47 protein-coding genes, 1 tRNA gene and 2 pseudogenes (1 of these 50 cut by a window edge) are annotated in these 56932 nt (G+C 71.0%); 31 read left to right on the top strand and 19 right to left on the bottom strand.

The genetic code is table 11. The annotated features are described in order from the left end of the window. Both ACIRVK_RS37890 and ACIRVK_RS37885 read left to right on the top strand, forming a co-directional pair. A protein-coding gene (locus ACIRVK_RS37890) for a DegT/DnrJ/EryC1/StrS family aminotransferase (RefSeq protein WP_404255394.1) crosses the window boundary here: on the top strand, window positions 1–536 show its 3' portion. 127 nt of this gene lie to the left of the window's left edge; the window shows 536 of its 663 coding nt (coding positions 128–663); its start codon lies beyond the left edge, outside the window; its stop codon occupies window positions 534–536. A 75-nt stretch (window positions 537–611) separates the two neighbouring features. Further along, a tRNA-Thr gene (locus ACIRVK_RS37885) sits at window positions 612–684 on the top strand. A 55-nt stretch (window positions 685–739) separates the two neighbouring features. Here ACIRVK_RS37885 and ACIRVK_RS37880 read toward each other — a convergent pair. Next, complete coding sequence (locus ACIRVK_RS37880; protein ID WP_404255390.1) at window positions 740–3490, bottom strand: SpoIIE family protein phosphatase; 2751 nt, start codon at window positions 3488–3490, stop codon at window positions 740–742. 380 nt (window positions 3491–3870) lie between these two features. On the opposite strand from ACIRVK_RS37880, the gene ACIRVK_RS37875 reads away from it, so the two are divergent. From ACIRVK_RS37875 to ACIRVK_RS37835, 9 genes are all read left to right on the top strand, one after another. Further along, on the top strand, window positions 3871–9339 hold the full coding sequence (locus ACIRVK_RS37875) for a HAMP domain-containing protein (protein ID WP_404255388.1): 5469 nt from the start codon (window positions 3871–3873) through the stop codon (window positions 9337–9339). Window positions 9340–9583: 244 nt separating this feature from the next. Then, complete coding sequence (locus ACIRVK_RS37870; protein ID WP_404255386.1) at window positions 9584–10267, top strand: two-component system response regulator; 684 nt, start codon at window positions 9584–9586, stop codon at window positions 10265–10267. 124 nt (window positions 10268–10391) lie between these two features. After that, on the top strand, window positions 10392–13100 hold the full coding sequence (locus ACIRVK_RS37865) for a DNA translocase FtsK (RefSeq protein ID WP_404255384.1): 2709 nt from the start codon (window positions 10392–10394) through the stop codon (window positions 13098–13100). A 243-nt stretch (window positions 13101–13343) separates the two neighbouring features. Further along, window positions 13344–14186 carry a helix-turn-helix domain-containing protein gene (locus ACIRVK_RS37860; protein ID WP_404255382.1) on the top strand — a complete coding sequence of 281 codons (843 nt, stop codon included), beginning with the start codon at window positions 13344–13346 and terminating at the stop codon, window positions 14184–14186. An 84-nt stretch (window positions 14187–14270) separates the two neighbouring features. Next, complete coding sequence (rimO, locus tag ACIRVK_RS37855; protein WP_404255380.1) at window positions 14271–15740, top strand: 30S ribosomal protein S12 methylthiotransferase RimO; 1470 nt, start codon at window positions 14271–14273, stop codon at window positions 15738–15740. Next, a complete protein-coding gene (gene pgsA / locus ACIRVK_RS37850) occupies window positions 15737–16453 on the top strand; it encodes a CDP-diacylglycerol--glycerol-3-phosphate 3-phosphatidyltransferase (protein ID WP_404255378.1) in 717 nt (238 codons plus the stop codon). The genes rimO and pgsA overlap by 4 nt, the downstream gene beginning before the upstream one ends. Continuing rightward, window positions 16450–16995, top strand: coding sequence for a CinA family protein (locus tag ACIRVK_RS37845; RefSeq protein WP_404255376.1), 546 nt, complete (start codon window positions 16450–16452; stop codon window positions 16993–16995). The genes pgsA and ACIRVK_RS37845 overlap by 4 nt, the downstream gene beginning before the upstream one ends. Window positions 16996–17104: 109 nt before the next feature. Beyond that, window positions 17105–17479, top strand: a complete 375-nt coding sequence (locus ACIRVK_RS37840; protein ID WP_127177649.1) for a helix-turn-helix domain-containing protein — start codon at window positions 17105–17107, stop codon at window positions 17477–17479. Window positions 17480–17777: 298 nt separating this feature from the next. Next, the gene (locus ACIRVK_RS37835) at window positions 17778–18056 is read left to right on the top strand and encodes a hypothetical protein (protein WP_404255374.1); all 279 of its coding nucleotides are present in this window, start codon (window positions 17778–17780) and stop codon (window positions 18054–18056) included. On the opposite strand, the gene ACIRVK_RS37830 is transcribed toward ACIRVK_RS37835, so the two are convergent. The 3 genes from ACIRVK_RS37830 to ACIRVK_RS37820 are packed head-to-tail and all read right to left on the bottom strand — an operon-like array spanning window position 18007 to window position 24685. After that, window positions 18007–18771, bottom strand: a complete 765-nt coding sequence (locus ACIRVK_RS37830; protein WP_404255372.1) for an SDR family NAD(P)-dependent oxidoreductase — start codon at window positions 18769–18771, stop codon at window positions 18007–18009. The two genes, ACIRVK_RS37835 and ACIRVK_RS37830, sit on opposite strands and share 50 nt — an antisense overlap. Window positions 18772–18803: 32 nt before the next feature. Further along, complete coding sequence (locus tag ACIRVK_RS37825; protein ID WP_404255370.1) at window positions 18804–19640, bottom strand: Fpg/Nei family DNA glycosylase; 837 nt, start codon at window positions 19638–19640, stop codon at window positions 18804–18806. Window positions 19641–19684: 44 nt separating this feature from the next. Next, on the bottom strand, window positions 19685–24685 hold the full coding sequence (locus ACIRVK_RS37820; protein ID WP_404255368.1) for an ATP-dependent helicase: 5001 nt from the start codon (window positions 24683–24685) through the stop codon (window positions 19685–19687). 177 nt (window positions 24686–24862) lie between these two features. Between ACIRVK_RS37820 and ACIRVK_RS37815 the strand changes: the two genes are divergently transcribed. The 3 genes from ACIRVK_RS37815 to ACIRVK_RS37805 are packed head-to-tail and all read left to right on the top strand — an operon-like array spanning window position 24863 to window position 26774. Next, window positions 24863–25822, top strand: coding sequence for an AraC family ligand binding domain-containing protein (locus tag ACIRVK_RS37815; protein WP_404255366.1), 960 nt, complete (start codon window positions 24863–24865; stop codon window positions 25820–25822). Continuing rightward, entirely contained in the window at window positions 25729–26469 is a 741-nt protein-coding gene (locus ACIRVK_RS37810; RefSeq protein ID WP_404255364.1) for an AzlC family ABC transporter permease, read from the top strand. The genes ACIRVK_RS37815 and ACIRVK_RS37810 overlap by 94 nt, the downstream gene beginning before the upstream one ends. Then, window positions 26466–26774 carry an AzlD domain-containing protein gene (locus ACIRVK_RS37805; RefSeq protein ID WP_404255362.1) on the top strand — a complete coding sequence of 103 codons (309 nt, stop codon included), beginning with the start codon at window positions 26466–26468 and terminating at the stop codon, window positions 26772–26774. Before ACIRVK_RS37810 ends, ACIRVK_RS37805 begins: the two co-directional genes overlap by 4 nt. A 9-nt stretch (window positions 26775–26783) precedes the next feature. Here the strand turns inward: ACIRVK_RS37805 and ACIRVK_RS37800 are convergent, their stop codons facing one another. Continuing rightward, entirely contained in the window at window positions 26784–27728 is a 945-nt protein-coding gene (locus ACIRVK_RS37800; protein ID WP_404255360.1) for a hypothetical protein, read from the bottom strand. A gap of 80 nt (window positions 27729–27808) precedes the next feature. Here ACIRVK_RS37800 and ACIRVK_RS37795 point away from each other — a divergent pair, with 80 nt between their 5' ends. Then, window positions 27809–28003, top strand: coding sequence for a DUF3046 domain-containing protein (locus tag ACIRVK_RS37795; RefSeq protein ID WP_404255358.1), 195 nt, complete (start codon window positions 27809–27811; stop codon window positions 28001–28003). 60 nt (window positions 28004–28063) lie between these two features. Further along, a complete protein-coding gene (locus tag ACIRVK_RS37790) occupies window positions 28064–29335 on the top strand; it encodes an AI-2E family transporter (RefSeq protein WP_404255356.1) in 1272 nt (423 codons plus the stop codon). 222 nt (window positions 29336–29557) lie between these two features. On the opposite strand, the gene ACIRVK_RS37785 is transcribed toward ACIRVK_RS37790, so the two are convergent. After that, complete coding sequence (locus tag ACIRVK_RS37785; RefSeq protein ID WP_404255354.1) at window positions 29558–30406, bottom strand: hypothetical protein; 849 nt, start codon at window positions 30404–30406, stop codon at window positions 29558–29560. Window positions 30407–30694: 288 nt separating this feature from the next. Between ACIRVK_RS37785 and recA the strand changes: the two genes are divergently transcribed. Next, on the top strand, window positions 30695–31822 hold the full coding sequence (gene recA / locus ACIRVK_RS37780) for a recombinase RecA (RefSeq protein WP_404255352.1): 1128 nt from the start codon (window positions 30695–30697) through the stop codon (window positions 31820–31822). 3 nt (window positions 31823–31825) lie between these two features. Next, window positions 31826–32710 carry a recombination regulator RecX gene (gene recX / locus ACIRVK_RS37775; RefSeq protein WP_404255350.1) on the top strand — a complete coding sequence of 295 codons (885 nt, stop codon included), beginning with the start codon at window positions 31826–31828 and terminating at the stop codon, window positions 32708–32710. Here recX and ACIRVK_RS37770 read toward each other — a convergent pair. The 8 genes and pseudogenes from ACIRVK_RS37770 to ACIRVK_RS37735 all read right to left on the bottom strand — a co-directional run. Beyond that, window positions 32691–32929, bottom strand: a pseudogene (locus ACIRVK_RS37770) (hypothetical protein); the annotation flags it as partial. The gene recX and the pseudogene ACIRVK_RS37770 sit on opposite strands and share 20 nt — an antisense overlap. Further along, complete coding sequence (locus ACIRVK_RS37765) at window positions 32878–33000, bottom strand: hypothetical protein (protein ID WP_404255348.1); 123 nt, start codon at window positions 32998–33000, stop codon at window positions 32878–32880. The gene ACIRVK_RS37765 and the pseudogene ACIRVK_RS37770, both read right to left, overlap by 52 nt. Continuing rightward, the gene (locus ACIRVK_RS37760; RefSeq protein ID WP_404255346.1) at window positions 32997–33542 is read right to left on the bottom strand and encodes a cysteine dioxygenase; all 546 of its coding nucleotides are present in this window, start codon (window positions 33540–33542) and stop codon (window positions 32997–32999) included. The genes ACIRVK_RS37765 and ACIRVK_RS37760 overlap by 4 nt, the downstream gene beginning before the upstream one ends. Before the next feature lie 283 nt (window positions 33543–33825). Beyond that, entirely contained in the window at window positions 33826–35436 is a 1611-nt protein-coding gene (locus ACIRVK_RS37755; protein WP_404255344.1) for an FAD-dependent monooxygenase, read from the bottom strand. Between the two features lie 175 nt (window positions 35437–35611). After that, window positions 35612–36520 (bottom strand): amino acid ABC transporter permease, encoded by a 909-nt coding sequence (locus ACIRVK_RS37750; protein WP_404255342.1) that lies wholly within the window; start codon window positions 36518–36520, stop codon window positions 35612–35614. Beyond that, window positions 36517–37182: an amino acid ABC transporter permease gene (locus ACIRVK_RS37745; RefSeq protein WP_404255340.1), complete on the bottom strand. Its 666-nt coding sequence runs from the start codon at window positions 37180–37182 to the stop codon at window positions 36517–36519. Before ACIRVK_RS37745 ends, ACIRVK_RS37750 begins: the two co-directional genes overlap by 4 nt. A gap of 57 nt (window positions 37183–37239) precedes the next feature. Beyond that, on the bottom strand, window positions 37240–38076 hold the full coding sequence (locus ACIRVK_RS37740; protein ID WP_404255338.1) for a glutamate ABC transporter substrate-binding protein: 837 nt from the start codon (window positions 38074–38076) through the stop codon (window positions 37240–37242). A gap of 57 nt (window positions 38077–38133) precedes the next feature. Then, on the bottom strand, window positions 38134–38910 hold the full coding sequence (locus ACIRVK_RS37735) for an amino acid ABC transporter ATP-binding protein (protein WP_404255336.1): 777 nt from the start codon (window positions 38908–38910) through the stop codon (window positions 38134–38136). A gap of 286 nt (window positions 38911–39196) precedes the next feature. On the opposite strand from ACIRVK_RS37735, the gene ACIRVK_RS37730 reads away from it, so the two are divergent. Next, complete coding sequence (locus ACIRVK_RS37730) at window positions 39197–39883, top strand: response regulator transcription factor (RefSeq protein ID WP_404255334.1); 687 nt, start codon at window positions 39197–39199, stop codon at window positions 39881–39883. Between the two features lie 9 nt (window positions 39884–39892). Beyond that, window positions 39893–41296 (top strand): ATP-binding protein, encoded by a 1404-nt coding sequence (locus ACIRVK_RS37725; protein WP_404255332.1) that lies wholly within the window; start codon window positions 39893–39895, stop codon window positions 41294–41296. Here the strand turns inward: ACIRVK_RS37725 and ACIRVK_RS37720 are convergent. Beyond that, complete coding sequence (locus ACIRVK_RS37720; RefSeq protein ID WP_404255330.1) at window positions 41286–42284, bottom strand: TAXI family TRAP transporter solute-binding subunit; 999 nt, start codon at window positions 42282–42284, stop codon at window positions 41286–41288. The genes ACIRVK_RS37725 and ACIRVK_RS37720 overlap by 11 nt on opposite strands. 85 nt (window positions 42285–42369) lie before the next feature. On the opposite strand from ACIRVK_RS37720, the gene ACIRVK_RS37715 reads away from it, so the two are divergent. From ACIRVK_RS37715 to ACIRVK_RS37700, 4 genes are read left to right on the top strand one after another with little or no spacing between them, the layout of a single operon-like run. Beyond that, a complete protein-coding gene (locus tag ACIRVK_RS37715; RefSeq protein ID WP_404255328.1) occupies window positions 42370–42825 on the top strand; it encodes a MazG nucleotide pyrophosphohydrolase domain-containing protein in 456 nt (151 codons plus the stop codon). Beyond that, window positions 42822–44348 (top strand): tRNA (N6-isopentenyl adenosine(37)-C2)-methylthiotransferase MiaB, encoded by a 1527-nt coding sequence (gene miaB / locus ACIRVK_RS37710; protein WP_404255326.1) that lies wholly within the window; start codon window positions 42822–42824, stop codon window positions 44346–44348. Before ACIRVK_RS37715 ends, miaB begins: the two co-directional genes overlap by 4 nt. 33 nt (window positions 44349–44381) lie before the next feature. After that, on the top strand, window positions 44382–44678 hold the full coding sequence (locus ACIRVK_RS37705) for a hypothetical protein (protein WP_404255324.1): 297 nt from the start codon (window positions 44382–44384) through the stop codon (window positions 44676–44678). A 10-nt stretch (window positions 44679–44688) separates the two neighbouring features. Beyond that, window positions 44689–45402 carry a class III extradiol dioxygenase subunit B-like domain-containing protein gene (locus ACIRVK_RS37700; protein WP_404255322.1) on the top strand — a complete coding sequence of 238 codons (714 nt, stop codon included), beginning with the start codon at window positions 44689–44691 and terminating at the stop codon, window positions 45400–45402. Between the two features lie 58 nt (window positions 45403–45460). On the opposite strand, the gene ACIRVK_RS37695 is transcribed toward ACIRVK_RS37700, so the two are convergent. Together ACIRVK_RS37695 and ACIRVK_RS37690 are read right to left on the bottom strand one after the other, a co-directional pair. After that, window positions 45461–45730, bottom strand: a complete 270-nt coding sequence (locus tag ACIRVK_RS37695) for an antitoxin (protein WP_404255320.1) — start codon at window positions 45728–45730, stop codon at window positions 45461–45463. A gap of 61 nt (window positions 45731–45791) precedes the next feature. After that, window positions 45792–46067 carry a hypothetical protein gene (locus tag ACIRVK_RS37690; RefSeq protein ID WP_404255318.1) on the bottom strand — a complete coding sequence of 92 codons (276 nt, stop codon included), beginning with the start codon at window positions 46065–46067 and terminating at the stop codon, window positions 45792–45794. A gap of 183 nt (window positions 46068–46250) precedes the next feature. On the opposite strand from ACIRVK_RS37690, the gene miaA reads away from it, so the two are divergent. The 6 genes from miaA (at window position 46251) to hflX (ending at window position 54422) form a co-directional block, all read left to right on the top strand. Then, window positions 46251–47189: a tRNA (adenosine(37)-N6)-dimethylallyltransferase MiaA gene (gene miaA / locus ACIRVK_RS37685; RefSeq protein WP_404255316.1), complete on the top strand. Its 939-nt coding sequence runs from the start codon at window positions 46251–46253 to the stop codon at window positions 47187–47189. Window positions 47190–47297: 108 nt separating this feature from the next. Next, a complete protein-coding gene (locus tag ACIRVK_RS37680; protein WP_404255392.1) occupies window positions 47298–47801 on the top strand; it encodes a hypothetical protein in 504 nt (167 codons plus the stop codon). Between the two features lie 45 nt (window positions 47802–47846). Continuing rightward, window positions 47847–48746, top strand: a complete 900-nt coding sequence (dapF, locus tag ACIRVK_RS37675) for a diaminopimelate epimerase (RefSeq protein ID WP_404255314.1) — start codon at window positions 47847–47849, stop codon at window positions 48744–48746. Window positions 48747–49044: 298 nt separating this feature from the next. Further along, complete coding sequence (locus ACIRVK_RS37670; RefSeq protein WP_404255312.1) at window positions 49045–51150, top strand: RelA/SpoT family protein; 2106 nt, start codon at window positions 49045–49047, stop codon at window positions 51148–51150. A gap of 107 nt (window positions 51151–51257) precedes the next feature. Continuing rightward, window positions 51258–52784, top strand: a complete 1527-nt coding sequence (locus ACIRVK_RS37665) for a M1 family metallopeptidase (RefSeq protein WP_404255310.1) — start codon at window positions 51258–51260, stop codon at window positions 52782–52784. Window positions 52785–52928: 144 nt separating this feature from the next. Then, on the top strand, window positions 52929–54422 hold the full coding sequence (gene hflX, locus ACIRVK_RS37660) for a GTPase HflX (protein WP_404255308.1): 1494 nt from the start codon (window positions 52929–52931) through the stop codon (window positions 54420–54422). Window positions 54423–54480: 58 nt separating this feature from the next. On the opposite strand, the gene ACIRVK_RS37655 is transcribed toward hflX, so the two are convergent. Together ACIRVK_RS37655 and ACIRVK_RS37650 are read right to left on the bottom strand one after the other, a co-directional pair. Continuing rightward, window positions 54481–54618, bottom strand: a complete 138-nt coding sequence (locus ACIRVK_RS37655) for a hypothetical protein (protein WP_404255306.1) — start codon at window positions 54616–54618, stop codon at window positions 54481–54483. A 443-nt stretch (window positions 54619–55061) separates the two neighbouring features. Further along, complete coding sequence (locus tag ACIRVK_RS37650) at window positions 55062–56294, bottom strand: trypsin-like serine peptidase (RefSeq protein ID WP_404255304.1); 1233 nt, start codon at window positions 56292–56294, stop codon at window positions 55062–55064. Between the two features lie 329 nt (window positions 56295–56623). Between ACIRVK_RS37650 and ACIRVK_RS37645 the strand changes: the two are divergent. Continuing rightward, window positions 56624–56851: pseudogene (locus tag ACIRVK_RS37645) on the top strand (hypothetical protein); the annotation flags it as partial. Between the last annotated feature and the right edge of the window lie 81 nt (window positions 56852–56932).

The raw sequence follows: 56932 nt of genomic DNA, 5'->3' as shown, positions 1-56932 counted from the left end.
CGTACTGCCTGGATGCCTCCGCGGTCGAGGCCGCCGTGACTCCCCGTACGTCGGCCGTCGTTGTCGTCCACCGTTTCGGGCGGCCGGCCGATCTCGCTCGGCTGCACGACATCGGGCAGCGGCACGGGCTGCTGGTGTTGGAGCGGGGGGAATCCGAGGCGCCGTACGACGAGATGGCGCAGCGTCGGGAGCGGGCGGCTTATCTGGACGCCAAGTTGAGGGGCGTGCGCACGCCGGACGGGGGCGACGGGCACACCTATCAGCAGTACGTCGTGCGGGTGCCCGGCAACGGGCGGCCCGACCGTGACGCGTTCGCCCGTGCCGTGCGGGCGAGGGGAGTCGAGTGCCGGGTACCGGTGAAGACTCCTGTGCACCGGCTGCCGGACTTTCGTCGGTGCGTGTCGCTGCCGGAGACCGAGCGGGCCGCTGACGAGACGCTGGCACTGCCGGTGGATCCCGCGTTGACGAAGCGGGACATGCAGCGGATCGTGGGCGCCTGCAATGCGCTGGGCGGACTGCTCCAGCCCGCTTTCTGAGCTTGGTTGGGAGCACGCGTCTGTTCGGGTATGATCTATTCCGTTGCCGCGGGGGAGACCTCGGAAAAGCAACAGGCCCCTATAGCTCAGTCGGCAGAGCGTCTCCATGGTAAGGAGAAGGTCAACGGTTCGATTCCGTTTGGGGGCTCCCACCGAAAGGCCCCGCCCCATAGGGCGGGGCCTTTCGCATGTCTTGTCCTCCATCAGTCCTTGTGGAGGCCGGGAACGCGCATCGCGAGGATGGCCATGTCGTCGGACGGGGCGTCCGAGGCGAAGCGTTCCACGGCGCGCATGATGCGGGCCGCGACCGCGCCCGCCGTCAGGCCGGTGCAGGTCGTGAGGACGTCGGTGAGGCCGTCGTCGCCCAGCATGCGGGTGCCCTCGCGGCGCTCTGTGACGCCGTCCGTGACGCACAGGAGGACGTCGCCGGGGTCGAGGGTGACCGTCTGCTCGTAGAGCTCCAGGTCGTCCAGGACGCCCAGGAGCGGCTGGGGCTCGGCGGCCGGTTCGACGGTGCCGTCCTGCCGCAGACGGAGCGGGAGGGGATGGCCGGCGCAGACCACCTTCAGTTCCGCGCTGCCGTCCTCCTGGGGCCGCAACTCGCCGTAGAGGAGGGTCAGGAAGCGGCTGCGGGCGCCCTCGTCGAGGATGGCCGAGTTCAGTCGCTCCAGGACCGCCGGGCCGGACAGTCCCTCGCGGGCCAGGAGGCGCAGCGCGTGCCGGGCCAGCCCCGTGACCGCGGCCGCGTTGGGGCCCGTACCGCAGACGTCGCCGATAGCGAAGCCGTAGGCGCCGTCGCTGATCGGGAAGAGGTCGTAGAAGTCGCCGCCGACCTCGTTGCCCTCCCCGGCCGCGCGGTAGATGACCTCGACCTCGACGCCGTCGATCTCCGGCAGCTCGGGCGGCAGGAGGCTGCGCTGCAGGGACTGGCTGATGGCCGTGCGCTCCGAGTACAGGCGGGCGTTGTCGAGCGCCAGGGCGGCCCTGCGGCTCAAGTCCTCGGCCAGTTCCAGGATTTCCTGGCGGAAGTGTTCGTCGGTGGGCTTGCCGAGGGTGAGCATGCCGATGACTCGGTTGCGGGCGACCAGGGGGAGCACGACGGTCTCGCCGCCCACCGCGGACGCCGTGGCGAGCGTGGGGCCGATGCCGGAGGCGATCTGGTGGGGCGGGCCGCCCGACAGGCCGAGGCTGCGCATGGAGCTGCGCAGGGCCGCCTGGTGGGCGACCTCGCCGGGGGCGGACCACACGCGGGCGCCGGGGGTGGGGACCGGGTCCGGCGGGGGCACCTTGGAGAGCAGCGACTTGATGCCGTCGATGAGTTCCTCGTCCTCGTGCAGGACGTACGACAGGTACGGCTCGGAGGCCTGGTCGGCGATCGTGTAGACGGCGCACCAGGTAGCGAGGGTGGGGACCGTCATCTGAGCCATCAGGGCCAGCGTCTGGTCGCGGTCCAGGGTGCCGGCGAGAAGGTCGGAGGCCTCGACCAGGAAGCTCAGGGAGCCGCGGCGCAGGCGTTCCAGTTCGCCGAGGCGGGCCGACTCGACGGCCAGCGCGATGCGGTCGGCGGCGAACTGGAGGCGCAGCGCCTCTTCGTTGGAGTATCTGCCGGGGCTCTCGGCCGCGACGCCCAGGGAGCCGGTGAGGCGTCCCTCGACCTTCAGGGGGACGGTGACCACCGAGCGCATGCCCGTGCCGCTCAGCAGGGGTACGGCACCGGGGACGGCCGCCAGGTCGTCATGGACGGCCGGCATGCGGGCCGAGCCGTAGCGGCCGGGGCCCGCCTCGACGGGCACGCGCGCGAAGCGCTGGCGGGCGGAGGGCAGGCCGGTGGAGGCGCGGACCTCCAGCTCCGTCTCGTCGTCGGTGGCGAGCAGCAGGAACGCGGAGTCGGCGTCGAGCATGTCGCGGGCGCGCTCCACGGTGCGCTGGAGGAGCCCGTCGAGGTCGTCCGGGGCCGGAGAGCCGATGAACACCTCGAAGGGATCGGTGCTCTGGCCGTCGGCGGAGGCGCTGTCCGAGGCCGGCATGCGCAACGGTGTCTGCAGGACGGCCCGCTCGTGGTCCCGGACCAGGAGACAGACGGTGGAGGGCTCGCCGCCCGTGTCGCGGACGCGCAGGTGGGAGGCGTACACGGGGGTGACGCGGCCGTTGGCGCCCCTTATGCCGTAGCTGCCTTCCCAGCGGGAGAGCTGGAGGGCCTCGGCGATGCCGGTGCTGGTGCCGGGTGTGTGCGGCCAGGCGGCGAGATCGGTAAGAGGCTTTCCGATCACCTGTTCGGCGGGGTAGCCGAAGAGTTCCTCCGCGTCCTCGTTCCACGACGTGATGGAACTGGTGCGGTCGATCTGGACGACCGCGACCCGGACCCTGCCGTCGGCCAAGGGCAGGAGGTCGGCGGGGAGCGAGGGGCCCGCCGTGCGTGTGCCCACCGAGCGTTCGGGGAAGTCGAGTTGGAACCAGACCTGCTTGTGGGTGGGCGTGTACTCGACGCCCCAGCGGCCCGCCAGCGCCGCGCACAGCTGGAGGCCGCGGCCGCCCTCGCGGTCGGGGCTGCCCATGGTGGCGGGATGGCCCTGCAGGGGGATCTCACGCTCCGGATAGCGGTCGGCGACCTCGATCCGTACGCCGTCGTCCGTGCGCAGGCACAGGACGTCGGCGGAGGTGCCCGCGTGGACCACGGCGTTGGTCACCAGCTCGCTGGTGAGCACCACGGCGTCGTCGACGATGTCGGCGAAGCCCCAGCCCTGGAGGGTGTCGCGGACGAAGGAGCGGGCGGTCGCTACCGATCGCCCGACGGGCTCGAAGCTGGCAGCCGCGCGCGCGGTGATCACAGAACTCCTCGGCCTGTTGTCGACGTGCAGGGCTCCGCGGCCGACCGGCTCGTGCCGCTGATGCGGCAGGCCGCCCGTCGGCCGGGGGTCCGGGGGCTGTCCCCCCGGGATCAGTCCGGTGGTCATGTGTGCGGCCGCCCCTCCGATGCCCGCTCGTTCTCGTGCCACCGCCCAGGCCGGACGGACCGGCGTGGCTGGACAGCCGCATGCAAGGTTACTTACCTTCGACGGCCGAGCGGATGCCGGTCTGCAGTGTTTCCGCCCAGAGGGTGTGCGGACGATGTGCGAAGCTGCCGAACTGTTATGGCCGGGTTCAGGCAGGGTGAAACACTGGGCAAGCTTCTTGTGAAGGTCCGGACAGGCTGAGTGACTTCCGCGCGCAGCGGGCAGCAGCCCGTGGTGCGACCTGGTATATCCGGCAGAAACGCGCAGCACCACCCTGGTACGTCGGGCAGCCGTACCGGAGTACAGCAGCAGTAACGGTCGACCCCTGCGGGAGGGACACAGTGGAGTCTGGCGCAGCGACGCGGGGCACTAAGACGCGCGCGAAAGGCGGACAGTCCCTGAACAACCAGGGCAAACCCCGAGGTGGGACCACCGCGGTGGACACGGTCGCCCTGAACCGGCTGCTGGCGGCCCTCGTGGCGATGCGCGACGGGAACTTCCGCAAGCGGCTCACGGTGTCCGGGGACGGCGTGATGTCGGAGATCTCCGCTGTTTTCAACGAGGTCGCCGACCGCAATCTGCACCTGGCGGGTGAGCTGTCGCGGGTGCGGCGCATGGTGGGCCGCGAGGGCAAGCTCACGGAGCGCCTGGAGTCGGGCGCCTACGAGGGTTCCTGGGCGGCCGCCGTCGAGGCGTCCAACGCGCTCGTGGACGACCTCGTGCGGCCCGTCTCCGAGGTCGGCAGGGTGTTGTCCGCGGTCGCGGAGGGTGACCTGTCGCCCCGCATGGAGTTGCGGACCCACGCTCCCGACGGGACCGCGCACCCGCTGCGAGGCGAGTTCCTCAAGGTCGGGCGGACGGTGAACAACCTTGTCGATCAGCTGTCGACGTTCACCGACGAGGTCACGCGGGTGGCCAGCGAGGTGGGCACCGAGGGCAAGCTGGGCGGTCAGGCACGCGTGCGTGGCATGTCGGGTTCGTGGAAGGACCTCACGGACTCGGTCAACACCATGGCGTACCGGCTGACCGCGCAGGTGCGTGACATCGCGCTGGTGACGACCGCGGTGGCCAAGGGTGATCTGTCCCGCAAGGTCACCGTTCACGTGGCCGGCGAGATGCTGGAGCTGAAGAACACCGTCAACACGATGGTGGATCAGCTGTCGTCCTTCTCCTCCGAGGTGACGCGGGTCGCGCGCGAGGTGGGCACGGAGGGCGAGCTCGGCGGTCAGGCGCAGGTCCCGGGTGTGGCCGGTGTGTGGAAGGACCTCACCGATTCGGTGAACCTCATGGCCGGCAACCTCACGGCCCAGGTGCGTGGGATCGCCCAGGTCACCACCGCGGTGGCCAACGGTGACCTGTCGCAGAAGGTCACCGTCTCCGCACGCGGCGAGGTCGCCCAGCTCGCGGACACGATCAACCAGATGACCGAGACGCTGCGGATCTTCGCGGACGAGGTCACGCGCGTGGCGAACGAGGTCGGTGCCGCCGGGCAGCTGGGCGGTCAGGCGAACGTGCCGGGCGCCGCGGGGACGTGGAAGGACCTGACGGACTCCGTCAACACGGTGTTCCGGAATCTCACCATTCAGGTGAGGGACATCGCCGCCGTCACCACGGCCGTGGCCAACGGTGACCTCTCGCAGAAGGTCACCGTGAACGTGGCCGGCGAGATGCTGGAGTTGAAGAACACCGTCAACGGGATGGTCGACCAGCTGTCGTCGTTCGGTTCCGAGGTCACCCGCGTGGCCCGTGAGGTCGGTGTCGAGGGAGAGCTGGGCGGTCAGGCGCAGGTCCCGGGGGCGGCCGGTACGTGGAAGGACCTGACGGACTCCGTCAACACGGCGTTCCGTAACCTCACCGGACAGGTGCGCAACATCGCCCAGGTGACGACCGCGGTGGCCAACGGCGATCTGTCGCAGAAGGTCACCGTGGACGTCTCCGGCGAGATGCTCCAGCTGAAGAACACCGTGAACACGATGGTGGACCAGCTGTCCTCCTTCGCCGACCAGGTGACCCGGATGGCCCGGGACGTGGGTACCGAGGGGCGGCTCGGCGGGCAGGCGGTCGTGCCGGGCGTGGCAGGCACGTGGAAGGAACTCACCGACTCCGTCAACGGAATGGCAGGAAACCTTACCGCCCAGGTGCGCAACATCGCGCAGGTCACCACGGCGGTGGCCCGCGGTGACCTGTCCCAGAAGATCGACGTCGACGCGCGCGGCGAGATCCTGGAGCTGAAGAACACCATCAACACGATGGTCGACCAGTTGTCCGGGTTCGCCGAGCAGGTGACCCGGGTGGCCCGCGAGGTGGGCACCGAGGGCCGGCTCGGCGGGCAGGCGCAGGTGCCCGGCGTGGCCGGTGTGTGGCGGGACCTGACCGACTCCGTGAACGGAATGGCAGGAAACCTTACCGCCCAGGTGCGCAACATCGCGCAGGTCGCCACGGCGGTGGCCCGCGGTGACCTGTCCCAGAAGATCACCGTTGACGCGCGCGGCGAGATCCTGGAGCTGAAGAACACGCTGAACACGATGGTGGACCAGCTGTCGTCGTTCGCGGAGGAGGTCACCAGGGTCGCCCGCGAGGTGGGTACGGAGGGCCAGCTCGGCGGTCAGGCCGAGGTGCAGGGTGTCTCCGGCACCTGGAAGGACCTCACCCAGTCCGTGAACTTCATGGCGAACAACCTGACCATCCAGGTGCGTCAGATCGCCGAGGTCACGACCGCGGTCGCCAAGGGTGACCTCTCCAAGAAGATCACCGTCGACGCGAAGGGCGAGATCCTCGAGCTCGTCACGACGGTCAACACGATGGTCGACCAGTTGTCCAGCTTCGCCGAGCAGGTGACCCGGGTGGCCCGCGAGGTGGGCACCGAGGGCATCCTGGGCGGCCAGGCGCACGTTCCGGGTGTCACGGGCATCTGGAAGGACCTCAGCGGCAACGTGAACCTGATGGCCAAGAACCTGACCATGCAGGTGCGCAACATCTCCCAGGTCGCGGCGGCCGTCGCCAACGGCGACCTGACGCGGACCGTGACGATCGAGGCGCGCGGCGAGGTCGCCCAGCTCGCCGACACCTTCAACACCATGGTGAAGACGCTGAGTTCGTTCGCCGACCAGGTCACCAAGGTGGCCCGCGAGGTGGGCACGGACGGCATCCTCGGCGGCCAGGCGCACGTACCCGGTGTGGCCGGTACGTGGAAGGACCTGACCGAGTCCGTGAACCAGATGGCGTCGAACCTGACCGGCCAGGTGCGCAACATCGCCATGGTCACCACGGCCATCGCCAAGGGCGACCTGACGAAGAAGATCGACATCGACGCTCGCGGTGAGATCCTCGAGCTCAAGACGACGATCAACACGATGGTCGACCAGCTGTCGTCCTTCGCCGAAGAGGTAACCCGAGTCGCCCGCGAGGTGGGCACGGAGGGTCAGCTGGGCGGTCAGGCACGCGTGCGTGACGTGGACGGCACGTGGCGGGACCTCACCGAGTCCGTGAACGAGATGGCAGGAAACCTCACCCGGCAGGTGCGCGCCATCGCGCGCGTGGCCACCGCGGTGACCCGTGGCGACCTGAACCTGAAGATCGACGTCGACGCGTCCGGCGAGATCCAGGAGCTGCAGGACTACATCAACAAGATGATCGCCAACCTGCGCGACACCACGATCGCCAACAAGGAGCAGGACTGGCTCAAGGGCAACCTGGCCCGTATCTCCGCGCTGATGCAGGGCCGCCGCGACCTGCAGGACGTGGCGTCGCTGATCATGAGCGAGCTGACGCCGGTGGTGTCCGCGCAGCACGGCGCGTTCTTCGTGGCGATGCCGCTCATGGACGGCAAGGACATCAGCGCCGAGAGCGAGGACGCGTACGAACTGCGCATGCTCGGGTCGTACGGCTACTCGATGGGCTCCATGCCGACCTCCTTCAGGCCCGGTGAGGCGCTGATCGGGACGGCTGCCGAGGAGAAGCGCACGATTCTGGTGGAGAACGCGCCCAGCGGCTATCTGAAGATCTCCTCGGGCCTCGGGGAGGCGCCGCCCGCTCAGGTGATCGTCCTGCCGGTGCTGTTCGAGGGCAAGGTGCTCGGCATCATCGAGCTGGCGTCCTTCACGCCCTTCACGCAGATCCAGAAGGACTTCCTCAACCAGATCGCCGAGATGATCGCGACCAGCGTCAACACCATCTCCGTCAACACCAAGACGGAGCAGCTGCTGAAGCAGTCGCAGGAGCTGACCGAGCAACTGCGCGAACGCTCGGCCGAGTTGGAGAACCGGCAGAAGGCCCTCCAGGCGTCCAACGCCGAGCTGGAGGAGAAGGCCGAGCTGCTGGCCCAGCAGAACCGCGACATCGAGGTCAAGAACACCGAGATCGAGGAGGCGCGGCAGGTCCTGGAGGAGCGGGCCGAGCAGCTCGCGGTGTCGATGCGCTACAAGAGCGAGTTCCTGGCCAACATGTCGCACGAGCTGCGTACGCCGCTCAACTCGCTGCTGATCCTGGCCAAGCTGCTCGCCGACAACGCGGACGCCAACCTCACCCCGAAGCAGGTCGAGTTCGCGGAGACCATCCACGGCGCCGGCTCCGACCTGCTCCAGCTGATCAACGACATCCTCGACCTGTCGAAGGTCGAGGCGGGCAAGATGGACGTCTCCCCGACCCGTATCGCACTCGTCCAGCTCGTCGACTACGTGGAGGCCACCTTCCGGCCGTTGACGGCGGAGAAGGGCCTGGACCTGTCGGTGCGGGTCTCCCCGGAGCTGCCCGCCACGCTGCACACCGACGAGCAGCGCCTCCTCCAGGTGCTGCGCAACCTGCTGTCCAACGCGGTGAAGTTCACCGACTCCGGCTCGGTCGAGCTGGTCATCCGGCCGGCCGGGGCAGACGTTCCGATGGCGATCCGGGAGCAGCTTCTGGAGGCCGGTTCGCTCACATCTCCGGACGCGGGTCTGATCGCGTTCTCGGTCACCGACACCGGCATCGGGATCGCCGCCAGCAAGATGCGGGTAATCTTCGAGGCGTTCAAGCAGGCCGACGGCACCACCAGCCGCAAGTACGGCGGTACGGGTCTCGGGCTGTCGATCTCGCGGGAGATCGCCCAGCTGCTCGGCGGGGAGATTTACGCGCAGAGCGAACCGGGACGCGGCTCCACGTTCACGCTGTATTTGCCGCTGTACCCGAGCGAACTCCCGCCGCAGGGCTACCAGCAGCCCGTGCCGGCCCTCGGGGCCGGTGACCTGTTGGCCGCGTCCGACCTGTCCCAGCTCTCGGAGGCGGAGATCGAGACGCCCGCCGAGGTGAGGTCGTACCAGCAGGCGCAGAACGGCGCCGCGGCGCTCTTCAGGCGCCGTCGCCGGGGCGGCTTGGACGGCGACCACCCCGGCGCCGGGCACGAGCAGTGGGCGGGCGCCGAGCAGAGCGCCCCCCAGCCGAACCGGGGCATCCGGTTCGGTGGCCAGAAAGTGCTCATCGTGGACGACGACATCCGTAACGTCTTCGCACTGACCAGCGTCCTGGAGCAGCACGGTCTGTCGGTGCTTTACGCGGAGAACGGCCGCGAGGGCATCGAGGTGCTGGAGCAGCACGACGACGTGGCGGTCGTCCTGATGGACATCATGATGCCCGAGATGGACGGCTACGCGACGACGACGGCGATCCGGCGGATGCCGCAGTTCGCGGGCCTGCCGATCATCGCGCTGACCGCGAAGGCGATGAAGGGCGACCGGGAGAAGGCGATCGAGTCGGGCGCCTCCGACTACGTCACCAAGCCGGTCGACCCCGACCACCTGCTGGCGGTGATGGAGCAGTGGATGCGTGGGGAGTGAGGACGACCATCGATGTTCACGCGGAGTTGCTGACTCAGTGTGGCCGCGGCCGTGTAGAAGTACGGGATACGGGGAACCTTCTGGTCTCCCGCTACGTTTCTGCTACGTGCACAGTGACATCACGGTGACAGGGTGTGGCGACAGGCGGGGTGCGGCTACGATGACCGGCACAAGGACGGGCGGCGAAAGGGAGTCGTCCCCAGGGGCGGCGCCCGGTGCACATCCGGGGCGAGGAGGGCGGGCCATGGTGCAGAAGGCCAAGATCCTCCTGGTCGATGACCGGCCGGAGAATCTGCTGGCGCTGGAGGCCATCCTCTCCGCGCTCGATCAGACGCTGGTACGGGCATCGTCCGGGGAGGAAGCGCTCAAAGCACTGCTCACGGACGACTTCGCGGTCATTCTGCTGGATGTCCAGATGCCGGGCATGGACGGTTTCGAGACCGCGGCGCACATCAAGCGGCGGGAGCGGACCCGGGACATCCCGATCATCTTCCTCACCGCGATCAACCACGGCCCGCACCACACCTTCCGGGGTTATGCGGCGGGCGCGGTCGACTACATCTCCAAGCCGTTCGACCCGTGGGTGCTGCGCGCGAAGGTCTCGGTGTTCGTCGAGCTGTACATGAAGAACTGCCAGCTGCGGGAGCAGGCGGCGCTGCTGCGGCTCCAGTTGGAGGGCGGCGGCGGCAAGGCCGCGGTCGGCGACAGCAAGGAGCCGGCCTCCCTGCTCGCGGAGCTGTCCGCGCGGCTGGCGGCGGTCGAGGAGCAGGCCGAGGCGCTGTCCAAGCAGCTCGACGACGAGTCGGCGGACGCGGCGGCGGTGGCCACGGCAGCCCATCTCGAACGCAAACTCACCGGGCTGCGGCGGGCGCTGGACGCCCTGGAACCGGGCGCCGGGAACACCTCGTCGGTCCCCTCGCAGAACTGACGCCCCCGCGCGGCCCACTTGCCCATGAGGACGCGTCAGTTCCGCTCTTCCCCAAGGGCGACACGAACGGGTGAAGCACTGGGCACACGTGTCCGTCGTCGCCTCCACCGGTAACCTCACACCTATGGCCTCACGTCCCTCCGCTGCCAAGAAGCAGCCCGCGAAGAAGGCGGCGGCTCCGGCGAAGAAGGCCGCTGCGAAGAAAGCCCCGGCGAAGAGGGCGCCCGCCAGGAAGACCGCGGCCAAGAAGGCGGCGCCGCCGCCGAAGCCCGCGCCGAATCCGACCGGGGGCGTCTACAGGCTCGTACGGGCCCTGTGGCTCGGTGTCGCGCACGCCGTGGGCGCCGTCTTCCGCGGCATAGGGAACGGTGCGAAGAACCTCGACCCGGCGCATCGCAAGGACGGTGTGGCGCTGCTCCTGCTGGGCATCGCGCTGATCGTCGCCGCGGGCACCTGGGCCGATCTGCGCGGCCCGGTCGGCGACCTGGTCGAGATCCTGGTGACCGGTGCCTTCGGCCGCCTCGACCTGCTGGTGCCGATACTGCTCGCGGGCATCGCCGTGCGGCTCATCCGGCACCCCGAGAAGCCCGAGGCCAACGGCCGCATCGTGATCGGTCTGTCCGCGCTCGTCATCGGAGTGCTCGGCCAGGTCCACATCGCCTGCGGCTCGCCCGCCCGCAGCGCCGGCATGCAGGCCATAAGGGACGCCGGCGGCCTCATCGGCTGGGGTGCGGCGACCCCGCTGACGTACGCCATGGGTGACGTACTGGCCGTGCCGCTGCTGGTGCTGCTGACGATCTTCGGCCTGCTGGTCGTGACGGCGACCCCGGTCAACACCATTCCGCAGCGGTTGCGGCTGCTCGGTGTGCGACTCGGCATCGTCGACCCGCGGGAGGAGGACGAGTACACCGAGGACGACCAGCGCTACGACGACCAGTGGCGCGAGTCGCTGCCCGCGCGCACGCGTGGACGCGGTTCCGTCCCGGAGGCGTACGACCCGGACAGCGCGGAGCAGGAGGCCCTCTCCAAGCGCCGCGGCCGCCCCAGGCGCTCCGCGGTGCCCCAGCCCGACATGGGGCGCCCCATGGACGCCGTGGACGTCGCGGCGGCCGCCGCGGCCGCGCTCGACGGTGCCGTGCTGCACGGGATGCCGCCCTCGCCGGTCGTCGCCGACCTCACCCAGGGCGTGCGGGTGGGCGACCGCGAGGAGACGACGCCCACACCGACGCCCGCGCCGTCACCGGTGCCGGCCGCGCGGCCCAAGCAGGAGAAGCTGAAGGTGGAGGTCGCCGACCTCACCAAGCCCGCGCCCGAGGCGCCCAGCGACCTGCCCGCGCGCGCGGAGCAGCTCCAGCTGGCCGGCGACATCACCTATGCGCTGCCCTCGCTCGACCTGCTCACGCGCGGGGGGCCCGGAAAGGCGCGCAGCGCCGCCAACGACGCCGTGGTCGCCTCGCTCACCAACGTCTTCACCGAGTTCAAGGTCGACGCCGCCGTCACCGGCTTCACCCGCGGGCCGACGGTCACCCGCTACGAGGTCGAACTCGGCCCCGCCGTGAAGGTCGAGCGCATCACCGCGCTGACCAAGAACATCGCGTACGCCGTCGCCAGCCCGGACGTGCGGATCATCTCGCCGATCCCCGGCAAGTCCGCGGTCGGCATCGAGATCCCGAACACGGACCGCGAGATGGTCAACCTCGGTGACGTCCTGCGCCTCGCGGCCGCCGCCGAGGACGACCACCCGATGCTGGTCGCACTCGGCAAGGACGTCGAGGGCGGCTACGTGATGGCCAACCTCGCGAAGATGCCGCACGTCCTCGTCGCCGGAGCCACCGGTTCCGGCAAGTCGTCCTGCATCAACTGCCTCATCACGTCGATCATGGTCCGGGCGACTCCCGAGGACGTCCGCATGGTCCTCGTCGACCCCAAGCGCGTCGAACTGACCGCCTACGAGGGCATCCCGCACCTGATCACGCCGATCATCACCAACCCGAAGCGGGCCGCCGAGGCGCTCCAGTGGGTCGTCCGCGAGATGGACCTGCGCTACGACGACCTCGCCGCCTTCGGGTTCCGGCACATCGACGACTTCAACGAGGCCATCAGGAACGGCAAGGTGAAGCTGCCCGAGGGCAGCGAACGCGAGCTGAGCCCGTACCCGTACCTGCTGGTGATCGTGGACGAGCTCGCCGACCTGATGATGGTCGCCCCCCGGGACGTCGAGGACGCGATCGTGCGCATCACGCAGCTCGCGCGCGCGGCCGGCATCCACCTGGTGCTCGCCACCCAGCGGCCCTCGGTCGACGTCGTGACCGGCCTGATCAAGGCGAACGTGCCCTCACGGCTCGCCTTCGCGACCTCCTCGCTCGCCGACTCGCGGGTCATCCTCGACCAGCCCGGAGCCGAGAAGCTGATCGGCAAGGGCGACGGACTCTTCCTGCCGATGGGGGCCAGCAAGCCGACCCGTATGCAGGGCGCGTTCGTCACCGAGGCGGAGGTTTCGGCGATCGTCCAGCACTGCAAGGACCAGATGGCGCCCGTCTTCCGGGACGACGTCACCGTGGGGACCAAGCAGAAGAAGGAGATCGACGAGGAGATCGGCGACGACCTCGACCTGCTGTGCCAGGCGGCCGAACTGGTGGTCTCCACGCAGTTCGGGTCGACGTCCATGCTCCAGCGCAAGCTGCGCGTCGGCTTCGCCAAGGCCGGCCGGCTGATGGACCTCATGGAGTCGCGCGGGATCGTCGGGCCCAGCGAGGGCTCCAAGGCCCGTGACGTTCTTGTGAAGGCCGACGAACTGGACGGCGTGCTCGCGGTGATCCGCGGGGAGGCTTGAGGGAAGCCCCGAACGGGTGGGCCGTCGGTGTCGGATCGTGACTCACCCGTAAGAGATCATTGAGCAACCGTTTCCCTTCGGTATACGTCAATTGAGAGAAACGACAAGCGCGTACCCCGCCATCGGCGTGTCCGGCCATACCGATGGGCTAACAAGCTCGACCGCCCGGTTGCCCCACCCTTTCGCACCCCCCATAGACTGAACCTCCAGCACAGGTGGCTTAAACGCTCGAAAGGCGCCCCCGTGTCCATCGGCAACTCCCCTGAAGACGAGCGTCCGTTCGAAGACGATCGCGAGCAAGCCCGCCTCTCCGTCGGTCGCGCCCTCAAACAGGCGCGGATCGATGCCGGGCTGACCGTCGACGACATCAGCAACGCCACCCGGGTCCGCATCGCCATCGTGCACGCCATCGAGGCGGACGACTTCGCCCCCTGCGGCGGTGACGTCTACGCGCGCGGGCACATCCGGACCCTGGCCAAGGCCGTCCACCTCGATCCGGCCCCGCTGCTGGCCCAGTACGACGCCGAGCACGGCGGCCGTCCCGCCCCGACCCCCGCGGCGCCGCTCTTCGAGGCGGAACGCATCCGCCCCGAGCGGCGCGGGCCCAACTGGACCGCGGCGATGGTCGCCGCGATCGTCGTCGTGGTCGGCTTCGTCGGGTTCACCGCCTTCAAGGGCGGTGACGGCGGCAGCGGCGCGAAGACCCAGGTCGCCGAAGGGTCCACGCCCACCGTCAGCAAGTCCGCTTCGCCCACACCCAAGAACAACAAGCCCGCCACCCCGAAGTCCGACCCCTCCGACAGCGCCATCGCGGCCGCGCCGCAGGACAAGGTCACCGTCCAGGTCTCCGCCGCCAACGGACGCAGCTGGATCTCGGCCAAGGACCACAACGGCCGGCTCCTGTTCGACGGCCTGCTCAAGCAGGGCGACTCCAAGACCTTCCAGGACAGCGACAAGATCAACCTCGTCCTCGGCGACGCCGGGGCCATCCAGCTCTATGTCAACGGCAAGAAGATCGACGGCCAGTTCCAGCCGGGGGCCGTGGAGCGCCTGACGTACACCAAGGGCGACCCGCAGGTCGGCTAGGACCTGGCGCGCTCTCACGGGGCTGGCGAAGATCGCCAGCCCCGTCGACGTGGGCTGTCAGTGGGACGAAGTAGTCTTGAGCGCATGCCTGAACGCCGTACCGTCGCACTCGTCACCCTTGGCTGCGCCCGTAACGAGGTGGACTCGGAGGAGCTCGCAGGCCGCTTGGAGGCGGACGGCTGGGACCTCGTGGAGGACGCCGCGGAAGCGGACGTCGCGGTCGTCAACACCTGTGGCTTCGTCGAGGCCGCCAAGAAGGACTCCGTCGACGCCCTCCTGGAGGCCAACGACCTCAAGGGCCACGGGAGAACCCAGGCCGTCGTGGCGGTGGGCTGCATGGCCGAGCGGTACGGCAAGGAACTGGCCGAGGCCCTTCCCGAGGCCGACGGCGTGCTCGGGTTCGACGACTACGCGAACATCTCCGACCGCCTCCAGACCATCCTGAACGGCGGCATCCACGCCTCCCACACCCCGCGCGACCGGCGCAAGCTGCTGCCGATCAGCCCCGCCGAGCGACAGGGGTCGGCCGCCGAGGTCGCCCTGCCCGGGCACGGCCCCGCGGACCTCCCGGAGGGCCTCGCCCCCGCCTCCGGCCCCCGTGCGCCCCTGCGCCGCCGCCTGGACGGCTCCCCGGTCGCCTCGGTGAAGCTCGCCTCGGGCTGCGACAGGCGCTGCACCTTCTGCGCCATCCCGTCCTTCCGCGGCTCCTTCATCTCCCGCCGCCCCAGCGACGTACTGAACGAGACGCGCTGGCTGGCCGAGCAGGGTGTCAAGGAGATCATGCTGGTCTCCGAGAACAACACCTCGTACGGCAAGGACCTGGGCGACATCCGCCTGCTGGAGTCGCTCCTGCCGGAGCTGGCGGAGGTGGACGGCATCGAGCGCGTGCGCGTCAGCTACCTCCAGCCGGCCGAGATGCGCCCGGGGCTGATCGACGTGCTCACCTCCACCCCGAAGGTCGCGCCGTACTTCGACCTGTCCTTCCAGCACTCCGCGCCCGACGTGCTGCGCTCGATGCGCCGCTTCGGCGACACCGACCGCTTCCTGGAACTGCTCGACACCATCCGCAGCAAGGCCCCCCAGGCGGGCGTGCGCTCCAACTTCATCGTCGGCTTCCCCGGCGAGAGCGCGTCCGACCTGGCGGAGCTGGAACGCTTCCTGAACGGCGCGCGCCTGGACGCCATCGGTGTCTTCGGCTACTCCGACGAGGAGGGCACGGAAGCGGCGACGTACGAGAACAAGCTGGGCGAGGACGTCGTCGCCGAGCGGCTGGCACGGGTCTCCCGACTGGCCGAGGAACTCGTCTCGCAGCGTGCAGAGGAGCGCCTCGGGGAGACCGTGCAGGTGCTCGTGGAGGCCGTGGACGAGGAGGGCGTGTACGGCCGCGGCGCGCACCAGGCGCCCGAGACCGACGGCCAGGTGCTGCTCACGAGCGGCGAAGGACTCGCCGTCGGCCGTATCGTCGAGGCCAAGGTGGTCGGTACGGAGGGTGTCGACCTGGTGGCCGAGCCCCTGCAGGGCTCGCTCGGGTGTAGTGAGGAGGAGGGCAGATGACCGGAGTGCCGGCATCGGCGGCGAACGGCTCCTCCAAGGCGGGCTCCCCGAAGACCGACCGCGCCGAGGCGGCGGACGGCACGAGGCCCGCGCGGGGCGGGAAGATCGCGGCCGCGGCCGTCGACCAGGCCAGTGTCTGGAACGTCGCCAACCTGCTGACCATGCTCCGGCTGCTCCTCGTCCCCGGCTTCGTCGCCCTGATGCTGGCCGACGGCGGATACGACCCGGCCTGGCGCTCCGTCGCCTGGGCCGCCTTCGCCGTCGCCATGATCACCGATCTGTTCGACGGCCATCTCGCCCGCACCTACAACCTCGTCACCGACTTCGGGAAGATCGCCGACCCGATCGCCGACAAGGCGATCATGGGGGCGGCGCTGATCTGCCTCTCCTCGCTGGGCGACCTGCCGTGGTGGGTGACGATCGTCATCCTCGGCCGGGAACTGGGGATCACGCTCCTGCGTTTTCTTGTCATCCGGTACGGCGTCATCCCGGCCAGCCGCGGCGGCAAGCTGAAGACGCTCACGCAGGGCGTGGCGGTCGGGATGTACGTCCTGGCACTGACGGGCTGGCTGGCCACCCTGAGGTTCTGGGTGATGGCTGCGGCCGTCGTGCTGACCGTGGTGACCGGGCTCGACTATGTGAGACAGGCCATTGTGCTGCGCAGGCGGGGAATCGCCGAGCGCCTGGCCGCGGCGGAGGAGGCGGAAGCGTGAGTTCCCCGGCCGCCGACGTGGTGCGACTACTGACAGTGAGGGGTGAGACCGTCGCTGTCGCCGAGTCCCTCACCGGTGGTCTCGTCGCGGCGGACCTCACGACCGTCCCCGGGGCGTCCAGGGCCTTCCGCGGTTCCGTCACCGCCTATGCCACCGAGCTCAAGCACGAGCTGCTGGGGGTGGACGCCACCCTGCTGGCCACGCGCGGAGCCGTGGACGCGCAGGTCGCGGCCCAGATGGCGGCCGGCGTGCGCAAGGCGCTCGGCGCCGACTGGGGCATCGCCACGACCGGCGTGGCGGGCCCCGAACCCCAGGACGGCCAGCCCGTCGGGACGGTCTTCGTGGCCGTGGACGGGTCGCGGCGAGCGGATTCCGGTTCCGCCGGTGGCGGAAAAGTAGAGGCCCTGCGGTTGAACGGCGACCGCGCGGAAATTCGTAGAGAGAGTGTACGGAGCGTACTCGCACTGCTCCTCAGGGAGCTTGCGGGCGAACACAGTGGGAATGAGCGGGCACAGGATACGGAACAGAACGGGGGGTTTTGATGTTTGCAGCCCTGAGTGAACACGACATCGCTCCCCGCACGGCCGCGGCGCAAGGCGGTACGGTGGGGCGTGAAGGATGCGGCTACGCGGTCCGAGGAGGGAGCCACCGATGATTCTGCTCCGTCGCCTGCTGGGTGACGTGCTGCGTCGGCAGCGCCAACGCCAGGGCCGTACTCTGCGCGAAGTCTCCTCGTCCGCCCGAGTCTCGCTCGGCTATCTCTCCGAGGTGGAGCGGGGGCAGAAGGAGGCTTCCTCCGAACTGCTCGCCGCCATCTGCGACGCGCTGGACGTACGGATGTCCGAGCTCATGCGGGAAGTGAGCGACGAGCTCGCCCTCGCCGAGCTGGCCCAGTCTGCTGCGGCCACCGAGCCCGTCCCGGCACCGGTCCGTCCGATGCTGGGCTCCGTGTCGGTGACCGGCGTGCCACCGGAACGGGTGACCATCAAGGCGCCCGCGGAGGCAGTGGACGTGGTTGCCGCGTGAGGTTCGCGCGCGTGTAGACCGACGAGGCGTTCACCGGCATCGAAAGAGTGTGCGGGGCCCCGGCCGGGGCTTCCCCAGGGAGATCTGGGGAGGTTCGGTCGGGGTCTTCGTGCTGTTCGGGGGTGGTGACGGCGGTGCCGGTCCGTTTGCCGGGGTGGCCCTGGGCGGCCAAGGTGGAGGCCTGCGGAGTGTTGTCGCACTCACGGCACGCTTCTGCCGGGCGGTGCGCCCCTGTGCCGTCGATGCGCCCTCCCCGCGCGTGACGGCGGCGGACTAGCTTCGGGGCTGGAGGTGGTCCATGGCACGGCCGGCGGCGCGCTGGGGGGCGCTTCTGGGGCTCGGGGCGCTGTGGTGGTGGGCCGTGCTGCGGCTGGCCTTCGTGCCCGGGGCCGGGGTGCTGGAGGGGGCCGTGGCGGCAGGCGGGTGGGGGCTCAGCCTGCTGCCGGTGCACTGTGTGCCGAAGGCCCGGGCGGCGGGGGCCGTGGCGGCGGGGCGGTGGCGGGCGGCCTGGCGGGCGACGGCCCGCGCTACCAGGGCATCGCCACTCCGCCGTTCGGGCGCAGGATCTGGCCGGTGACGAAGGACGAGGCGTCACAGGCCAGGTACAGGACCATGTGGGCGACGTCCTCCGGCTCGCCCACCCGGCCCAGCGGCGACAGCCGGGCCATCATCGCCTCGGTCTGCGCCTGCGCCCCGGCCTCGTGGCGGTCGGTCATGGGTGTACGGGTCCAGCCCGGGGCGACGGCGTTGACGCGGATGCCGTGCCGGCCGACCTCGCTCGCCAGCGTCCTGGTCAGCTGGACGACGGCCGCCTTGGCGACCCCGTAGCAGAGCAGGCCGGGACGGCCGGTGTCGACGGCGCCGGAGGCCATGGTGACGATGCTGCCGCGCACGTCCTGGGCGAGCATCGCGCGGGCCGCCTCCTGGCAGGAGTACAGGACTCCCTTGAAGTTGACGTCCAGCACCCGGTCCAGGTCCTCGTCCCTTGTCTCCAGGACCGGGCTGCTGTGCATGATCCCCGCGATGGCGGCCATCACGTCCAGCCGCTCGCAGGACGCGATCGCGTGCTGGAGCTGCGCGCGGTCGGTGACGTCGAGAGGGTGCGTACGGGCCGTGCCGCCCGCGCTCTTGATGAGGGTGGCCGTCTCGTGCAGGCCCTGTGCGTCGCGGTCGGCGCAGTGGACGGTGGCGCCGGCTTCGGCGAGCAGCACGGCCGAGGCGCGGCCGATACCGCCGGCGGCCCCGGTGACGAATGCGGTGCGTCCGGTGAGGTCGTACGCCTTGACGGGCATGGAAGGACCGTACGAAAGTTTCTGACGGATCGTCAATTAGTCGTGCGGCGTGGAGTTCCGTGGGCCGGGCCGGCGCTCGGGGCCGGACCTGCCTGGCAGCCTGGGCACCAGTAGGTGGGGCGTTCACGGGAGCCGTCGCCCTGGTCGGCCACGCGGATCGAGGTGCGGCAGCGCGGACAGGGGCGTGGTGCGCGGCCGTAGACGAACAGGTCCTGGCCGCGGCGGCCCGTGGTGTTGCGGACCGGGCGGTCGCGGTTGGCCTCCAGGAGCTTCTTGGCGAGCGCCGGAAGCTTCTCGGCGCGCTCGGCCGGGAGGGCGCCGACGGGCAGCCATGGGGTGACGCCGAGCAGGAAGCAGAGCTCGCTCTTGTAGACGTTGCCGATGCCGGCGAGATTGCGCTGGTCGAGCAGGGCCTCGCCGAGCGGGCGGGCCGGGTCGCCGAGGAGGTTGGCGAGCGCCTGTTCTGGGTGCCAGTCGGGGCCGAGTAGGTCGGGGCCGAGGTGGCCGACGACGCGCTGCTCGTCGGCGGTGCGCAGGAGGCCCAGGACGGGGAGGCGGTAGCCGACGGCCGTGCGGTCCGCGTTGCCGAGGATCACGCGGATCTGGTGGGACGGGCCGCCGCTCCAGCGTTGGCCGTGGGCGAACACCTTCCAGGAGCCGTCCATCCTCAGGTGCGAGTGGAGGGTCAGGCCGCCCTCGATACGGGTCAGAAGGTGCTTGCCGCGCGGGGTGACGTCCAGGACGGTACGGCCCGTGAGGTCAGCCGTGGCGTACTGGGGCACCCGCAGGTCGCTGCGGGTCAGCACCTTGCCCGCGAGGGCGCCGTGCAGGCGCCTCGCGGTCTGCCAGACCGTGTCTCCCTCAGGCATGCGTCAAGGGTGGCACGACGCGACGAGCCGGCGTGGTGCGGTGTTCATGCCCGCAGGCGCAGGCCACGGGGCGTCGCGATGAATCCCGCTCCTTCCAGGAGGGTGCCGATGGGGGAGGTGAGGGCCGGGGTGCCGTTGACGCGTTCCACCGTGACCGTGCCGAGGGAGCCGGCGCGGGCGGCCGCGGCGAGGCCCTCGGCGGCCGCTTGGAGGCGAGGGTCGTCGTCGGCTGCGGTGTCGGGGGCAGTGGGCCAGGCCAGCAGGGTCTTGCCGCCGCGCTCCATGTAGAGCGTCAGCTCCCCGTCCACCAGGACCACCAGGGAACCCGCCTTGCGGCCCGGCTTGTGGCCCGCGCCGGTCGGAGGTTCCGGCCAGGGGAGCGCGGCCCCGTAGGCGTTGGCCGGGTCGGCGGCGGCCAGGACCACGGCTGTGGAGTCGGGACTGGTACGGCGGCGGTTGGGCGCGCCCGATCCGTAGGTGTCGTAGGCACCGTAGGAGGAGCTGGAGCCGCCGCGAGGGCCGCCCGCGCCCGAGGAGGCGAAGTCGCGGGGTGAGATGTATTCGTCGCGTGACGGGGTGCGCGGGAGGCCGAAGTCGTCGCCGAAGGCGGCGTCGGACGGGTCGAAGGCGGCGGTCCAGTCGTGGCCGTCGGGGAAGTCGAAGCCGTCGGACGTGTGGCCCAGGGGGGTGTCGTCGCCCGAGGCGCGGTCGCCGGGTGCGGTGAAGGCGTGGGGTGAGCCGAACGGGCTGGGCGGGAAGCCTTCCGGGGTGCCGTCGGCCGGTGGCCGTGGCAGGGCCTCGCCGCGGTCGCGGGCGTTGGACACCGCGCGGAGGCGGTCCACCGCGCCGTCCATGGCGAACTGGGCAGCGCCGAGCCCCTCCACCACATAGCCGCGCCGGGCCTGACCGCTCTCCTCGAAGACGGACAGGACGCGGTACGTCGCCGAGAAGCCGCCCTCCACGCCCTCCGCGGCGACGGCGCCCCGGGTGACCACGCCGTGCCGGTCGAGGAGGGCACGGGCGACGGCATGTGCGCGGAGCGTCGGGTCGGCCTCGGCGGGTGGGAGCAGGGACCAGCGGCCGGCGACGGTGGGCGGGCCGCTGCGGGAGGCGGGACGGGCGGCGGCGGTCAGGGAGCCGTAGCGGCCGCGCGGGACGGCGCGCTTGGCGCGGTGCGCTGTGGAGCCCGCCGTGCGGCCCGAGCCCAGCAGGGAGCGCATGGGCGTGAGGGTGTCGTTGGTCAGACGGCCGGACCAGGCCAGGTCCCAGACCGCGTCGGCCAGTTGGGGGTCGGTGACGTCGGGGTGGGTGGTGGCGCGGAGCTGGTCGGCGATCTGGCGGAAGAACAGGCCGTACCCCCCGGAGAGTGCGTCCAGGACGGACTGGTGCAGTGCTGTCAGCTCCAGGGGGTGCGGCGGGGGCAGCAGCAGCGGCGCCGCGTCCGCCAGGTAGAGGGAGACCCAGCCGTCCTTGCCGGGGAGAGCGCCCGCGCCCGCCCAGACGAGCTCTCCGGCGGCGGTGAGTTCGTCGAGCATCGCCGGCGTGTAGCCCACGACGCGGGACGGCAGGACCAGCTTCTCCAGGGCCGACGCGGGTACGGACGCCCCCTGCAACTGCTCGACGGCACGCACCAGTCCGTCGATGCCCCGCAGCGCGTGCCCCTTGCCGATGTGCTGCCACTGCGGCAGGAACTGCGCGAGCGCGGCCGGCGCGACCGGCTCCAGCTCGTGCCGCAGCGCGGCCAGCGAACGGCGGCGCAGGCGGCGCAGCACGGCCGTGTCGCACCACTCCTGGCCGATGCCCGCCGGATGGAACTCCCCTTGGACGACGCGGCCGTTCGCGGCGAGACGCTGCAGCGCGCCCTCCGTGACCGCCACACCCAGGCCGAAGCGGGCCGCCGCCGTGGCCGAGGTGAATGGGCCGTGGGTGCGGGCGTGGCGGGCCAGGAGGTCGCCGAGCGGGTCCTTGACCGGCTCCATGAAGGCTTCCGGGACGCCGACCGGCAGAGCGGTGCCGAGGGCGTCACGCAGCCGTCCCGCGTCCTCGATCGCCGCCCAGTGCTCGGCACCGGCGATCCGGACCCGGATCACCCGGCGGGCGCCGGCCAGTTGGGGTGTCCACTGCGGCTCGGCGCCCCGCTCGGCCAGCTCGGCGTCCGTGAGCGGGCCGAGCAGCCGCAGGACGTCCGCCACACCCTCGGCGTCTTTGACGCGCCGGTCCTCGCTGAGCCACTGCAGCTCCCGCTCCAGCTCCGTGAGCACCTCGGCGTCGAGCAGCTCGCGCAGTTCCGCCTGGCCCAGCAGCTCGGCCAGCAGCCGGGAGTCCAGCGACAGCGCGGCGGCGCGGCGCTCGGCGAGCGGTGAGTCCCCCTCGTACAGGAACTGGGCGACGTACCCGAAGAGCAGGGAGCGGGCGAAGGGGGAGGGCTCCGGGGTGGTGATCTCGACGAGGCGCACCTTGCGGGACTCCAGGTCGCCCATCAGCTCGACGAGCCCGGGCACGTCGAAGACGTCCTGGAGGCACTCGCGGACGGCCTCCAGCACGATCGGGAACGAACCGAACTCGCTGGCCACCTCGAGCAGTTGGGCGGCACGCTGACGCTGCTGCCACAGAGGGGTGCGCTTGCCGGGGTTGCGCTTGGGCAGAAGCAGCGCGCGGGCGGCGCACTCGCGGAAACGGGACGCGAACAGTGCCGAGCCGCCGACCTGGTCGGTGACGATCTGGTCGACCTCGCCCTTGTCGAACACGACGTCCGCCGCACCGACGGGCGCCTGCTCGGCGTCGTACTCCGTGCCCGCCTTCATCGGCTCCCGGTCGAGCAGGTCAAGGCCCATCAGGTCGGCGTCGGGCAGGCGCAGCACGATGCCGTCGTCGGCGTGCATCACCTGCGCGTCCATGCCGTAGCGCTCGGAGAGCTTGGCACCGAGGGCGAGGGCCCACGGGGCGTGCACCTGGGCACCGAAGGGGGAGTGGACGACGACCCGCCAGTCGCCCAGCTCGTCACGGAAGCGCTCCACGACGATCGTGCGGTCGTCCGGGACATGGCCGCAGGCCTCGCGCTGCTCGTCCAGGTACGACAGGACGTTGTCGGCGGCCCAGGCGTCGAGGCCGGCGGCCAAAAGGCGGAGTCGGGCGTCCTCCTTGGAAAGCGAGCCGACCTCGCGCAGGAACCGGCCCACCGCGCGCCCCAGTTCGAGCGGACGGCCGAGCTGGTCGCCCTTCCAGAAGGGCAGCCGTCCCGGAACGCCCGGCGCGGGGGAGACCAGTACGCGGTCGCGCGTGATGTCCTCGATACGCCAGGAGCTGGTGCCGAGCGTGAAGACGTCTCCCACCCGGGACTCGTAGACCATCTCCTCGTCCAGCTCGCCGACCCGGCCGCCGCCCTTCTTCGGGTCGGAGCCCGCGAGGAAGACGCCGAAGAGCCCGCGGTCCGGGATGGTGCCCCCGGAGGTGACGGCGAGGCGCTGGGCGCCGGGGCGGCCGGTGACCGTCCCGGTGACCCGGTCCCACACCACACGCGGGCGCAGCTCGGCGAACGCGTCGGACGGATAGCGGCCGGCGAGCATGTCGAGGACCGCGGTGAAGGCCGACTCGGGGAGGGAGGCGAAGGGAGCGGCGCGGCGGACCGTGGCCAGGAGGTCGTCCACCTGCCAGGTGTCCAGAGCCGTCATGGCCACCAGCTGCTGGGCCAGGACGTCCAGAGGGTTGGCGGGCACCTTCAGGGACTCGATGGAGCCGGTGCGCATCCGCTCGGTGACCACCGCGGCCTGGACGAGGTCGCCGCGGTACTTCGGGAAGACCACGCCGGTGGAGACCGCGCCGACCTGGTGGCCCGCGCGGCCCACCCGCTGCAGACCCGAGGCGACGGACGGGGGTGACTCCACCTGGACGACCAGGTCGACCGCGCCCATGTCGATGCCGAGTTCGAGACTCGAGGTGGCGACCACTGCGGGGAGGCGGCCCGCTTTCAGGTCCTCCTCGACGACGGCCCGCTGCTCCTTGGAGACCGAGCCGTGGTGGGCACGCGCGATGACGGGCGGGGCGCCCTGAGCCGCTCCCGAGCCGCCCATGAGCTCGGCCGGGGCGTGGTGCTCCCCCAGTGGTTCGCCGGTGGCCCGCTCGTAGGCGATCTCGTTGAGCCTGTTGCACAGACGCTCGGCGAGGCGGCGGGAGTTGGCGAACACGATCGTGGAGCGGTGGGCCTGGACGAGGTCGGTGATCCGCTCCTCGACGTGCGGCCAGATCGACGGGCGCTCGGTGCCCTCGGACCCGTCGGCGACCGGGGAGCCGCCCAGCTCGCCCAGGTCCTCGACCGGGACGACCACCGAGAGGTCGAACTCCTTGCCCGACTTCGGCTGGACGATCTCCGCCTTGCGGCGCGGCGACAGGTACCGGGCGACCTCGTCGACCGGGCGGACGGTCGCGGAGAGGCCGATGCGCCGGGCCGGCTTCGGCAGGAGCTCGTCGAGGCGCTCGAGGGACAGCGCGAGGTGAGCTCCGCGCTTGGTGCCGGCCACCGCGTGCACCTCGTCCAGGATCACCGTCTCGATGCCGGTCAGCGCGTCGCGCGTGGCCGACGTCAGCATCAGGAACAGGGACTCCGGGGTGGTGATCAGGATGTCCGGCGGGCGGGTCGACAGCGCTCGGCGCTCGGCGGCCGGTGTGTCGCCGGAGCGGATGCCCACCTTGACCTCGGGCTCGGGCAGGCCCAGCCGGACCGACTCCTGGCGGATGCCGGTCAGGGGGCTGCGGAGGTTGCGCTCCACGTCGACCGCGAGGGCCTTGAGCGGGGAGACGTACAGGACCCGGCAGCGCTTCCTCGGGTCGGCCGGCGGGGGCGTGGAGGCCAGCTGGTCCAGGGCGGCGAGGAAGGCGGCCAGCGTCTTGCCGGAACCGGTGGGGGCGACCACCAGCACGTCCGAGCCCTCCCTGATGGCGTTCCAAGCGCCCGCCTGGGCCGCGGTGGGCGCGGAGAAGGCCCCCGTGAACCAGGAGCGGGTCGCGGAGGAGAAGCCGTCCAGTGCTCGGTGTGCGGAGCTGACCATGCGTCCATCCTGCACCCAGCCACTGACAATGGCTCTGACCTGCGGATCTCCGGACCCGGACCGGCTGGCGGCGCATGGGGAGCGTGGTGCGTCGGGGTCGCGCTCCGCTCGCGTGGGCCGGCGGCCGCGGGGGTAATGGGTTCGCGAAGGCTCGCCCGACGAGCGGAGGATGGGGGTGTGACGGGTTCGGGCAGGGAAGTGGCGCGGCACTGGCAGTACGCGGAACTGCCGGGGGTCGATCTGCTCCGGGCCCGGTACATCCGCAAGACGTTCGTGCGGCACACGCATGAGCACTTCGTGATCGCGGCCATCGCGGACGGGGTCGAGGTCTTCGATCACCGCGGGGCCGATCAGTACGCCGGTGCCGGGGCGCTCGCGCTGGTGAATCCGGACACGCCGCACACGGGGCGGGCCGGGGTGCCGGAGGGGTGGCGCTACGGAGCTGTCTACCCGTCCCCGGAGGTGGTGGCGGAGATCGCTGCCGAGACCACGTCGATCCACGGGACACCCGGGTTCCTCAGTCCCGTCCTCGACGATCCGTACACCGTCGGGCTCGTGCACCAGGTGCTGCGGGCCGCCGACGAGCGCAACGCGCTGGCCGCCGACACCCTGTTGCGGGTCGCCGTGACCAGGCTGCTGCGGCTCAACGGCGGCCCGCTGCCGCAGCGGACGGTGCGGACCGCGGGTGCCGGGGTCGCCGCACGCGCGCGTGCGGTGCTCGAGGAGCGGATGGCCGACCCCCCGACGCTGCAGATGCTCGCGGGTGATCTCGGGACCGGTCCCTTCGCGCTGCTGCGGGCGTTCCGGGACGCCTACGGGATGCCTCCCCACGCCTGGCTGACGGACGCCCGGGTGCGGCGGGCGCGACGGCTGCTGGACGCCGGTACGACGCCCTCGGAGGCGGCCGTAGCCGTGGGATTCAGTGATCAGCCGCATCTCAACCGGCACTTCGCACGGATCGTCGGCGTACCGCCGGGGGCCTACCAGCGGGAGCGCAAGAACGTACAAGACCAGCAGCGCCGGCTGCTCGTACCGTCAAAGGCGTGGCAGAACAGACAGCTCTCGCAGACAGGCAGGGCGGAGGCCGGCCGGACGCCGCCGTCGTCCGGGACGCCCTCGGAGTCGGTGTCGCCGTAGGACTGTCCGGCTTCGCCTTCGGGGTGACCGCGGCAGGCAGCGGCGTCACCCTGCTGCAGACCTGCGTGCTCAGCCTCCTGGTGTTCACCGGGGCGTCCCAGTTCGCGCTGGTGGGCGCGCTCGCGGCCGGCGGCAACCCGCTCACGGCGGCGGCCGGGGCGTTCTTCCTGGGTGTCCGTAACGCGTTCTACGGGCTGCGCCTTTCTCAGTTGCTGGCCCTCCCGCGCGCGGTGCGGCCATTCGCCGCCCAGTGGGTGATCGACGAGACGACCGCGGTGGCCCTCGCGCAGCCCACGCGGCGCAGCGCCCGGATCGGGTTCGGCGTCACCGGCCTGAGCCTCTACATTCTGTGGAACCTCACCACCCTGCTCGGTGCCCTGGGCGCCAAGGCCATCGGCGACACCGACGCATGGGGCCTCGACGCCGCCGGGCCCGCCGTGTTCCTGGCGCTCCTCGCGCCGATGCTGAAGACCACGACGGAGCGTGCCGTCGCCGCTCTCGCCGTCGTGCTGGGACTGGGTCTGCTGCCGGTCCTGCCGGCCGGTGCGCCCGTCCTGGTGGCCGCGCTGGCCGCTCCCGCCGTCCTGTGCCTGGAGGGACGACGCCGGGGCAGGTCACGCGACGACGCACAGGGGGCGGACCGGTGAACACCTGGATCGCGATCGGCGTGACGGCACTCGCCTGTTACGCCGTCAAGCTCGCCGGACTGCTCGTGCCCGCGGGAACCCTGGAGAGGCCGCTGGTGCGGCGGCTGGCCGCGCTGCTGCCGGTGGCACTCCTGGCCGCGCTCACCGCACAGCAGACGTTCGCCGACGGGCACCGCCTGGTGCTCGACGCGCGGCTGGCGGGGATCGCCGCGGCCGCCGCCGCGCTGGTGCTGCGCGCGCCTTTCCTGCTCGTCGTGGCGGCGGCCGTGGTGGTCACCGCCGGTGTGCGCGCCATGGGCGGGTGACGGCAGGGGTCAGCCGATGTGGCGGCCGTGTGCCCTGAGGGTGCGCAGTGCCTCGATCGTCACCATGGGGCGTGCCTCGAAGGCGACGGCCGGTGTCCACTGGCGCCAGCGGATCGGCCAGCCGCCGTCCTCCTGCTGGGCGCGCGCCAGGAAGTCCAGGGAGCGGGACATCTCGGCGTCCGTGAACCACCCGCGCGCGAGTGAGCTCGGTGTCCTCGCGTAGTCGTGCGGGAAGTGGTGCTCGCCGGGCGCGTAGCCCGGGGCGACCGGGTACGCGGCGAGGTCGCCGGGATCCAGCACGGCGAGGCGGTGGTCGCGCACCAGGCGGCCGAGCCGGTCGGCGGCCGCCTCCGCGCGCGGGCGGTCGGGAGCGGAGTCCAGGAAGGCCACCGCGGCCTCGATCTCGTAGGGGTGGGACTTCTCCAGGGACTCGACGGCCTGCCAGCAGAAGTCCGTGGCCCGGAACAGCCAGGCGTGCCACACCTCGTTGCGGTGCAGCAGGCCCACCACCGGCCCGGTGGCCAGGAGTTCGCTCGGCGGGTCGTCGACGATCGGCATGAACGGGGCCGTCGGATAACCGCGCTGGCTCGGATGGATCGCGGGCAGCGCGCCGTCCGCCGTGGACACGGCTGTCAGGTAGCGGCACACCCGCTCGACCCGCTGTCCGCCGCAGCGCCCGACGGCGTCCAGGACCCGCAGCGCGTGCCCGGTGTGCAGCGGCTGGCTGACGGGACCGCGCAGATCGGGCTCCAGGGCGTGGCCGTAGCCGCCGTCCTCGTTGCGGTAGGCCTCCAGCGCGGTCTCCACCGGGTCGGCGGCCCCGTTCAGGAAGTGGTGTGCGAAGAGGCGCTGTTCCAGCACGCGTGCGGTGAGCCAGACGAAGTGTTCGGCGCGGAACAGCGGGGAGTGCGCCGAGGGCGTGGCGGGGAGTGGGGAAGCTCCGGTTTCGGACATGCGACAGACCGTAGGGCGGAAAGCGGTCTCGGCAAGCGGTCCCGGCTCAGGCCCACCCCCAGGGGCGGGATACTGGAGTCATGCGGTTGACGGTCTTCTGGGAGCGGATGGCGGATCACTTCGGTCCGGGGTACTCCGACACCTTCGCGCGCGACCATGTGATGGCGGAACTCGGCGGGCGCACGGTGCACGAGGCGCTGGACGCGGGCTGGGAGGCCAAGGAAGTGTGGCGTGTGGTCTGCGCGGTCATGGAGGTTCCGGGGGAGAAGCGCTGACCGGTCGTGAAGATCGCAGGGCGAGGGCCGGTTGTCACAGGCGTGGGCGAGACTTGAGCCGTGGCAGCCACTGACGAGACCGGGCCGCCGGTCCAGGACGCATCCCCGTGCGGCACGACGCCGCCCGACCGGGCCCCGGCCGACGGCGCCGCCGCGTCCGGCGTCGGCATGCCCCGCTGGCTGCCGCGTGCCGTCGTGCTGGTGCTCGGCCTCTACGCCGCCTTCCAGCTGGGCACCTGGGCCTTCCACCAGCTCACCGGGCTGCTCGTCAACCTCCTCATCGCGTTCTTCCTCGCCCTCGCCGTCGAACCCGCGGTGAGCCGGATGGCCGCACGCGGCATGCGCAGGGGGCTGGCCACCGGCGTCGTCTTCCTCGGCGTGATGATTCTGGCGGCGGGCTTCGTCGCCCTGCTCGGCTCCATGCTGGCGGGCCAGATCATCAAGATCGTCGAGAACTTCCCGGACTACCTCGACTCCGTCATCAACTGGGTCAACGCCAACCTCCACACCCATCTGAGGCGGGTGGACGTCCAACAGGGCCTGCTCCGCTCGAACTGGCTGCGCAACTACGTCCAGCACAGCGCCACCGGAGTCCTGAACGTGTCCGCCCAGGTCCTCGGCGGCCTCTTCCAGTTGCTGACGATCGCGCTGTTCTCGTTCTACTTCGCCGCCGACGGCCCCCGTCTGCGGCGCGCGATCTGTTCCGTGCTCCCGCCCGCGCGGCAGGCCGAGGTGCTGCGCGCGTGGGAGATAGCCGTCGACAAGACGGGCGGGTACCTGTATTCGCGTGGGCTCATGGCGCTCATCTCCGGCATGGCCCACTACGTCCTGCTGCAGTTCCTGGGCGTGCCCTACGCGCCCGTGCTCGGCGTCTGGGTGGGCCTGGTCTCGCAGTTCATCCCGACCATCGGCACGTACCTCGCGGGCGCCCTGCCCATGCTGATCGCGTTCACCGTCGATCCCTGGTACGCCGTGTGGGTGCTGATCTTCGTCGTGGTCTACCAGCAGTTCGAGAACTACATGCTGCAGCCCAAGCTGACCGCGAAGACCGTCGACATCCATCCCGCCGTCGCCTTCGGTTCGGTCTTCGCCGGCACCGCGCTCCTCGGCGCCGTCGGCGCGCTGATCGCCATCCCGGCCGTCGCAACCCTGCAGGCGTTCCTCGGGGCGTATGTGAAGCGGTACGCCGTCACGGACGACCCTCGGGTGCACGGCCACCGAAGAGGCGGACCGGGCCCCGGCCTCTTCACGCGCGCGAGACAGCGGTGGACCCCACCGCCGAGGACGGAATCACCCGCCGAAGTGGAACAGCCGGCGGAGGACGCCTCCTGAGGCGCCGGAGGCATGCGCGGCAGTCGAGCCTCGACGGGGCTGGGCGATTGCTGGGCGGCGGGGCTCTGAGTGTGCCTGCCTGCCGGGCTCGGCAAGTGCCGCCACACCACAGGCTCGGCAAGTGTCGGCTGCGAACCCCGCAGGTCGGATTCCGGGAGATGGTGAATGCCGACTTGGGGGACCAGTCGACGCGGGCCCCCGCGGCTCGCCGCTTGTCGCTCCCTATGTTCGGTAGGTGAGAGCCGCCCAGGCGCCTGCGCTGAGGACCGCGAACACGTAGCAGCCGGTCGCCGCGGCCACGGTCCGCTCGCGCGCGGGCTCGCTCCAGGAGGTCCGGGACAGCAGCCAGGCCAGCGCGGGCAGGACCAGGACGGCATGCAGGCTGACGCCGTGCAGCGGCTTGAGCGGTGCCGTCGAGTGGTACGCCGCCTCCTGGTGGCCGGTGCGGGTGAGCACGACCCCGCGCGCGATCATCGCGGCGCCGGACGCGAGGCCGACGAGCAGGATCGCGAACCCGGAGCGCACCGCGAGTGCCATTCCGGTGGGTCCCACGGGCCGGTGCCGGAACGAGGCCACCGCGAACAGGGTGAGCACTACCACGAGGACACCCCCGCCCACCGCGAGGGTCATCGACACCGCGGTGTCGAAGGGGGTCTCCATGTCCAGGTGCGAGGGCACCCGGCGCCATGCCTGCAGCGTGATGCCGGCGACCTCCACGGCGCAGTCGGCGGCGAACACGGCGAGCAGCACGGTACGCAGCCGCGCGCCCATGCGCAGATACGAGGTGACCCAACTGACCGCGATCAGCGTGGCCCCGAAGGACAGCCCGAAGGTCACGGGCTTGCGCCAGGAGACCGGCCCGAACCAGGGCCCGCCGTCGACGGAGAACACCACCAGGTGCACGAGGCCGGAGAGGATCAACAGGATTCCGACGACGCGGCAGAGGCGCTCCGCCGGGCGTGTCCCGGCCGGCCAGACCGGGCCCGGCGGACGGTGCGGCGCGGTCGGCGGGGCGAGGACGGCCGGGGACGCTGCCTCGTCGCTCCCCCGCGGGCTCTTCTCGGTCTCCATGCTCTCAGCCTTGCGACACCGCCCCGCCCGGTCGTCGTCCCGCCGAAGACACCCGCCGTACGCCGGGGGGAGCAGCCCGGCGGTACCGCGTGGTGCGCTTGACACGAAAATCGAACATCCATTCTTATGGAGGCTCCGCTGAGGCTCTCCACGGGTGATTCGACACGTTTTTGACGGAGAAGTACCCGAGTTATCCACAGGCCGGACGGGCGTCGGGGCGCATTGTCAGTGGCAGGCGTTAGCGTCTTTGACGTGAAGCGATCGACTCAAGCAAACCGGGTGGAACCCATGGCAGGTACCGACCGCGAGAAGGCCCTGGATGCCGCACTCGCACAGATTGAACGGCAATTCGGCAAGGGCGCGGTCATGCGCATGGGCGACCGCTCGAAGGAGCCCATCGAGGTCATCCCGACCGGGTCGACCGCGCTCGACGTGGCACTCGGCGTCGGCGGCCTGCCGCGCGGCCGCGTCATCGAGGTCTACGGACCGGAGTCCTCCGGCAAGACGACCCTGACCCTGCACGCCGTGGCGAACGCCCAGAAGGCCGGCGGCCAGGTCGCCTTCGTGGACGCGGAGCACGCCCTCGACCCCGAGTACGCGCAGAAGCTCGGCGTCGACATCGACAACCTGATCCTGTCCCAGCCGGACAACGGCGAGCAGGCCCTGGAGATCGTGGACATGCTGGTCCGCTCCGGCGCCCTCGACCTGATCGTCATCGACTCCGTCGCCGCGCTCGTACCGCGCGCGGAGATCGAGGGCGAGATGGGCGACAGCCACGTCGGCCTGCAGGCCCGGCTGATGAGCCAGGCCCTGCGGAAGATCACCAGCGCGCTCAACCAGTCCAAGACCACCGCCATCTTCATCAACCAGCTCCGCGAGAAGATCGGCGTGATGTTCGGCTCCCCGGAGACCACGACCGGTGGCCGGGCGCTGAAGTTCTACGCGTCGGTGCGACTCGACATCCGGCGTATCGAGACGCTGAAGGACGGCACCGAAGCGGTCGGCAACCGCACCCGCGTCAAGGTCGTCAAGAACAAGGTCGCGCCGCCCTTCAAGCAGGCCGAGTTCGACATCCTCTACGGGCAGGGCATCAGCCGCGAGGGCGGCCTGATCGACATGGGCGTGGAGAACGGCTTCGTCCGCAAGGCCGGCGCCTGGTACACGTACGAGGGCGACCAGCTCGGCCAGGGCAAGGAGAACGCGCGCAACTTCCTGAAGGACAACCCCGACCTGGCCAACGAGATCGAGAAGAAGATCAAGGAGAAGCTGGGCGTGGGCGTGCGCCCGGAGGCACCGACCGCGGAGCCGGGCGCCGACGCCGCCGTCGCCGCCCCGGCGGCGGACGATGCCGCCAAGACGGTGCCCGCTCCGGCGGCCAAGGCGGCCAAGACCAAGGCCCCTGCCGCCAAGAGCTGATCCATGACACGGCGAACCGACTGGTCCGAGTACGCCTACGAGGACGCCGCGCGTGAGCGGAGCGGGGCCGGCGACGGGGGTTTCGCCGGCCGGGACGGCGATGCGTACCGGGACGGGTCGGCCGGGGGAGACGGCCGCGCGGCGTCGTACGGCCACGGGGGGTCGTACGACGCCGGGGGTCCGTTCGGTGACGAGTTCGGCGGCGGTCAGGGACCGGACGGCGGCGGCCTCGACGGCATCGGCCCGTCCGGTGGCGGCTCGCGCCGGCGTGGCGGGGCCCGTGGCGCGGGTGGCTCGCGTGGGCGTCGGCAGCGGCGCCGAGGTGAGCCGGCCGGTGAGGACGGTGGCTCCTCCTTCTCGTCGAGGGGCGAGCGGGATGAGCCACCGGCGGACCCGGTGGAGCGGGCGCGGGCGATCTGTCTGCGTCTGCTCACCGGGACCCCGCGCACGCGCAAGCAGCTCGCGGACGCCCTGCGCAAGCGGGAGATCCCGGACGACGCCGCCGAGGAGGTGCTGTCCCGGTTCGAGGAGGTCGGGCTGATCGACGACAGCGCGTTCGCGGACGCCTGGGTGGACTCCCGGCACCACGGCCGCGGGCTCGCCCGGCGGGCGCTCGCCCAGGAACTGCGGGCCAAGGGAGTCGACTCCACGCTGATCGACGCGGCCGTCGCCCGGCTCGACTCCGAGCAGGAGGAGGACACCGCGCGCGAACTCGTCGCCCGCAAGCTGCGCTCCACCCGCGGCCTCGACCCGGACAAGCGGCTGCGCCGCCTCGCGGGCATGCTCGCCCGCAAGGGCTACCCCGAGGGCATGGCCCTGCGAGTGGTCCGGCGGGCGCTGGAGGAGGAGGGGGAGGACACGGAGTTCCTCACGGACGGCGAGTTCTGAGCGCTCGGCGCCGGGTGCTGCCTACGAAGCCACCGGCAAGCCCGGCCGCGAGGCTCGACGCGTAGCCCTCGTTGCAGATCACCACGACCGTAGGTCATGACTCGTGGCCTCGGGTGCGCGGTGACTGCCCTGTGGGTCGAGTCGCCACTCCAGTTCGTTGCGTTCGATCACCAGGGCGCCAGGGACCAGCCCGTCACGCTCACGCAGTGCAGCAACTCGTCTACCCCGACGGGCCGTTCACCCACCGCCTGGCCGCCGCCCGGCGCCCCGCCCGTGACCGGGTCCGTCACTGCCAGTCCTCGGGGCGCTCTACCTGCTCCAGGCGCAGGACCTGGCCCACTCGGCTGTAGCGGCGGATCTGCGGGAGCGGCGGGTAGTACGCGTGGACGGAGACGGCGTGCTGCTCGCTGGACTCGTTGAGCACCTCGTGGACGTGGTGACGGCCGAAGGCGCGTCCCTTGCCGGCCGGCAACCGCCGCTCCCGGTCCACTCCGTCGGTCAGTTCGAGGGTCTTCCAGCCGTCGGCGGGCAGCCGCGCGGCGAGCGAGTTCTCCTTGAGCTCGCCGGACGCCGTGATGAAGGCGCCGACGGACTCGGCGTGGTCGTGCCACCCGGTGCCCGTGCCGGGCGGCCAGCCGATCAGCCAGGCCTCGCTGCCGCCGGGCCCTTCCAGACGTACCCAGGTGCGGCCCTCGGGGTCGAGCGGGAGCGAGGCGATCAGCTCGGCGTCGGCGGCCGTACGCCGTACGAAGTCGAGGAGGTCGGCCTGCGTCGGCGCGGAGGCAGGGGAGACCGCGGCGGCCGTCGTGGGCGCGGAGGGGGAGACAGACACGTGACACCGTCCTGAAGAGCGTTCGCGGAGCGCGCGCGACAGCGCGGAGGCGGCGCGCGCGGGTGAGAAGAGGGATGCGAATTCAGCAGGACTCGCGACACAGGCAGCCCGGGTAGCGGACGAGGTCCAGATGGACCCTCCGCCACAGGCGCACACAGGTGTCGGTCACGATGCGGAGTACACCATGTCGGTGCAGACCGGTCAACTCACTGTCACTATGTGGACCGCACAGTGACGGTGAGTGTGACCGTCTGCTCATGCGACCAATTTGGCGTGCCGACTCTCACCGCACCCCCGCGCCCGCCTCCGCCTCGGATTCCGTCCTCTCCTTCGCTGGTCCGCCCAGCGTCGCCTCCGCCGCCGCGTACAGGTCGGCCGGGCGCACCCCGCCCAGTGCCGTCACCAGATGGCCGTCGGGCCGTACCAGGAGCACGGTGTGCGGGGCGGCGCCCGGGTAGCTCTCGGCGACCAGCAGTTCGGCGGGGTGGGGCAGCGCGGTCACGGCGGCCGCCAGCCGGGGCATGATCCCGGCCGTCACCCAGTGCTTGCGGTCCCACACCCCCGTGCCCGGCGCGACCAGGACCACGAGCAGCGCGCCGCGCCCGAGCCGCTCGCGCAGGGCCACGAAGGACCCGTCCTCCGCCGTCACCCGCACATCGGCGACCGGCGCACCGGGCTCGGTGTCCACGGGGACCTCGCCCTCCAGGTGCCGGGGCGCGATCGGCGAGGAGGCGTACGCCCCCGGCGTGCCGAGCGTCCCGCGCCCCAGATGGCCGTCGGTGAGCAACGCGTCGTGTCCCCGGCTCGCGCCGGGCACGTACGCGCGCAGCCCGCCACCGCCGCGCAGCAGGGGCAGCACCTGGTCGGCGGCGCGCAGCCGGGCGGCGACCGCGCCGCGGCGTTCCGCCTGGTAACTGTCGAGCAGCGCCTCGTGCGGCCCGTGGTGCCAGGCCAGGGCCAGCTTCCAGGCGAGGTTGTCGGCGTCCCGGAGCCCCTCGTCGAGCCCCTGCGTGCCCAGCGCGCCCAGCAGATGCGCCGCGTCCCCGGCGAGGAACACCCGGCCCACCCGCCACCTGCGGGCCACCCGGTGGTGGACGGTGTGGACCCCGGTGTCGAGCAGGTCGTACGGCGGTGTGGAGCCGCCAGTCCAGCCCGCGAGGGTCTCCCGGACGCGGGCCAGCAGCAGCTCGGGTGTGACCAGGTCCTTGCCCGGCGGCAGCAGCCAGTCAAGCCGCCACACCCCGTCCGGCAGCGGCCGGCCGGTGACCTCCCCGCCCGAGGCCCCGGACGTCCGCCACGGCGGCATCCGATGGAGCAACGCCTCGGCGTCCCACGGAAGTTCCACCCGCAGCGCCGCCACGGCGTGTCGCTCCACCGCCGTCCGGCCCGGGAAGCGGATGTCCTGGAGTTTGCGCACGGTGGAGCGCGGTCCGTCGCAGCCGACCAGGTAACTGCCGCGCCACCATGTGCCCTTCGGACCGCGGGTGTGGGCGGTGACGCCCGAGGGCTCCTGTTCGACGGTGTCCAGTCGGCTGTCGACGACGATCCTGGCCAGCGGCTGGCGGGCCAGGGCCTCACGCAGGGCGCCGGTCAGGACGTGCTGGGCGATGTGCAGGGGGGAGGGCTCGTCGTCGAACGTGATCTCCCGCATCACCTGCTTGCGGCGCAGGGACCGCCATCCGGCCCAGTGCAGGCCCGCCTCGTCGACCGGCAGACCGGTCAGCCGCTCCATGAGGGCGGCCGTGTCCTCGCGCAGCACGACGGTGCGCGCGGGACGCGGTTCGTCCTTGCCGGGGCCCTCGTCCAGCACGACGGAGGGTACGTGCTGCCGGGCCAGTGCCAGGGCGAGCGTGAGCCCGACGGGCCCAGCTCCGACAATGATCACCGGGTCCACGGCGCGGCGCCCCCTGCCCGTGACGGTGTCCTGACGGACGTGTGTGAACAGGAAGTCGGAGCAGGGTGCACGATCACAGAACGTATGCAACCCATTGTCGGTGTTTGCGTCAAGTGACGGGGGCAGTGGCGATCATGCCGCTGCCCCCGTGCGGGTCACACCGGTTGACCGATCATCAGACGGCGTCGCTCGTGCCGGTCCCGAAGGTGCCGCCCACCGCCGCCGGGTTGAGTTCCTCCATGTCCTCGGCGCCGAGGACCGCGCCCGTGCTCCGCTTGCTCCGGCGCAGCCTCCCCTCGAGCCAGCTCGCGAAGCTGGTCAGGATGAGGTTCACGACGACGTAGACGACCGCCACCACGACGAAGCTCTGGATCACGTTGGCGTAGTTCGCCGCCAGCGTGCTGCGGGTGTTGAGCAGTTCGGTGTAACCGATCATCACACCGCCCAGCGCGGTGTCCTTCACGATGACCACCAGCTGGCTGACGATGGCCGGCAGCATGGCCGTGACCGCCTGCGGGAGCAGCACGCTGGTCATCGTCTGGCCCTTGCGCAGCCCGATCGCGTACGCGGCCTCCGTCTGCCCCCTGGGCAGCGCGAGGATGCCGGCGCGCACGACCTCGGCGAGGACCGAGGCGTTGTAGAGCACCAGGCCGGTGACGACCGCGTAGAGGGGCCGGTCCTCCGTGGTGACGTTCGTGGAGCGGGCGAAGAACTCGTTCGCGAACAGCATCAGCAGCAGGACCGGGATCGAGCGGAAGAACTCGACCACGACGCCGGCCGGTACGCGCACCCACCGGTGGTCGGACATGCGGGCGATACCGAAGAAGGCGCCCAGCGGCAGCGCGATGACCATGGAGAGCGCGGCGGCCTTCAGGGTGTCACCGAGACCCGGCAGCAGATACGTCGTCCACGCCTGAGACGTGGTGAACGGCTGCCACAGGGCCCATTTCAGCTGACCCTTGTCGTCCATCGTCCGCCAGACCCACCACACGAGAAGGGCGAGCAGGACGACGAAGACGACGGAGAGGACGGCGTTGCGCCGTTTGGCGCGGGGGCCGGGGGTGTCGTAGAGGACGGATGTCATCGCTTCACCGCCAGTCGCTTGCCCAGCCAGCCCAGGATGAGCCCGGTGGGCAGGGTCAGTACCACGAAGCCGAAGGCGAAGACGGCGCCGATGAGCAGCGTCTGCGCCTCGTTCTCGATCATCGACTTCATCAGGTAGGCGGCCTCGGCCACGCCGATCGCCGCCGCCACCGTGGTGTTCTTGGTCAGGGCGATCAGCACGTTGGCCAGCGGTCCGACGACCGCGCGGAACGCCTGCGGCAGCACCACGAGCCGCAGGGTCTGGCTGAAGCTCAGCCCGATCGCGCGGGCCGCCTCGGCCTGGCCCACCGGCACGGTGTTGATCCCGGAACGCACCGCCTCGCAGACGAAGGCGGCCGTGTAGGCGGCGAGACCGAACACCGCCAGCCGGAAGCCCTGGATCTTGAAGTCGGTGGCGCCCATCGTCACGCCGAAGATGTCGGCGAGGCCGAGCGAGTTGAACACGATGATGACCGTCAGGGGGATGTTCCGGACGATGTTGACGTACGCGGTGCCGAACCCGCGCATCAGCGGGACCGGGCTGACCCGCATCGCGGCCAGCAGGGTGCCCCAGACCAGGGAGCCGAGGGCGGAGAGGACGGTGAGTTTCACCGTCATCCAGAACGCCCCCAGGACGTCATAACCTTGCAGAAAGTCGAACACGATCTCCCGCGCTTCCGGGTGGGTGGCGAACGGAACCCTGCAGGCCAGGGGCCTGGGTTACTTGACGATGACGCCGATCTTCGGGGCGGGCTCGTACTTGTAGTTGGCCGGGCCGAAGTTCTTCTCGACGTCCGTCTTCCAGGTGCCGTCGCTGACCATGCTCGCCAGAGCGTCGTTGATCTTCTTGAGGGTCGCGGAGTCGCCCTTCTTGACACCGATGCCGTAGTTCTCGTTGCTGAGCTTGAGCCCGGCGAGCTTGAACTGGCCCTTGTACTTGTCCTGCGCCGCGTAGCCCGCGAGGATCGAGTCGTCGGTGGTCACCGCGTCCACGGCACCGCTCTGCAGGCTCGCGATGCACTCCGAGTAGCCGCTGTTCTCCTTCAGGTTGGCCTTCGGCGCGATCTTCTTCTGGACGTTCTGCGCCGAGGTGGAACCGGTCACCGAGCACAGGTTCCTGCCGTTGAGGTCCGTGCCCTTGGAGATGGTCGAGTTGGCCTTGACCAGCAGGTCCTGATGGGCCAGCAGGTAGGGGCCGGCGAAGTCGACCTTCTGCTTGCGCTCGTCGGTGATCGAGTACGAGGCCGCGATGAACTTCACGTCGCCGCGGGCGAGCGCGTTCTCGCGGTCGGCGCTCTTGGTCTCGACCCACTCGATCTGGCTGGGCTTGTAGCCGAGCTTGCCCGCCACGTAGGTCGCCACGTCCACGTCGAAGCCGGAGAAGGAACCGTTCGGCTCCTTCAGGCCTATGCCGGGCTGGTCGTACTTGATGCCGATCTTGATCTTGTTGCCGCCGCCGGAGGAGCCGCCGTCGCTCTTGCTCGACCCGCACGCCGTGGCGGCCACGGCGAGGGCGAGGACGGCGGCCGAGGCGGCGGTGACCTTGCGGAGCTTCATGGTGAACATCCTTTGGGGTGAAGAAAAAGGGGGCGTCGACGGCGGAGCCGGCGGGCGTCAGTGGTGCAGGATCTTGGACAGGAAGTCCTTGGCGCGGTCGCTGCGCGGGTTGCTGAAGAACTGGTCGGGCGTGGCCTCTTCGACGATCCGGCCGTCCGCCATGAACACCACGCGGTTCGCGGCCGACCGGGCGAAGCCCATCTCGTGGGTGACGACGATCATGGTCATGCCGTCGCGGGCGAGCTGCTGCATGACCTCGAGGACCTCGTTGATCATCTCGGGGTCGAGGGCCGAGGTCGGCTCGTCGAAGAGCATCACCTTGGGGCCCATGGCCAGGGCGCGCGCGATGGCGACACGCTGCTGCTGGCCGCCGGAGAGCTGCGCGGGGTACTTGTCGGCCTGGGTGGCCACGCCGACCCGGTCCAGCAGCGCGCGCGCCTTCTCCTCGGCCTGCTTCTTGTCGGCCTTGCGGACCTTGACCTGACCCAGCATCACGTTCTCGAGCACGGTCTTGTGCGCGAAGAGGTTGAAGGACTGGAAGACCATCCCGACGTCGGCGCGCAGCCGGGCCAGCTCCTTGCCCTCCTGGGGCAGCGGCTTGCCGTCGATGGCGATCGTGCCGGAGTCGACGGTCTCCAGGCGGTTGATGGTGCGGCACAGGGTGGACTTGCCGGACCCGGAGGGCCCGATGACCACGACGACCTCGCCGCGGGCGATGGTGAGGTCGATGTCCTGGAGTACGTGCAACGCGCCGAAGTGCTTGTTGACGCTCTTCAGGACGACCAGCTCGCCGGTTGGGACCACGTCCTGCTTGGCCACCGATACTTCGGTCATCGCTATCGGGCTCCGTCCTCCTCGGTTTCGGTGGACAGTAGTGAGCGGCCGCGACCAGCGTCATTACATCTGAGGGAGATCTGAGCATCACGATCGGATAGCAATCGGACACACGTCGTAGCAGTTGGCGGGGGACGCGTCTCGGCCGGGTAACGGAAGGGGCGCGCGAGAGGAACCCGCTTGACTCGGTCGTCGTCCATCAGCGTGACTGCTTGGTGCACGCGCACGCGTGCGCACGTTTTGTGCCCATCCTGTTCGTACGGCCGATGAACCGAAGGGGGCCCGGATGAGACTGCTCCTCGTCGAGGACGACAACCATGTCGCCGCCGCACTCTCGGCGGTTCTGGCACGGCACGGATTCGACGTCACGCACGCGCGCAGCGGCGAGGAGGCTCTCCAGGCTCTCGTTCCCGAAGGCAACGGCTTCGGTGTGGTTCTGCTCGACCTCGGCCTGCCCGACCAGGACGGATACGAGGTCTGCGGCAAGATCCGCAAGCGCACCAGCACCCCGGTGATCATGGTCACCGCGCGGTCCGACGTCCGCTCCCGCATCCACGGCCTCAACCTCGGTGCCGACGACTACGTGGTCAAGCCGTACGACACCGGCGAGTTGCTGGCGCGCATCCACGCCGTCAGCCGGCGCACCGCCCACGAGGACGCCGCGCAGGGCGAGGAGAGCGCGCTGCGCCTGGGGCCCGTGCTCATCGAACTGCCCACCCGGCAGGTCAGCGTGAGCGGTTCGGTGGTCCAGCTGACCCGCAAGGAGTTCGACCTGCTCGCCCTGCTCGCGCAGCGTCCCGGGGTCGTCTTCCGCCGGGAGCAGATCATCAGCGAGGTGTGGCGCACCAGTTGGGAGGGGACCGGGCGCACCCTGGAGGTGCACGTCGCGTCCCTGCGGGCCAAGCTGCGCATGCCGGCCCTGATCGAGACGGTGCGCGGCGTCGGCTACCGGCTCGTCGCCCCGGCTTCGTGACGGGCACGCGTGCGTACACGTCTTCTCCCGCTGCTCATCGTCCTGATGGCGGCCGTGCTGCTCGCGCTCGGCATCCCGCTCGGGGTGAGCGTGGCCGCGGCGCAGCAGCAGAAGGTGGTCGTCGACCGGATAGACGACACCGCGCGCTTCGCCTCCCTCGCCCAGTTCGTCACCGACGCCTGCAGCTCCACACGCACTTCCACGGATGAGCGTCTGGAGACCCTGAGCAGCGAACTCACCAGCTACTACGGTGTCTACGGCATCCGGGCCGGCGTGTTCTGCCGTACCGACGTCCCCATGGCCCAGGCGCCGGCGAGCTTCTTCCTGCCCGACTCGGGCCCGGTGCGCGAGGCGTTCGACGAGGCGAAGCTCAGCCGCCGCAGCCACGACCCGAAGCAGGTGTGGCCCTGGCAGCAGGGCCGCCTGGTCGTCGCCTCGCCGGTGATCCGGGACGGTGACGTCGTCGCGGTGGTCGTCACCGACTCGCCCACCGGGCAGATGCGTTCGCGCATCCTGCACGGCTGGCTGGTCATCGGGCTCGGCGAGATCGCCGCGATGCTGCTGGCGGTCGGCGCCGCGCTCCGGCTGACCGGCTGGGTGCTCAGGCCCGTGCGGGTGCTCGACGCCACCACCCACGCGATCGCCAGCGGGCGGCTCAAGTCACGTGTCGCGGCCGCCGGCGGGCCGCCGGAACTTCGGCGCCTGGCTCGGGCGTTCAACGAGATGGCGGACAACGTCGAGGACGTGCTGGAGCAGCAGCGCGCCTTCGTCGCCGACGCCTCGCACCAGCTGCGCAACCCGCTTTCGGCGCTGCTGCTGCGGATCGAACTGCTCGCGCTCGAACTACCGGAGGACAACGAGGAGATCGCATCGGTCCGTACCGAGGGCAAGCGTCTGGCGGAAGTGCTCGACGACCTGCTCGACCTCGCCCTGGCCGAGCACACCGAGGCCGACCTGAGGACCACCGACATCGGCGAACTGACCGCCGAGCGCATCGCCGCCTGGACCCCGACCGCCCAGGCCAAGGGCGTACGGCTGCTCGGGGAGTGCCCGCCGACGACCGCGTGGGCCGACCCGGTCACGCTCTCCAGCGCCCTGGACGCGGTGATCGACAACGCGGTCAAGTTCACGCCGAAGGACGAGTGCGTGCGGGTGCGGGTGGCGTCCGACGGAGCCTCCTCGACCGTCGTCGTCAGCGACAGCGGACCGGGCCTGACCGACGAGGAACTCGCGCGCGTAGGCGACCGCTTCTGGCGCAGCGGCCGCCACCAGAACGTCAAGGGCTCCGGCCTCGGGCTGTCCATCTCGCGCACCCTGCTCGCGGCGGGCGGCGGCTCCATCTCGTTCGACCACCACGAGCCGCACGGGCTGACGGTGACGGTGTCGGTGCCGCGCAGCCGCCCTACGGCTTGACCGAGCGGTAGTAGCGCCGGGCGCCCTCGTGCAGGGCCAGCGGGTCGGTGTAGATCGCGGTGCGCAGGTCGACGAGCTGGGCGGAGTGCACGTGCGCGCCGATCTCGTCACGGCTCTTGATCACGGTGCGGGTCACCCACTCGGTGAGCCGGGGGTCCACGTCGGCGCGGGTCATGAGGATGTTGGACACCGCGATGGTCGGCACGGCCACACCGTTCTGGATGCTCGGATAGGCCGACTCCGGCATGGAGGTGGCGCGGTAGTAGCGGGTGGCGCCACCCTGCTTGTGCAGTGTGGCGACGAGGTCGGCCGCGATCGGCACGAACCGGAAGGTGAAGCCGCTCGCGAGGTCCTGCAGCCCCTCCGTGGGCAGCCCGCCCGACCAGAAGAACGCGTCGATCTCGCCCCGCTTCAGCCGGTCCGGTCCGGTGTCGATGCCGTCGGCGAACGGTGTGACGTCCTTCTGCGGGTCGAGGCCGGCCGCTGTGAGGACCCGGTCGGCGATCAGCCGCACACCGGAGCGCGTCGGCCCTATGGCCACCCGCTTGCCCCGCAGGTCGGCGACGGACCGCACGTCCGAGTCGCGCGGGACGACCAGTTGCACGTAGTCGTCGTACAGACGGGCCACTCCGCGCAGGCGGTGGTATCCGGTCCGGTGCCCCAGTTCGTACGTGTCCACCGCGTCGGCTGCCGCGATGGTGAAGTCGGCCTTCCCGGTCGCCACCCGGCGCACGTTCTCCTGGGAGCCGTCACTGGTCAGCAGGTCCACCTTCAGTTTCGGCATGTCCTTGTCGAACTCCTTGCGCAGGAGCTTGCCGTACTGCTGGTACACCCCGGCCTGAGTCCCGGTGCTGAGCGTGATCGTCCCGCTCGGCGGACTCTCGCCCAGCGGCAGCAACCACCACAGCAGCAGCCCGAACACGACGAAGCCGGCGGCCGCGCCCTGCAGGGCCCGGCGCCTGCCGATCCGGGCGAGCACACTGGACATGCGCGCGATCCTGCCAGCCCGGACGCCGTGCTGACCAGGGCGGCACTCACGGGGGACTGTCAGTGGCGGCCGATACAGTCGCCGCATGAGCTCATCGCCCGCCGACCTGGTCCGTGCGTTCCACCTCGCCGTCGGGCTCGACGCCCGGGGGACGCCCACCGAGATACCGCCCCAGCTGGCCGCTCACCGCCGTGAACTGCTCGCGGAGGAGGCCGCCGAGGCCGCCGAGGCCTCCGTCACCGGGCCCCTCGACCGGCTCGCGCACGAACTCGCCGACGTCGTCTACGTGGCGTACGGCACGGCCCTCGTCCACGGCATCGACCTCGACGCGGTCATCGCCGAGATCCACCGCTCCAACATGACCAAGCTGGGCCCCGACGGCAGCGTCGCCCGCCGCGCCGACGGCAAGGTCCTCAAGGGCGAGCACTACGAGCCGCCGGACGTGTCGGGGCTGCTGCGGCGCCAGGGGTGGGTGCCGGGCGGGGCCCCCGGGGAATCCCGGGACGGGGGGTGCACGGGAGCGCCTACCCTTGACGCATGACCAGCAGCAGCGACCGGAGCCTCGCAGTGGACGTCCAGGGACCCAAGACCTACGAAGTGCGTACCTACGGGTGCCAGATGAACGTCCACGACTCCGAGCGATTGTCCGGGCTGCTGGAGGAGGCGGGCTACGTGCGCGCCCCCGAGGGCTCCGACGGCGACGCGGACGTCGTCGTCTTCAACACCTGCGCCGTGCGGGAGAACGCCGACAACCGGCTGTACGGCAACCTCGGCCGCCTCGCGCCGAAGAAGGCGTCACGGCCCGGCATGCAGATCGCGGTCGGCGGCTGCCTGGCGCAGAAGGACCAGGACACCATCGTGAAGAAGGCGCCCTGGGTGGACGTCGTCTTCGGTACGCACAACATCGGCAAGCTGCCGGTGCTGCTGGAGCGCGCGCGTGTGCAGGAGGAGGCGCAGGTCGAGATCGCCGAGTCCCTGGAGGCGTTCCCGTCGACCCTGCCGACCCGGCGTGAGAGCGCGTACGCGGCCTGGGTGTCCATCTCCGTCGGCTGCAACAACACCTGCACCTTCTGCATCGTCCCGGCCCTGCGCGGCAAGGAGAAGGACCGCCGCACCGGCGACATCCTCGTGGAGATCGAGGCCCTGGTCGGCGAGGGCGTCTCCGAGATCACCCTGCTCGGCCAGAACGTCAACGCGTACGGCTCCGACATCGGCGACCGCGAGGCGTTCAGCAAGCTGCTGCGGGCCTGCGGCTCGATCGACGGCCTGGAGCGCGTCCGCTTCACCTCGCCGCACCCCCGCGACTTCACCGACGACGTGATCGCGGCGATGGCCGAGACTCCGAACGTGATGCCACAGCTGCACATGCCCCTGCAGTCCGGCTCGGACACGGTCCTGAAGGCGATGCGCCGCTCCTACCGGCAGGAGCGTTACCTCGTGATCATCGAGAAGGTCCGCGCCGCCATCCCGCACGCGGCGATCACCACCGACATCATCGTGGGCTTCCCCGGCGAGACCGAGGAGGACTTCGAGCAGACCCTGCACGTCGTCCGCGAGGCCCGCTTCGCCCAGGCCTTCACCTTCCAGTACTCCAAGCGCCCCGGCACCCCGGCCGCGACCATGGACGCCCAGATCCCCAAGGAGGTCGTCCAGGCGCGTTACGAGCGTCTCGTGGCCCTCCAGGAGGAGATCTCCTGGGAGGAGAACAAGAAGCAGGTGGGCCGCACCCTGGAGCTGATGGTCGCCGAGGGCGAGGGCCGCAAGGACGGCGCCACCCACCGCCTCTCCGGCCGCGCCCCCGACAACCGCCTGGTGCACTTCACCAAGCCCGACCAGGAGGTCCGTCCCGGCGACGTCGTCACCGTCGAGATCACCTACGCCGCCCCGCACCACCTCCTCGCCGAGGGCGCCGTCCTCCACGTGCGGCGCACGCGCGCGGGGGACGCCTGGCAGAAGCGCAACGCCGCCGAGGCCGCGAAGCCGGCGGGCGTGCTGCTGGGCCTGCCGAAGATCGGTGTCCCGGAACCGCTGCCGGCGGCGACGGGCGGCTGCGCGGCGCACTGAGCGACGCCGGGTACTCAGGGGGGAGGGCGGGGCATGGGGCGCTGGGTGGTGGTCGTCGACCGCAGCATCGGGAACCAGAACGACCTCGACGAGGTGGCGCACTTCGAGGGCAACCGGGACGAGGCCAGGGCCCGTCTGTACGAGATCGCCCGCACCCACCGTCCGGCTGTCGGCCTGCGTCAGAAACGCCGACAGGTCTACCGGATCGGTGACGGGGACGCCTACTACGTCAACGTCGAGGGCGCGATGTCGACGCACCGCGTGATGTACCGGCTCGCCGAACTGGAGTGGAGCACCCATCCGGAGTCCTGGCCCTGGGCGTGGAGCTAGGCTGCCGATCATGCTCGTCGCCGCCGCCGTCTGCCCCTGTCCGCCGCTTCTCGTGCCCGAGGTCGCCGCGGGTGCCGCACCCGAGCTGGACCGTGCTCGGGCCGCGTGCACGGACGCACTGGGGGTGCTCGCCGCGTCCCGGCCCGACCTGATGGTGGTGGTCGGGCCCGCCGAGCGAAGCGGGCGCGGCACGCATGCGGAGGGCACACCGGGTTCCTTCCGGGGCTTCGGCGTGGACCTCGACGTACGGCTGGGCACCGGTCGGGGCACGGCGGCGGGGCGCTACCTTCCGCCGTCCCTCGCCGTCGCCGCGTGGCTGCTGGAACGGACCGGATGGTCCGACGCCCCGATCGAGGGCCTCGGTGTGGGGGAACCCCTCGAGGCCGAGCGGTGTATTCAGGTCGGAAGGGACATCGCCGCCCGGTCCGAACGGGTGGCGCTGCTGGTGATGGGTGACGGCAGCGCCTGCCGCACGCTCAAGGCCCCCGGCTACCTCGACGAGCGTGCGGAGGCCTTCGACGCGGAGGTCGCGCGTGCCCTGGGGGCGGCCGACGTGGCGGCCCTCAAGGCGCTCGACGCCGAGCTGGCGTACGAGCTGAAGGCGTCGGGCCGAGCCGCTTGGCAGGTCCTCGCCGGCGCCGCCGAGGGCACGGACCTCACCGGCGCGTTGCTGTACGAGGACGCGCCGTACGGGGTCGGGTACGTGGTGGCGACCTGGTCGTGAACGGCGGACGGCCGGGGAGCCATGGGCCCCGCGGCCGTCCGTCGATGTGCCGTGCCGGTCAGGGCGTCGGCGGAGTCGGCGTGTCCGGCGGTACCGTGCCGGGACCCGCCTCCGTGTCGCCCTTGTGCGCGAGGCGGTCCATGGCGTCCTTGGCCTTGCCCGTCCCGGTCTGGATCCTGTCGCTGTACTTGCCCTTGGTCTTCTCGTCGACCACCCGCGCGGCCTTGTCGAGACCGTGCGAGATCTTGTCCCCGTGCTGCTGCGCGAGGTCCGAGACCTTGTCCTTGGCCGGGGAGAGCTTGGCCTTCAAGTTGTCCAGGAGACCCATGGTCCACCTTCCCTGTAGCCCGGGTCCGGTTCGCCCCCCGGGGCGTTCGCGCGCGGCGCGGTTACGTGCGGGCGCCCTCGTCGGCCTCGCTGTCGGCCGCCTCCTGCACGGACTGCTGCTTGGGGATCCCGGGGCCGTCGTCGGCGGTGGCCTCGACAGGCTCGTCCGCCGCCGGTTCGGCCTCGGTCCGCCCCTCCGTCTCGGCCGACTCCACGGTCCCTGCCGCCTCCGGGGCCGCGGGCTCCGGCTGCGCCGCCGGTGTGCTCTCCTGAGTCTCGACGGTTGACGCCTCCTCCGTGGCCTTCGACCTCCGGAGAAGTCGTGCGAAAACGCCCATATCCACTCCAATACGTTACTCGTGCGGGCGAAATCCCGCGTCGCCCGGTGCGTCCGTTTGCGCCGCCCGGGTAGCCGCCCCCCGAAAGCGGCGGCGAGAACCTCGCAACGGGCAACGACGCCGACCACGCCTCGTCACGTAACTCGTTCGAGGAGGGCTCCCGGCGTTTGGGAGACTGGGGCGGTGAGCACCGCACCCCCCGCCCCCCGAGTCATCGCCGTCGTCGGTCCCACCGCCGCCGGAAAGTCCGATCTGGGCGTCTTCCTCGCCCAGCGCCTGGGCGGGGAGGTCGTCAACGCCGACTCCATGCAGCTCTACCGGGGGATGGACATCGGCACCGCCAAGCTGACGCCCGAAGAGCGCGGCGGCATCCCGCACCACCTCCTGGACATCTGGGACGTGACGGTCACGGCCTCCGTCGCCGAGTACCAGAAGCTCGCCCGCGCGCGGATCGACGCGTTGCTCGCGGAAGGCCGCTGGCCGGTCCTGGTCGGCGGTTCCGGACTGTACGTCCGCGGAGCGGTCGACAACCTGGAGTTCCCCGGCACCGACCCCGAGGTCCGGGCCCGCCTTGAGGGCGAACTCACCCTGCGCGGCTCCGGTGCGCTGCATGCGCGTCTGGCCGCCGCCGACCCGGGGGCTGCGCAGGCGATCCTGCCGAGCAACGGCCGCCGTATCGTCCGGGCCCTCGAGGTGATCGAGATCACCGGCCGGCCCTTCACCGCCAACCTGCCCGGCCACGACTCGGTCTACGACACCGTCCAGATCGGCGTCGACGTGGCCCGTCCCGAACTCGACGAGCGCATCGCCCGCCGGGTCGACCGGATGTGGGACGAGGGGCTCGTGGACGAGGTGCGCGCGCTGGAGGCGCGCGGCCTGCGCGAGGGGCGCACGGCCTCCCGCGCGCTGGGCTACCAGCAGGTGCTCGCGGCGCTCGCGGGGGAGTGCACGCTCGAAGAGGCGCGGGCCGAGACCGTACGCGCCACCAAGCGCTTCGCGCGCCGCCAGGATTCATGGTTCAGGCGCGACCCGCGGGTGCACTGGCTCAGTGGGGCTGCGGCGGATGTCACAGAACTTCCGGAGCTCGCATTGGCGTTGGTCGAACGACCGGTCACAGCCTGATCACGTCATGGCATCGGGACGCTCAGGCCGCCGTCCGGGCCTCCGGCGCCGTGCCATCATCGAGCTTCGATCGACCAAGTGGAGTCCGAGTTGGGAGGGCGCGTGGCGATGGAGGCCGGCCCTCGCGACACCGCACAAGGCACCGAGCCCCTCACCGTCGACAGCGGTGAACCGGAGCTTGACGAAGATCGTCTGAGCTCCGACGGGCCCGACGAGACGCAGGGCGGAGTGACCGCCGACGGCCCCGAGCCCGAGGAGATGTTCGCGAGCGGGCCCGAGGTCGAGGTAGAGCTGCGCCCGCAGCGCAGGCTGCGCATCTGGCAGCTAGCGCCCATCGTCGCCCTGGCCGCGGTCGGCTCCCTGATGTTCGCCTTCCCCCTGGCCTTCGACTTCGGCGACAGCGGCGCCGTGATCGCCATGCTGGGGCTGCTGATCTGCTTCTGCGCGGCGGGCTGGGGCATGATGGCCGCCCGCCGGGTCGGTTACACGTGGCCCGGGCTGCCGCAGCGGGGCTCCGGCCGCAGACCGGACTGGCGGGTGGTCCTGGCGTACGCCGTCCTGGTCGCCGCGATCGTCGTACTGGCGGTGTGGAGAGTGGCCCGCCTGCGGTAGGCGGTCCTTTTCGGCACTGTCCGAGGGGCACCGTACGATCGGGGCATGAGCACGCGCACGGGCATCGCCTTCCTCAAGGGCCACGGCACCGAGAACGACTTCGTGATCGTCCCGGACCCCGAGAACACCATCGACCTGCCCCCGGCCGCCGTGGCCGCCCTGTGCGACCGCCGGGCGGGCATCGGCGGTGACGGCCTGCTGCACGTCGTGCGATCCGCCGCCCACCCAGAAGCCCGGCATATGGCGTCCGAGGCCGAGTGGTTCATGGACTACCGCAACGGCGACGGTTCGATCGCGGAGATGTGCGGCAACGGCGTGCGCGTGTTCGCGCGATACCTGCAGCGCGCCGGTCACGTCACCGAGGGCGATCTCGCCGTGGCCACGCGCGGGGGCGTGAAGACCGTGCACATCGCCAAGACCGCGCCCGGCAGCGGCGGCGCCCAGGGCGACGTCACCGTGGGCATGGGCAGGGCGATGCTCCCCGAGGGGGACGTCACGGTCAGCGTCGGCGCGCGAAGCTGGCCCGCGCGGAACGTGAACATGGGCAACCCGCACGCGGTAGCGTTCGTCGACGATCTCGCGCATGCCGGGAACCTGTACGCGCCGCCCCCGTTCAGCCCGGCCGGCGCGTACCCGGACGGCGTGAACGTGGAGTTCGTGGTCGACCGCGGTCCCCGCCACGTCGCCCTGCGCGTGCATGAGCGCGGTTCCGGCGAGACCCGGTCGTGCGGCACGGGCGCGTGCGCCGTCGCCGTGGCCACGGCCCGCCGCGACGGCAACGACCCCGCGGTCACCGGAACCCCGGTGACGTACACCGTCGACGTGCCCGGCGGCACCCTCGTGATCACCGAGCGTCCCGACGGCGAGATCGAGATGACCGGTCCTGCGGTGATCGTCGCCGAAGGCGAGATCGACGCCGAGTGGCTGGAAACATTCGTCCGCTGAGGACCCTTCAGGTTGGAGATCGCAGGCGTCCGGTCCGGATGGTGCAGGAGTCAACTACTGAGACGCCGTTCGGGAGTTCGAAATCAAGGTCGGCCTCCATTCGTGTGGCTCGAAACTGTAAACCTGCAAACCTTCGCTCGAATGGGTGATCCGTTTCACGCTCGACGAGAGGCGGTCAGACGCACGTGATGGGCTCGGTAGCATCAAGCACCGGCCCGGACGGGGGACCGTTGCCACCCCCTGAGCCGTGTCCGCCCTGGGGCACCCCGTCCGCCGGTCCACGCAGCCGGAGGTGCCCATGAGTGCGGAGGCCACGAACCCCGCGACCCCAGGTCCGGTATCAGGCCCGGCGGCGCGCTGGCGGGCGCGGATCGACCTGCGCCGCCTCGGCCGCGCCGCCCTGCTCGGTCCCACCGCCCGCGACAGGCTGCCCGACGCCATCGGCCACGTCGTCGACGCGCACCGCGCCCACCACCCGAGTGCCGACCTCGACCCCCTGCGCCGCGCCTATGTGCTGGCCGAGTCCTCGCACCGCGGCCAGATGCGCAAGAGCGGTGAGCCGTACATCACGCACCCGCTCGCCGTCACCCTGATCCTGGCCGAACTCGGCGCCGAGACAACGACGCTGACGGCCTCTTTGCTGCACGACACCGTCGAGGACACCGACGTGACGCTCGATCAGGTCGGCGAGCAGTTCGGCGCCGAGGTCCGCTATCTCGTCGACGGCGTCACCAAGTTGGAGAAGGTCGACTACGGTGCCGCCGCCGAGCCGGAGACCTTCCGTAAGATGCTGGTCGCCGCCGGCAGCGACGTCCGCGTGATGTCGATCAAACTCGCCGACCGGCTGCACAACATGCGCACCCTGGGGGTGATGCGGCCCGAGAAACAGGCCCGTATCGCCAAGGTGACCCGCGACGTCCTCATCCCGCTCGCCGAACGGCTCGGCGTCCAGGCGCTCAAGACGGAGCTGGAAGACCTGGTCTTCGCGATCCTGCATCCCGAGGAGTACGAGCACACCCGGGAGCTGATCGTCGACAACGCCTCCCGCGCCGACGACCCGCTCGCCGAGATCGCCGACGAGGTGCGCGGCGTGCTGCGCGACGCCGGCATCCCCGCCGAAGTCGTCATCCGGCCACGGCACTTCGTCTCCGTCCACCGGGTCGCCCGCAAGCGCGGCGAGCTGCGGGGCGCGGACTTCGGCAGGCTGCTCGTCCTCGTCAACGAGGACGCGGACTGTTACGGCGTCCTCGGTGAACTGCACACCTGTCTGACGCCCGTCGTCTCGGAGTTCAAGGACTTCATCGCCGTACCGAAGTTCAACCTGTACCAGTCGCTGCACACGGCGGTCGCCCGCGCGGACGGCCAGGTCGCCGAAGTCCTCATCCGCACGCACCAGATGCACAAGGTCGCCGAGGCGGGCGTCATCGCGCTCGGCAACCCCTACGCGCCCGCCCCGGACGACCCGGCCGACGGCGAGCGCGTCGACCCCACACGCCCCGGCTGGCTCTCCCGCCTGCTCGACTGGCAGGAGGCCGCACCGGACACCGACACCTTCTGGTCGACCCTGCGCGAGGACCTCGCCCAGGACCGCGAGATCACCGTCTTCCGGCCCGACGGCGGCACCCTGGGCCTGCCCGAGGGCGCCACCTGCGTCGACGCCGCGTACGCGCAGTACGGCGAGGACGCGCACGCGTGCATCGGCGCCCGTGTGAACGGCCGTCTGGCGACGCTGAGCACGGTCCTGCGGGACGGCGACACCGTGCAGCTCCTCATGGGCCAGGACCCCGCCTCCGAGCCCTCACGGGAGTGGCTGGAGCACGCCCACACGCCCGCCGCGCGGATCGCCATCCAGCGATGGCTCGCGACCCACCCGGCGCGCGAGGAAGCCCAGGAGAGCGAGGAGCCCTCGTCGGCACCCCGGCCCACGCCCGAGGGGTCGGTCGCGCGTCCCGTCGCGGACGTCATCGTCGACCAGCCGGGCGCGACGGTAAGGCTGGCCGGCTGCTGCACGCCCGTTCCGCCCGACGAGGTCACCGGCTTCGCCGTACGGGGTGGCGTGGTCACCGTCCACCGCGTGGAGTGCGCCGCGGTGGGGCGTATGACGAACGGGGGGCGTGCGGAGGTCGGCGTGCGCTGGGGGGACACCACCGAGTGCCGGGTCACCCTGCTCGCCGAATCGTTCGGCCGCCCGCACCTCCTGGCCGACCTCACCGAGGCGATGGCCCTCGAGGGTGCCGAGATCGTCTCCGCGACCATCGAGCCCCCGACCCAGCAGCGCGTCCGGCACACCTACACCGTCCAGCTCCCGGACGCGGCCCTCCTGCCGGCCCTCATGCGAGCGATGCGCAACGTACCCGGCGTCTACGACGTGAGCCGTACCCAGCCCCACCCGACAGACACGTGAAGCGCCACCGCACGCGTGCGTGGCGGTTCCGCGTGCCCCTTACCCGTTCGGGTGGCACGGGCGCGCGTCGCCGTCGTGTGGCGCTCGCGCGCTGGTAGCCGTGGTCCATGCTGCTCACCCCCCACGCCCAGACGGCCGTCACGCGTGCGCGTGCGTTCACGTCCCGTACCGCGAGCCGCCGTCGTCGCAAGGCGGCCGCCGTGCTCGCCTCCGCCGTCTCCGTCTGCCTTCTCGCCGCGAGCGCCCCGGCGGTCCCGCTGGGCGTCGGCGACCGGCTCTTCCCGTACCTGGGCAACCCCGGGTACGACGTGGCGTCCTACGACCTCTCCTTCACCTACTCCGGGTCCAACAGCAAGCCGCTCCAGGCGGTCACCACCATCGACGCCTGGACCACCCAGGACCTCGACCGCCTGAACCTCGACTTCGCGCACGGCAAGGTCGAGTCCGTCAAGGTCGACGGAGAACCGGCCGCGTTCACCAGCGCCGGCGAGGACCTCGTCGTCATGCCCGAGGACCGGCTGCCGGCGGGCAGCTGGGCGCGGATCACCGTGCGGCACACCAGCGACCCCATGGCGTCGGGGGACGAGGACGGCGGCTGGGTGCGCACCGCGGACGGCCTCGCCATGGCCAACCAGGCCGACGCCGCGCACCTGGTGTTCCCGTGCAACGACCACCCCTCCGACAAGGCGATGTTCACCATCCGGGTCACCGCCCCCAACGGCTACACGGTCGTCGCCAACGGCCTGCCGACCGGCCTCGACCGCGTCGGCGGGTCCACGACCTGGACCTACCGGACCCAGCACCCCATGGCCACCGAGCTCGCCCAGGTGTCGATCGGCCGCTCCACGGTGCTGCACCGCCAGGGCCCGCACGGCCTGCCCGTACGGGACGTCGTGCCCACCGAGGACGTGAAGGCGCTCGAACCCTGGCTCGCCGAGACCCCTGACCAGATCGCCTGGATGGAGAGCAAGGTCGGCCCCTACCCCTTCGAGACGTACGGCCTGCTCATGGCACAGGCGACCACCGGCTTCGAACTCGAGACGCAGACCCTGTCCCTCTTCGAGAAAGAGCTCTTCACCCAGCCCGCCTACCCCAAGTGGTACCTACGCTCGATCATGGTCCACGAACTGTCGCACCAGTGGTTCGGTGACAGCGTCAGCCCCCGCGCCTGGTCTGACGTGTGGCTCAACGAGGGGCACGCCACCTGGTACGAGGCCCTGTACGCGCAGGAGAAGGCGCACCAGCCGATGGAGGCGCGCATGAAGGCCGCGTACGCCGCCTCGGACCGCTGGCGTGCCGCCGGCGGACCCCCGGCCCTCCCCAAGGCCCCCGACCCCGGCCAGAAGATCAGCATCTTCCGTCCGAACGTCTACGACGGCGCCGCTCTCGTGCTGTACGCCCTGCGTCAGGAGATCGGCCGTGAACGCTTCGAACGCCTCGAACGTGCCTGGGTGGCCCTGCACCGCGACGGCACCGCAACCACCGCCGACTTCGAACGGCTCGCCGCCGACATCTCCGGACGCGACCTCGGCGGCTTCTTCAAGGCCTGGCTGTACGGCGAGAAAACCCCGCCGATGCCCGGCCACCCGGACTGGAAGCCGGCCGTGCCCACCAAGGCGGCACCGCGGAAATAAGGCGGTGACGAGACGTCCCGTACCGTGCGACCATCATCTGGTCGGCGCGGCAAGGGACACGGGAATCTCCCGGGGTACTCATGCGTTGACGAGGGTGATCGCATCGACGATCGCCGTACCGACGCCCATCGACGTAAGGATCCAATGACCTCCTCTTCATCCCCTTCCCAGGACACGCAGCGCTTCGCGCACACCTACGCCGAAGGTCTTCGGGCCGATGCCCTGATGGAAGAGGACGTCGCCTGGAGCCACGAGATCGACGAAGAGCGGGACGGCGACCAGTTCGACCGCTCCGAGCGCGCGGCCCTGCGCCGCGTGGTGGGCCTGTCCACCGAGCTCGAGGACGTCACCGAGGTCGAGTACCGCCAGCTCCGTCTGGAGCGGGTCGTCCTCGTCGGCGTCTGGACCTCCGGCACCGTGCAGGACGCGGAGAACTCCCTCGCGGAGCTCGCCGCCCTCGCCGAGACGGCCGGCGCGCTCGTGCTCGATGGCGTGATCCAGCGCCGCGACAAGCCCGACGCGGCCACCTACATCGGCTCCGGCAAGGCGAGCGAGCTCAGGGACATCGTCCTGGAGAGCGGCGCCGACACCGTGATCTGCGACGGTGAGCTCAGCCCGGGCCAGCTCATCCACCTCGAGGACGTCGTCAAGGTCAAGGTCATCGACCGTACGGCCCTGATCCTGGACATCTTCGCCCAGCACGCCAAGTCCCGAGAGGGCAAGGCGCAGGTCGCGCTCGCGCAGATGCAGTACATGCTGCCGAGGCTGCGCGGCTGGGGTCAGTCGCTGTCCCGGCAGATGGGCGGCGGCAAGGGCGGCGGCCTCGCCACCCGTGGTCCCGGTGAGACCAAGATCGAGACGGACCGGCGCCGGATCCGCGAGAAGATGGCGAAGATGCGCCGGGAGATCGCGGAGATGAAGACCGGCCGCGAGATCAAGCGTCAGGAGCGCAAGCGCCACAAGGTGCCGTCCGTCGCCATCGCGGGCTACACCAACGCCGGCAAGTCCTCCCTGCTCAACCGTCTCACGGGCGCGGGCGTGCTGGTCGAGAACGCCCTGTTCGCGACCCTCGACCCGACGGTCCGCCGGGCCGAGACCCCGAGCGGCAGGCTGTACACGCTGGCGGACACCGTCGGTTTCGTCCGCCATCTGCCGCACCACCTGGTCGAGGCGTTCCGCTCCACCATGGAGGAGGTCGGCGAGTCCGACCTGATCCTGCACGTGGTCGACGGCTCGCACCCGAACCCGGAGGAGCAGCTGGCCGCCGTGCGCGAGGTGATCAGGGAGGTCGGCGCCGTCGACGTCCCCGAGATCGTCGTGATCAACAAGGCGGACGCGGCGGACCCGCTGACGCTGCAGCGGCTCCTGCGGATCGAGAAGCGTTCGATCGCGGTCTCGGCCCGCACCGGCCGGGGCATCCAGGAGCTGATCGCGCTCATCGACAACGAGCTGCCGAGGCCCTCCGTCGAGATCGAGGCGCTGGTGCCGTACACCCACGGCAAGCTGGTCGCGCGTGCGCATGACGAGGGCGAGGTGATCTCCGAGGAGCACACCCCGGAGGGCACCCTGATCAAGGTGCGGGTCCACGAGGAACTGGCGGCGGACCTCGCGCCGTACCTGCCCGTCCCCGCGGTCTGATCGACAGCGCGAACGCCCGCTCCCTGACAGCAGGGGGCGGGCCTTCGGCGTTCCCGCGTCACCGACCACCGTACGTCCGGCTCATGTTCTCGTAGAGCGCCTCGGCGTTCCCGCCCAGTTGTGGGCCCGCCGGCCAGGTGCTGGTGGTCGGGCCGATCGAGGTGTTCGACACCAGTTCGGTCCTGTCGGTCAACACCCGTACATCGTCGGCAGGAACGCGTCCAGCGAGAGCCGCCCGGGCCGGTCGATGCACTGGAACATCTTCAGGCCGCTGTACGGCGGCCTTCGATCACCGGGTTGGCGAAGTCCTTGGCCGCGCCGAGCCACTTGTCCCGGTCCCAGTTCCTCCAGCCGACCTTGGCCCACTGGTCGACGTCGATGCCATGGGTCCTTGAGCTTCCTCGCGATGTCCGCCGGGATCCGGATCTCTCCGTCGCCGCCGGGCTTGGCGTTCGCGCTGTCGTTCGAGCCGCTGCACGCGGTCGCGGTCAGGGCCGGCGCGGCGACGAGGCCCACGGCGTCGGGGCGGGCCCGCACCCCGAGCGACACCACTATGCCCGCGCGGTTGAGGGCGAACGGGGGCGGGACGGGAAGGTTTCCGGGATGCGCTCCCGCCCCGCCCGTGCCCCTACCGGCCGGTCACTGCCCGGCGAACTTCTTGCTCACGGACTCGTACACGCCCTTCGCCACGTCACCAAGCCGTGGTCCGGCCAGCCAGCCGGAACTGACCGGGCCGATGGAGGTGTTGGACACCAGCGCGGCTTTCCCGTCCGATCCGGTCTCGACCCAGCCGCCGCCGGAGGCGCCACCCGTCATGGTGCAGCCGATGCGGTACATCGTCGGATCCGCGGCGTTCAGCGACAGCCGTCCCGGCCGGTCCGTGCACTGGTACAGCTTCTGCCCGTCGAACGGCGCGGCCGCCGGGTAGCCGGTCGCGGTGATGCTGGGAACCTTCGGCACGGCCGGGGCGTTGAAGTTCACAGCAAGCGCCGAACCGACCGTCTCCTCCAGCGACTTGCCGCCCGCGCCCTTCTCCGGCGTCACATGGATGACCGCGTAGTCGTACGGCGCCCCGTCACCGCCCGTCTCACCGCCCTGCTGGATCCACTGCTGCGAGGTCTGCGCCCAGTCGGCCCACCAGACACCGAAGGGAGCGACCTCCTCCCTGGTGGCGGTCCGCAACTGGGCCGCCGTCCTGCCCAAGTCGTTGTACGAGGGCACGAAGGCGATGTTGCGGTACCAGCCGCCCTTCCTGCCCGCGTGCACGCAGTGCCCCGCCGTCCAGATGAGGTTGGACTTGCCCGGATGCGCCGGGTCCTCCACGACCGTCGCCGAGCAGACCATGGTGCCCTGAGGGGAGTCGAAGAACACCTTGCCGGCCGTCGCAGCGTTGGCGTGGTACGTAGGCGCCACCGCCTTCGCGTCCACCGGCGCCGGCGTCCGGTCGGTCACGCCCTGGTCACCGGAGAGGTCGTTGCTGTCGACGCTCTTGTCCGGGTCGTTGGCCCGGCGCATCCGGTCCGGGTTCCACAGGCCCTTGATGATGGGGTTGATGAAGTCGTCGGCCTCGCGCAGCCAGTCGTCCTTGTTCCAGTTCCGCCAGGCGCCGTTCTTCCACTTGTCGATGTCGATCCCGTGCTCTTTGAGCTTCTTCCTGATGTCGTCCGGGATCTTGAACTTGCCGTCACCGCTGCTGGAGGAGGCGGACACGGAGGCCGAGCTCTGTCCGCCCGCGTTGCTGTCGCCGGAGGTGCAGGCGGTGGCGGTGAGTGTCAGCGCCGAGGTGAGCGCGACGGACGCGAGCACCGGGGAGATTACGCGACGCCCGCCCCTGCCGCGCCGGACGTGGAACGACGGCCCTGTGGATCGCATGATCTGAACTCCCCCTGAAACGAACGAAGTGGGCTTCCCGCCGAACCCGGTCCCGCTGCCGGACCGGCCTCGGTGGGACGGCACCACACACTATGCGCTCGCTGTGATGGGACTTCCGACGGAACGGCAACGGTTTTGCTACGGCCTGTCTGATCTGCCAATTCACCGCAAGCACCGATGATGTGACGCCCTTTCGCCCTCGCCTGCGAACTGGCCCCTTCCTGCATGATGTGGTGACCTGGATCACATGCTGTGGAATGAGTGTGGGTCCCTGCGGGTTTCCGTACCGTCTCATGACGAGTGACGCCCGAATGCAAGGATGAGCCGCCATGACAGCAGGGTGGTGCTCCCGCACGGTACGGGCCGCGGTGTTCGCGGCCGTGTGCGTGCTGCTCGCCGCCCTGGGCCACGTCATGATGTCCGGCAGCCATGTGCCCGCCTGGGCGCTGACCGCCGCGGCGGGTGCGACGGGTGCCGTGGGCTGGTGCCTGGCCGGGCGCGAGCGCGGGCTGCCGCTGATCGTCGTGGTGGTGGTCGCCGCTCAGCTTGGCGTTTATGCTCGGCGGGCTTGGTGTTCCTTGATCGACTCGGCGCGTTTGACCGTCTTGCCGACGTCGTGACGTGTGGCCCGGTGCTTG

The organism is Streptomyces sp. NPDC101152, assembly GCF_044768275.1.
Lineage (GTDB): Bacteria > Actinomycetota > Actinomycetes > Streptomycetales > Streptomycetaceae > Streptomyces.
This window is presented reverse-complemented; position numbering and strand designations above follow the sequence as displayed.

What these genes read in the sequence shown, in the direction of transcription:
- ACIRVK_RS37730 (WP_404255334.1), top strand. Translation starts at nt 39,197, where the DNA reads ATGAGACTGCTCCTCGTCGAGGACGACAACCATGTCGCCGCCGCACTC.
- pgsA (WP_404255378.1), top strand. Translation starts at nt 15,737, where the DNA reads ATGACCGGAGTGCCGGCATCGGCGGCGAACGGCTCCTCCAAGGCGGGC.
- ACIRVK_RS37820 (WP_404255368.1), bottom strand. Translation starts at nt 24,685, where the DNA reads ATGGTCAGCTCCGCACACCGAGCACTGGACGGCTTCTCCTCCGCGACC.
- ACIRVK_RS37870 (WP_404255386.1), top strand. Translation starts at nt 9,584, where the DNA reads ATGGTGCAGAAGGCCAAGATCCTCCTGGTCGATGACCGGCCGGAGAAT.
- ACIRVK_RS37720 (WP_404255330.1), bottom strand. Translation starts at nt 42,284, where the DNA reads ATGTCCAGTGTGCTCGCCCGGATCGGCAGGCGCCGGGCCCTGCAGGGC.
- ACIRVK_RS37650 (WP_404255304.1), bottom strand. Translation starts at nt 56,294, where the DNA reads ATGCGATCCACAGGGCCGTCGTTCCACGTCCGGCGCGGCAGGGGCGGG.
- ACIRVK_RS37700 (WP_404255322.1), top strand. Translation starts at nt 44,689, where the DNA reads ATGCTCGTCGCCGCCGCCGTCTGCCCCTGTCCGCCGCTTCTCGTGCCC.
- ACIRVK_RS37840 (WP_127177649.1), top strand. Translation starts at nt 17,105, where the DNA reads ATGATTCTGCTCCGTCGCCTGCTGGGTGACGTGCTGCGTCGGCAGCGC.
- ACIRVK_RS37750 (WP_404255342.1), bottom strand. Translation starts at nt 36,520, where the DNA reads ATGACATCCGTCCTCTACGACACCCCCGGCCCCCGCGCCAAACGGCGC.
- miaB (WP_404255326.1), top strand. Translation starts at nt 42,822, where the DNA reads ATGACCAGCAGCAGCGACCGGAGCCTCGCAGTGGACGTCCAGGGACCC.
- dapF (WP_404255314.1), top strand. Translation starts at nt 47,847, where the DNA reads ATGAGCACGCGCACGGGCATCGCCTTCCTCAAGGGCCACGGCACCGAG.
- ACIRVK_RS37665 (WP_404255310.1), top strand. Translation starts at nt 51,258, where the DNA reads ATGCTGCTCACCCCCCACGCCCAGACGGCCGTCACGCGTGCGCGTGCG.
- ACIRVK_RS37880 (WP_404255390.1), bottom strand. Translation starts at nt 3,490, where the DNA reads ATGACCACCGGACTGATCCCGGGGGGACAGCCCCCGGACCCCCGGCCG.
- recX (WP_404255350.1), top strand. Translation starts at nt 31,826, where the DNA reads ATGACACGGCGAACCGACTGGTCCGAGTACGCCTACGAGGACGCCGCG.
- ACIRVK_RS37835 (WP_404255374.1), top strand. Translation starts at nt 17,778, where the DNA reads ATGGCACGGCCGGCGGCGCGCTGGGGGGCGCTTCTGGGGCTCGGGGCG.
- rimO (WP_404255380.1), top strand. Translation starts at nt 14,271, where the DNA reads ATGCCTGAACGCCGTACCGTCGCACTCGTCACCCTTGGCTGCGCCCGT.
- ACIRVK_RS37740 (WP_404255338.1), bottom strand. Translation starts at nt 38,076, where the DNA reads ATGAAGCTCCGCAAGGTCACCGCCGCCTCGGCCGCCGTCCTCGCCCTC.
- ACIRVK_RS37690 (WP_404255318.1), bottom strand. Translation starts at nt 46,067, where the DNA reads ATGGGCGTTTTCGCACGACTTCTCCGGAGGTCGAAGGCCACGGAGGAG.
- hflX (WP_404255308.1), top strand. Translation starts at nt 52,929, where the DNA reads ATGACCTCCTCTTCATCCCCTTCCCAGGACACGCAGCGCTTCGCGCAC.
- ACIRVK_RS37830 (WP_404255372.1), bottom strand. Translation starts at nt 18,771, where the DNA reads ATGCCCGTCAAGGCGTACGACCTCACCGGACGCACCGCATTCGTCACC.
- ACIRVK_RS37695 (WP_404255320.1), bottom strand. Translation starts at nt 45,730, where the DNA reads ATGGGTCTCCTGGACAACTTGAAGGCCAAGCTCTCCCCGGCCAAGGAC.
- ACIRVK_RS37735 (WP_404255336.1), bottom strand. Translation starts at nt 38,910, where the DNA reads ATGACCGAAGTATCGGTGGCCAAGCAGGACGTGGTCCCAACCGGCGAG.
- ACIRVK_RS37795 (WP_404255358.1), top strand. Translation starts at nt 27,809, where the DNA reads ATGCGGTTGACGGTCTTCTGGGAGCGGATGGCGGATCACTTCGGTCCG.
- recA (WP_404255352.1), top strand. Translation starts at nt 30,695, where the DNA reads ATGGCAGGTACCGACCGCGAGAAGGCCCTGGATGCCGCACTCGCACAG.
- ACIRVK_RS37715 (WP_404255328.1), top strand. Translation starts at nt 42,370, where the DNA reads ATGAGCTCATCGCCCGCCGACCTGGTCCGTGCGTTCCACCTCGCCGTC.
- ACIRVK_RS37800 (WP_404255360.1), bottom strand. Translation starts at nt 27,728, where the DNA reads ATGTCCGAAACCGGAGCTTCCCCACTCCCCGCCACGCCCTCGGCGCAC.
- ACIRVK_RS37825 (WP_404255370.1), bottom strand. Translation starts at nt 19,640, where the DNA reads ATGCCTGAGGGAGACACGGTCTGGCAGACCGCGAGGCGCCTGCACGGC.
- ACIRVK_RS37785 (WP_404255354.1), bottom strand. Translation starts at nt 30,406, where the DNA reads ATGGAGACCGAGAAGAGCCCGCGGGGGAGCGACGAGGCAGCGTCCCCG.
- ACIRVK_RS37705 (WP_404255324.1), top strand. Translation starts at nt 44,382, where the DNA reads ATGGGGCGCTGGGTGGTGGTCGTCGACCGCAGCATCGGGAACCAGAAC.
- ACIRVK_RS37865 (WP_404255384.1), top strand. Translation starts at nt 10,392, where the DNA reads ATGGCCTCACGTCCCTCCGCTGCCAAGAAGCAGCCCGCGAAGAAGGCG.
- ACIRVK_RS37680 (WP_404255392.1), top strand. Translation starts at nt 47,298, where the DNA reads ATGGAGGCCGGCCCTCGCGACACCGCACAAGGCACCGAGCCCCTCACC.
- ACIRVK_RS37670 (WP_404255312.1), top strand. Translation starts at nt 49,045, where the DNA reads ATGAGTGCGGAGGCCACGAACCCCGCGACCCCAGGTCCGGTATCAGGC.